The organism is Pseudarthrobacter sp. alpha12b, from assembly GCF_054130495.1.
Map to the genome: position 1 here is coordinate 857,959 of NZ_CP196746.1, position 57,671 is coordinate 915,629.

The 57,671-nt window shown below is 60.8% G+C and carries 50 protein-coding genes, 1 tRNA gene and 1 pseudogene (2 of these 52 only partly in view); 35 read left to right on the forward strand and 17 right to left on the reverse strand.

Features of this window, described 5'->3' with window-relative positions; genetic code table 11:
* Positions 1-542, forward strand: partial view of a pyruvate kinase gene (pyk, locus tag ACTAQI_RS03825; protein ID WP_457949675.1) — the final stretch only. The gene continues 967 nt to the left of window position 1, outside the view; 542 of the gene's 1,509 nt are visible here — the last part of the coding sequence; its start codon lies off the left edge, out of view; the stop codon is at positions 540-542.
* A gap of 130 nt (positions 543-672) precedes the next feature.
* Here pyk and ACTAQI_RS03830 read toward each other — a convergent pair whose 3' ends face one another.
* A complete protein-coding gene (locus tag ACTAQI_RS03830; RefSeq protein WP_009358190.1) occupies positions 673-1,278 on the reverse strand; it encodes an ANTAR domain-containing response regulator in 606 nt (201 codons plus the stop codon).
* Positions 1,279-1,479: 201 nt separating this feature from the next.
* Between ACTAQI_RS03830 and ACTAQI_RS03835 the strand changes: the two genes are divergently transcribed.
* The 5 genes from ACTAQI_RS03835 (at position 1,480) to ACTAQI_RS03855 (ending at position 4,381) form a co-directional block, all read left to right on the forward strand.
* Positions 1,480-1,561: transfer RNA gene (locus tag ACTAQI_RS03835), tRNA-Leu, on the forward strand.
* 87 nt (positions 1,562-1,648) lie between these two features.
* Positions 1,649-2,779, forward strand: coding sequence for a tyrosine-type recombinase/integrase (locus tag ACTAQI_RS03840; protein ID WP_457949676.1), 1,131 nt, complete (start codon positions 1,649-1,651; stop codon positions 2,777-2,779).
* Between the two features lie 77 nt (positions 2,780-2,856).
* Positions 2,857-3,126, forward strand: a complete 270-nt coding sequence (locus ACTAQI_RS03845; RefSeq protein ID WP_457949677.1) for a hypothetical protein — start codon at positions 2,857-2,859, stop codon at positions 3,124-3,126.
* Between the two features lie 177 nt (positions 3,127-3,303).
* Positions 3,304-4,026: an HNH endonuclease family protein gene (locus ACTAQI_RS03850; protein WP_457949678.1), complete on the forward strand. Its 723-nt coding sequence runs from the start codon at positions 3,304-3,306 to the stop codon at positions 4,024-4,026.
* 142 nt (positions 4,027-4,168) lie between these two features.
* On the forward strand, positions 4,169-4,381 hold the full coding sequence (locus tag ACTAQI_RS03855) for a hypothetical protein (RefSeq protein WP_457949679.1): 213 nt from the start codon (positions 4,169-4,171) through the stop codon (positions 4,379-4,381).
* Between the two features lie 1,026 nt (positions 4,382-5,407).
* Here the strand turns inward: ACTAQI_RS03855 and ACTAQI_RS03860 are convergent.
* The 4 genes from ACTAQI_RS03860 to ACTAQI_RS03875 all read right to left on the reverse strand — a co-directional run bounded on the left by ACTAQI_RS03860 (position 5,408) and on the right by ACTAQI_RS03875 (position 8,120).
* Positions 5,408-5,815 (reverse strand): hypothetical protein, encoded by a 408-nt coding sequence (locus ACTAQI_RS03860; protein WP_457949680.1) that lies wholly within the window; start codon positions 5,813-5,815, stop codon positions 5,408-5,410.
* A 441-nt stretch (positions 5,816-6,256) separates the two neighbouring features.
* Positions 6,257-6,535, reverse strand: a complete 279-nt coding sequence (locus ACTAQI_RS03865; RefSeq protein ID WP_457949681.1) for a hypothetical protein — start codon at positions 6,533-6,535, stop codon at positions 6,257-6,259.
* Between the two features lie 361 nt (positions 6,536-6,896).
* Entirely contained in the window at positions 6,897-7,349 is a 453-nt protein-coding gene (locus ACTAQI_RS03870) for a hypothetical protein (protein ID WP_457949682.1), read from the reverse strand.
* Positions 7,350-7,772: 423 nt separating this feature from the next.
* Complete coding sequence (locus ACTAQI_RS03875; protein WP_457949683.1) at positions 7,773-8,120, reverse strand: winged helix-turn-helix domain-containing protein; 348 nt, start codon at positions 8,118-8,120, stop codon at positions 7,773-7,775.
* Positions 8,121-8,202: 82 nt separating this feature from the next.
* Between ACTAQI_RS03875 and ACTAQI_RS03880 the strand changes: the two genes are divergently transcribed.
* On the forward strand, positions 8,203-8,823 hold the full coding sequence (locus ACTAQI_RS03880) for a hypothetical protein (RefSeq protein ID WP_457949684.1): 621 nt from the start codon (positions 8,203-8,205) through the stop codon (positions 8,821-8,823).
* Between the two features lie 11 nt (positions 8,824-8,834).
* Here the strand turns inward: ACTAQI_RS03880 and ACTAQI_RS03885 are convergent, their stop codons facing one another.
* A complete protein-coding gene (locus tag ACTAQI_RS03885; protein ID WP_457949685.1) occupies positions 8,835-9,164 on the reverse strand; it encodes an ArsR/SmtB family transcription factor in 330 nt (109 codons plus the stop codon).
* A 181-nt stretch (positions 9,165-9,345) separates the two neighbouring features.
* Here ACTAQI_RS03885 and ACTAQI_RS03890 point away from each other — a divergent pair, with 181 nt between their 5' ends.
* From ACTAQI_RS03890 to ACTAQI_RS03900, 3 genes are all read left to right on the forward strand, one after another.
* Positions 9,346-10,245 carry a hypothetical protein gene (locus tag ACTAQI_RS03890; protein ID WP_457949686.1) on the forward strand — a complete coding sequence of 300 codons (900 nt, stop codon included), beginning with the start codon at positions 9,346-9,348 and terminating at the stop codon, positions 10,243-10,245.
* A gap of 29 nt (positions 10,246-10,274) precedes the next feature.
* A complete protein-coding gene (locus ACTAQI_RS03895) occupies positions 10,275-10,988 on the forward strand; it encodes a hypothetical protein (RefSeq protein ID WP_457949687.1) in 714 nt (237 codons plus the stop codon).
* Positions 10,989-11,197: 209 nt separating this feature from the next.
* Entirely contained in the window at positions 11,198-12,109 is a 912-nt protein-coding gene (locus ACTAQI_RS03900; RefSeq protein WP_457949688.1) for a C40 family peptidase, read from the forward strand.
* A 184-nt stretch (positions 12,110-12,293) separates the two neighbouring features.
* Here ACTAQI_RS03900 and ACTAQI_RS03905 read toward each other — a convergent pair whose 3' ends face one another.
* Positions 12,294-12,899 carry a hypothetical protein gene (locus tag ACTAQI_RS03905; RefSeq protein ID WP_457949689.1) on the reverse strand — a complete coding sequence of 202 codons (606 nt, stop codon included), beginning with the start codon at positions 12,897-12,899 and terminating at the stop codon, positions 12,294-12,296.
* A 398-nt stretch (positions 12,900-13,297) separates the two neighbouring features.
* On the opposite strand from ACTAQI_RS03905, the gene ACTAQI_RS03910 reads away from it, so the two are divergent.
* The 8 genes from ACTAQI_RS03910 (at position 13,298) to ACTAQI_RS03945 (ending at position 22,015) form a co-directional block, all read left to right on the forward strand.
* On the forward strand, positions 13,298-13,585 hold the full coding sequence (locus ACTAQI_RS03910) for a hypothetical protein (protein WP_141181334.1): 288 nt from the start codon (positions 13,298-13,300) through the stop codon (positions 13,583-13,585).
* A gap of 54 nt (positions 13,586-13,639) precedes the next feature.
* Positions 13,640-14,956 carry a type IV secretion system protein gene (locus ACTAQI_RS03915; protein ID WP_457949690.1) on the forward strand — a complete coding sequence of 439 codons (1,317 nt, stop codon included), beginning with the start codon at positions 13,640-13,642 and terminating at the stop codon, positions 14,954-14,956.
* Entirely contained in the window at positions 14,949-16,448 is a 1,500-nt protein-coding gene (locus ACTAQI_RS03920; RefSeq protein ID WP_457949691.1) for an SCO6880 family protein, read from the forward strand. Before ACTAQI_RS03915 ends, ACTAQI_RS03920 begins: the two co-directional genes overlap by 8 nt.
* Positions 16,445-17,890 carry an ATP-binding protein gene (locus ACTAQI_RS03925; RefSeq protein ID WP_457949692.1) on the forward strand — a complete coding sequence of 482 codons (1,446 nt, stop codon included), beginning with the start codon at positions 16,445-16,447 and terminating at the stop codon, positions 17,888-17,890. The genes ACTAQI_RS03920 and ACTAQI_RS03925 overlap by 4 nt, the downstream gene beginning before the upstream one ends.
* A 191-nt stretch (positions 17,891-18,081) precedes the next feature.
* Positions 18,082-19,710 (forward strand): type IV secretory system conjugative DNA transfer family protein, encoded by a 1,629-nt coding sequence (locus tag ACTAQI_RS03930; RefSeq protein WP_457949694.1) that lies wholly within the window; start codon positions 18,082-18,084, stop codon positions 19,708-19,710.
* Positions 19,697-20,209, forward strand: coding sequence for a hypothetical protein (locus ACTAQI_RS03935; RefSeq protein ID WP_457949696.1), 513 nt, complete (start codon positions 19,697-19,699; stop codon positions 20,207-20,209). The genes ACTAQI_RS03930 and ACTAQI_RS03935 overlap by 14 nt, the downstream gene beginning before the upstream one ends.
* Before the next feature lie 163 nt (positions 20,210-20,372).
* Complete coding sequence (locus tag ACTAQI_RS03940; protein ID WP_457949698.1) at positions 20,373-21,455, forward strand: ArdC-like ssDNA-binding domain-containing protein; 1,083 nt, start codon at positions 20,373-20,375, stop codon at positions 21,453-21,455.
* A 56-nt stretch (positions 21,456-21,511) separates the two neighbouring features.
* Positions 21,512-22,015, forward strand: coding sequence for a single-stranded DNA-binding protein (locus ACTAQI_RS03945; protein ID WP_457949700.1), 504 nt, complete (start codon positions 21,512-21,514; stop codon positions 22,013-22,015).
* Positions 22,016-22,123: 108 nt separating this feature from the next.
* Here the strand turns inward: ACTAQI_RS03945 and ACTAQI_RS03950 are convergent, their stop codons facing one another.
* From ACTAQI_RS03950 to ACTAQI_RS03985, 8 genes and pseudogenes are all read right to left on the reverse strand, one after another.
* The gene (locus ACTAQI_RS03950; RefSeq protein WP_457949702.1) at positions 22,124-22,408 is read right to left on the reverse strand and encodes a hypothetical protein; all 285 of its coding nucleotides are present in this window, start codon (positions 22,406-22,408) and stop codon (positions 22,124-22,126) included.
* A 53-nt stretch (positions 22,409-22,461) separates the two neighbouring features.
* The gene (locus tag ACTAQI_RS03955) at positions 22,462-23,004 is read right to left on the reverse strand and encodes a hypothetical protein (RefSeq protein ID WP_457949703.1); all 543 of its coding nucleotides are present in this window, start codon (positions 23,002-23,004) and stop codon (positions 22,462-22,464) included.
* 20 nt (positions 23,005-23,024) lie between these two features.
* Positions 23,025-26,579 carry a MobF family relaxase gene (gene mobF / locus ACTAQI_RS03960; protein WP_457950982.1) on the reverse strand — a complete coding sequence of 1,185 codons (3,555 nt, stop codon included), beginning with the start codon at positions 26,577-26,579 and terminating at the stop codon, positions 23,025-23,027.
* A 732-nt stretch (positions 26,580-27,311) separates the two neighbouring features.
* Positions 27,312-28,316, reverse strand: a complete 1,005-nt coding sequence (locus ACTAQI_RS03965) for a hypothetical protein (protein WP_457949704.1) — start codon at positions 28,314-28,316, stop codon at positions 27,312-27,314.
* Positions 28,316-28,798, reverse strand: a complete 483-nt coding sequence (locus ACTAQI_RS03970; protein WP_457949706.1) for a hypothetical protein — start codon at positions 28,796-28,798, stop codon at positions 28,316-28,318. Before ACTAQI_RS03970 ends, ACTAQI_RS03965 begins: the two co-directional genes overlap by 1 nt.
* The gene (locus ACTAQI_RS03975; RefSeq protein ID WP_457949707.1) at positions 28,785-29,756 is read right to left on the reverse strand and encodes an oxygenase MpaB family protein; all 972 of its coding nucleotides are present in this window, start codon (positions 29,754-29,756) and stop codon (positions 28,785-28,787) included. The genes ACTAQI_RS03970 and ACTAQI_RS03975 overlap by 14 nt, the downstream gene beginning before the upstream one ends.
* Positions 29,757-29,780: 24 nt before the next feature.
* Complete coding sequence (locus ACTAQI_RS03980; protein WP_457949709.1) at positions 29,781-30,311, reverse strand: SRPBCC family protein; 531 nt, start codon at positions 30,309-30,311, stop codon at positions 29,781-29,783.
* A 353-nt stretch (positions 30,312-30,664) separates the two neighbouring features.
* Positions 30,665-30,927 (reverse strand): annotated as a pseudogene (locus ACTAQI_RS03985) (DUF2848 family protein).
* A 274-nt stretch (positions 30,928-31,201) separates the two neighbouring features.
* Here ACTAQI_RS03985 and ACTAQI_RS03990 point away from each other — a divergent pair.
* The 5 genes from ACTAQI_RS03990 (at position 31,202) to ACTAQI_RS04010 (ending at position 38,463) form a co-directional block, all read left to right on the forward strand.
* Positions 31,202-32,122 carry a fumarylacetoacetate hydrolase family protein gene (locus ACTAQI_RS03990; RefSeq protein ID WP_457949711.1) on the forward strand — a complete coding sequence of 307 codons (921 nt, stop codon included), beginning with the start codon at positions 31,202-31,204 and terminating at the stop codon, positions 32,120-32,122.
* Positions 32,119-32,871, forward strand: a complete 753-nt coding sequence (locus ACTAQI_RS03995; RefSeq protein ID WP_457949713.1) for an SDR family NAD(P)-dependent oxidoreductase — start codon at positions 32,119-32,121, stop codon at positions 32,869-32,871. Before ACTAQI_RS03990 ends, ACTAQI_RS03995 begins: the two co-directional genes overlap by 4 nt.
* An 88-nt stretch (positions 32,872-32,959) precedes the next feature.
* Entirely contained in the window at positions 32,960-33,631 is a 672-nt protein-coding gene (locus ACTAQI_RS04000) for a FadR/GntR family transcriptional regulator (RefSeq protein WP_457949715.1), read from the forward strand.
* Between the two features lie 1,424 nt (positions 33,632-35,055).
* Entirely contained in the window at positions 35,056-36,132 is a 1,077-nt protein-coding gene (locus ACTAQI_RS04005; protein WP_457949717.1) for a LacI family DNA-binding transcriptional regulator, read from the forward strand.
* 99 nt (positions 36,133-36,231) lie between these two features.
* A complete protein-coding gene (locus tag ACTAQI_RS04010) occupies positions 36,232-38,463 on the forward strand; it encodes a beta-glucosidase (RefSeq protein WP_457949719.1) in 2,232 nt (743 codons plus the stop codon).
* A gap of 341 nt (positions 38,464-38,804) precedes the next feature.
* Here ACTAQI_RS04010 and ACTAQI_RS04015 read toward each other — a convergent pair whose 3' ends face one another.
* On the reverse strand, positions 38,805-39,869 hold the full coding sequence (locus tag ACTAQI_RS04015; protein ID WP_457949720.1) for a LacI family DNA-binding transcriptional regulator: 1,065 nt from the start codon (positions 39,867-39,869) through the stop codon (positions 38,805-38,807).
* 506 nt (positions 39,870-40,375) lie between these two features.
* Between ACTAQI_RS04015 and ACTAQI_RS04020 the strand changes: the two genes are divergently transcribed.
* The 12 genes from ACTAQI_RS04020 to ACTAQI_RS04075 all read left to right on the forward strand — a co-directional run bounded on the left by ACTAQI_RS04020 (position 40,376) and on the right by ACTAQI_RS04075 (position 55,698).
* Positions 40,376-41,659: an ABC transporter substrate-binding protein gene (locus ACTAQI_RS04020; protein WP_457949722.1), complete on the forward strand. Its 1,284-nt coding sequence runs from the start codon at positions 40,376-40,378 to the stop codon at positions 41,657-41,659.
* Positions 41,660-41,707: 48 nt separating this feature from the next.
* Positions 41,708-42,670, forward strand: coding sequence for a carbohydrate ABC transporter permease (locus ACTAQI_RS04025; protein WP_457949724.1), 963 nt, complete (start codon positions 41,708-41,710; stop codon positions 42,668-42,670).
* Positions 42,670-43,488 carry a carbohydrate ABC transporter permease gene (locus ACTAQI_RS04030; protein ID WP_457949726.1) on the forward strand — a complete coding sequence of 273 codons (819 nt, stop codon included), beginning with the start codon at positions 42,670-42,672 and terminating at the stop codon, positions 43,486-43,488. The genes ACTAQI_RS04025 and ACTAQI_RS04030 overlap by 1 nt, the downstream gene beginning before the upstream one ends.
* A gap of 261 nt (positions 43,489-43,749) precedes the next feature.
* Entirely contained in the window at positions 43,750-44,793 is a 1,044-nt protein-coding gene (locus tag ACTAQI_RS04035) for an aldo/keto reductase (RefSeq protein ID WP_457949728.1), read from the forward strand.
* Positions 44,790-46,100 (forward strand): L-fuconate dehydratase, encoded by a 1,311-nt coding sequence (locus ACTAQI_RS04040; protein WP_457949730.1) that lies wholly within the window; start codon positions 44,790-44,792, stop codon positions 46,098-46,100. The genes ACTAQI_RS04035 and ACTAQI_RS04040 overlap by 4 nt, the downstream gene beginning before the upstream one ends.
* A gap of 49 nt (positions 46,101-46,149) precedes the next feature.
* On the forward strand, positions 46,150-47,055 hold the full coding sequence (locus ACTAQI_RS04045) for an amidohydrolase family protein (RefSeq protein ID WP_457949732.1): 906 nt from the start codon (positions 46,150-46,152) through the stop codon (positions 47,053-47,055).
* Positions 47,056-47,064: 9 nt separating this feature from the next.
* Entirely contained in the window at positions 47,065-49,437 is a 2,373-nt protein-coding gene (locus ACTAQI_RS04050; protein WP_457949734.1) for a glycosyl hydrolase family 95 catalytic domain-containing protein, read from the forward strand.
* Between the two features lie 565 nt (positions 49,438-50,002).
* Positions 50,003-51,979 (forward strand): RICIN domain-containing protein, encoded by a 1,977-nt coding sequence (locus ACTAQI_RS04055; protein ID WP_457949735.1) that lies wholly within the window; start codon positions 50,003-50,005, stop codon positions 51,977-51,979.
* Positions 51,980-52,311: 332 nt separating this feature from the next.
* Positions 52,312-53,349, forward strand: a complete 1,038-nt coding sequence (locus ACTAQI_RS04060; protein WP_457949737.1) for a zinc-dependent alcohol dehydrogenase — start codon at positions 52,312-52,314, stop codon at positions 53,347-53,349.
* Positions 53,346-54,104, forward strand: a complete 759-nt coding sequence (locus ACTAQI_RS04065) for an SDR family oxidoreductase (protein ID WP_457949738.1) — start codon at positions 53,346-53,348, stop codon at positions 54,102-54,104. Before ACTAQI_RS04060 ends, ACTAQI_RS04065 begins: the two co-directional genes overlap by 4 nt.
* Positions 54,101-54,733 (forward strand): bifunctional 4-hydroxy-2-oxoglutarate aldolase/2-dehydro-3-deoxy-phosphogluconate aldolase, encoded by a 633-nt coding sequence (locus ACTAQI_RS04070; RefSeq protein WP_457949740.1) that lies wholly within the window; start codon positions 54,101-54,103, stop codon positions 54,731-54,733. Before ACTAQI_RS04065 ends, ACTAQI_RS04070 begins: the two co-directional genes overlap by 4 nt.
* The gene (locus tag ACTAQI_RS04075; RefSeq protein WP_457949741.1) at positions 54,730-55,698 is read left to right on the forward strand and encodes a sugar kinase; all 969 of its coding nucleotides are present in this window, start codon (positions 54,730-54,732) and stop codon (positions 55,696-55,698) included. Before ACTAQI_RS04070 ends, ACTAQI_RS04075 begins: the two co-directional genes overlap by 4 nt.
* 992 nt (positions 55,699-56,690) lie before the next feature.
* On the opposite strand, the gene ACTAQI_RS04080 is transcribed toward ACTAQI_RS04075, so the two are convergent.
* Positions 56,691-57,671 carry the 3' portion of an MFS transporter gene (locus tag ACTAQI_RS04080; protein WP_457949742.1) on the reverse strand. It continues 411 nt past the right edge of the window, so 981 of the gene's 1,392 nt are visible here — the last part of the coding sequence; the start codon falls outside the window, past its right edge; its stop codon occupies positions 56,691-56,693.

A 57,671-nucleotide genomic window follows, 5' to 3' on the forward strand; every position in this document is an offset into this window, starting at 1 on the left:
AGGTCATGGCCCGGATCATCGAGTCCACCGAAGTCCATGGCCTGGAACGCGTCCCCCCGCTGGGAACGAAGCCCAGGACCCGCGGCGGTGCCATCACCCGTGCCGCCGTCGAAATTGCCGACCAGCTGGATGCGAAGTACATCTGTACCTTCACCCAGTCCGGCGACTCCGCCCGGCGCCTCTCCCGCCTGCGGCCCATCAAGGCTGTCTTCGCATTCACCCCGGTGGAGCATGTGTGGAACCAGCTTGCGCTGACGTGGGGCATCCAGCCGGTGCTGGTGCCCATGGTGGGGCACACCGACGAGATGACCTCCCAGGTTGACCGCAGCCTGCTGGAAATGGACCTCGTGGACGACGGCGACCTGGTGGTTATTGCTGCCGGTTCCCCTCCCGGAAAAGCCGGCTCCACGAACATGCTGAAGGTCCACAAGGTGGGCGACCTCGCCGATGCCGGCAGCCAGGGCGGCGAGCCCGGCAGCAACCGCGAGAAGCTCGGCCCCTGGCCGGAAAAGAAGAAGAAGAACCAGGCCCCCCAGGCCTAGTCTTCAGACACAGCAAAGGACCCCTGCCGTTTGGCAGGGGTCCTTTTCGCTGTGGTGGCTTGGCTGGTCCGGAGACCTGCCCGCCCATGGCTGGGCCCGTCGTCGTGCTTCCCCGGGCCCGGCCAGCGGGCTAGTTGACCTGGTTGATGATGGTTTCGGCGACCTCGCGCATGCTGAGGCGACGGTCCATGGAGGTCTTCTGGATCCAGCGGAAGGCTTCAGGCTCCGTCAGGCCCATCTTGGTGGTCAGCAGGCTCTTGGCGCGTTCCACGAGCTTGCGGGTGGCGAACTGCTCCTGCAGATCCGAAACTTCGCTCTCGAGGGCCTTGATTTCCTCGTGGCGGGAGAGTGCGATTTCCAGCGCCGGGATGAGGTCTGCGGGCGTGAACGGCTTGACCACATAGGCCATGGCGCCGGCGTCGCGGGCGCGCTCCACGAGCTCCTTCTGGCTGAAGGCGGTCAGCAGCACCACGGGGGCGATGCGGGCCTTGACAATCTTCTCGGCCGCGGAGATGCCGTCCATGACGGGCATCTTCACATCCATCAGGACCAGGTCCGGCTTCAGTTCCTCGGCAAGCTGGACGGCTTTCTCGCCGTTGTCCGCCTCGCCAACAACGTCGTAGCCTTCGCCGCGAAGGATCTCGATGATGTCGAGGCGGATGAGGGTTTCATCCTCTGCCACAATGACGCGGCGCGCCGGCTGGGACGTGGGCTTGGACTCCGTCTGTTCAGTCACGGGATCTCCTTGAAAAGGTACGGCGGGACATCACTATCTTAGGTGCCACCGCGGCTGTACTTGGCTTGCAGGGTTCGTTTGCGGCGACGGCGGCGCGATTCTGGAATTCAGCCTATCTGCATGTAGAGTAATTCCGCGTACGTGAAGCGATCGCGTTGCTCACAGTCAGCTGTGGGCGTACTTTCGCTTCGTGTAATCCGCGCCCGAGTGGCGGAATTGGCAGACGCGCCGCACTCAAAATGCGGTATCGAAAGGTGTGTGGGTTCGAGTCCCACCTCGGGCACAGTGTTTCCGCAGGTCAAGCGGCACTTACCACTTTGTGTGTTGACAAAAACCCCCAAAGTGTTGACAGCGGCGTACCGTTTTTGATGTGGCAAGTATTCGTAAACGCACCAAAAAGGACGGCGCATCGTCCTACATGGTGTTGTGGCGGGACCCGAAGAGCCGCGAGCAGCAGGGCCTGACAGTTGCCACGATCGTCGAAGCCGAGACCCTGAAGAGGCTTCTTGACGCCAACGGCCAGTCCTTCGAGATCGCCCAGCATGCCATTCTGTCGAATGAGAAACGCACGCCTACTGTGGCCGAAGTCATCCAGGAGCACATCGACCTGCTGATCCGCCCCTCAAGCGGAACCACAAAGACGTACCAGACCATGCTGGACCTTCATATCCGGAACGTCATCGGCCATGTACCGGTGGACAAGCTGGATTACCGTCTGATCGCACACTGGGTGAAGTCGATGATGGCCAAGGGCAAGGCGCCGAAGACCATCCATAACGTGCACGGCCTGATTTCGGCAGCCATGAATACCGCGGAGATGCTCGGCTACATCACGCGGAACCCGTGCCGCGGCGTCCAGCTTCCCGGCATTGAAAAAGCCGAGGACGAGGCAATGTTCCTGACCCACGCCGAGTTCAGCCTCATCATGGAGGGTATGGGGGAGCGGTACAAGGCTTTCACCAACTTCCTTGTCATGACTGGCACCCGCTTTGGCGAAGCCACCGCGCTGACCGTGGCGGACGTGGACCTTCTCTCCAAACCGCCTACCGCCCGGATCAACAAGGCGTGGAAGCGGGACGGCCAGAATCAGTTCTACATCGGGGCGACGAAGACGGGTGCCGGTAAGCGCACCATAGGACTCAACCCTGCCTTGGTGGAGCTGCTGATACCGCTCGTCGCGAGCCGGCCTGGAAAGGAACTTGTGTTCACCACGCCCAAGGGTGAGCGAATCATTCATAAGCTGTACTGGCACCACTACTGGGTCCCAGCCGTTCGAACGGCCCAGGGGAACGGGCTAACTAAAGACCCTCGGATCCACGACCTCCGCCACACTCACGCATCATGGCTAATTCAGGACGGCGTGCCATTGTTTACCATCTCGCGCCGACTGGGACATGCGTCCACAAGGACAACGGAACAGGTTTACGGGCACTTGATGCCGGAGGCGCTGCAGGCTGGTGCTGATGCCACGGAGCGCTCGGTCACTGCCTTCCAGAGGTGACCCGCCTCAGGTCATGTCGGAGGGTCTTTCTGCTGGCATGAACATGGAAACAGGTCCTTATTCTGTCGGAGGTTTCCGTGGATATTGAGTTTTTTGAACCGGCCGAAGCTGCCGCTCTCATGCGCTGCACCGAGTCATGGCTTCGGGACGGCGCAACCAGCGGACGCTTCCCCCACGCGTGCTGGGGCAAAGGAAAGATCATCTTCACCTCCGAGCACATCCTCGAAATTGCCAAGCTAAGCGAGATACTTCCCGGCAGCACTGGTTCGCTTTCTGCCAGTTTGCCCGTGTCAAAGGAACGGTTGATCGGTACCCGCTCCAAAGTCAGGCTGGCTACGGTCAACTGAGAAAGCGCGACCGGTTCTGGCCTGGGAGGCGCACAGTTCCCAGTGGGAATGCTCCAGGATGAGGTCGGGCCATAGTCTGTGGCAGGCACCACGGAGATGGTTACCCGCGCCAGGCGCGGGTCGAAGCTAGCGTGGAATGACCCCTATGACCCCTATGACCCCTATGACCCAGAGGACATGAAGACTACCTGCTCGCCCGCCAAAGTTCTGACCGCCGCCACTGCCTTGATGGTGGCTGCGTCATTATTAGGTTGTGAGGTTACAGCCCATGCCTTCGAAGCCGTCCAATCTGCTCCAGGGATTCCTGGGCGAGAGACGGCAGATCCTGACGCGGCCGGTGACGCCGCAAGGGCCCTCGTCCAACTGGAGACCATCCCGGTGAAAGGTCGGGCTCCCAAGACAGGCTATACCCGCGATGTGTTCGGGCCAGCTTGGGCGGACGTTGACCACAACGGTTGCGATACCCGCAATGACATTCTTGCCCGGGATCTAATCGACAAGACTTTCAAAGCTGGCACCAACAACTGCGTAGTTGACAGCGGCACCTTGGCCGACAAATACACCGGCACAACGATCACCTTCGTCCGTGGCCAGGACACGAGCTCAAAGGTCCAGATCGACCATGTCGTGCCCCTAAGTGATGCTTGGCAGAAGGGTGCACAGCAGCTCAGCGACGAGCGGCGTAAGGAGCTCGCCAACGACCCGCTGAACCTCATGGCTGCGGACGGGCCGACCAACGGGGCCAAGGGCGATAGTGACGCGGCGACGTGGCTACCGCCGAACAAAGCCTTCAGGTGCGAGTATGTCGCCCGCCAAACTTTCGTCAAGGCCAAGTACAGTCTTTGGGTCACACAGGCGGAGCATGATTCTATTGCCGGCATCCTCGAGGGCTGTGAATAGAGGATGTACGTCCATCTTTGGACGGCCTGTTTCGTCGGCTCCACATCGCAGGGGGCCGCTCCGGACATTTGCGATCGCCGATTCCGTCACTTAAATCTTTAGAGTGCCGCTGAAGGTAGGCGACATGTCCAGGGAGTTTTTCTTGTCTAGGGACGTTTTCAAAGCCCGCACCGCAGTCGGTGTAGCAGCGCGCCGCGGTGACGCCCAAGCCATCGCTCAGGCAAAATGCGATCTCGCCGCCGGCGATATCGCCCAGTACGTCGAACGTGTTGTCAGTGAGGCACCGCTCCTGACCAACCAGCAACTGGACACCATCACGTTGCTGCTGCGCCCTAGCCGCGGCGGCCGGTCATGAGGGCCAAAGAAGGAATCCCCGAGTTGGGGGACTCAGGGATTCCAAACGCTCGGGGCGAGCAAGACCAGTCTATGGTCGACGTGGCCCCGGTACTGAGAAGCCGCGCCAACCCAAGTGAAATCACCGTGGCGATCGTGAGGAAGTCGGCCGCGGCCGCGGCTTTCGGCCTAAGCCTCTGCTGCCGCTGCGCCCGGTGCAAAGCCCCGCTGTGCAACGCTCGCAGCGTTTCCTCCAAGCTCGGCCCGGTCTGCCGTCGTAAGGCCGGTGGCTGAATTGACCTGGTCTAAGTTCAGTGACGGCTACAACGATGACAGTAGGCCGCTTTCAGATGCTGCGTTCCGCCTCCACACTTAAGGCCTTGTCTGGTCTAATCGCAAGCTGCTTGACTGCGTCATCCCCAAGGATGATCTGCGGACGTTCGCCAAGACGCCGGAAGCCGTCCAGGAACTACTGGATGCAGGATTCTGGCTAGACCTTGGCGATAGCCACGTCGTCCGTCATCACGCCCAGTATCAGCGGGACCGTGAGGCCGTGATCCGACAACAGGAAGCCGACCGCGAAAATGGCGGCAAGGGCGGCTGCCCCAAGGGCAAGCCCAGGGAACAGAAAACCGAATTGGTTAGGAAACCGCAAAGCGACGGTGCAACCGGAGGTTTTCCGCCGGCACCAGTCAGACCTGGCGCTGCGGCCCATATAAACACTGGGCAAGAAACCCGGTCGGTAAGCGATCCGCAGAGCGAAAGTGAAACCGAAAGGGACAGGCCTGGGATAGGAAGAAGTTATCCCCAGCAAAGTTCAAGAATGGCGCCTGAGCAGGATGCGGAGTAGACGAGGGGTGCGCCGGTTCCTGTTGGCCCTGTTGCTGTCCGTGGACCTGCTGCGGGGCCGGGTTCACGGAGCAAGACGGTTCGCCGGATGGTAAATGTCCTGGGTGTCGGCGGGCGGCCATTCGAGAGCGGGAAAAATTGGAAAGGGCGTCATGAGTGGCGCCGTCGTCCACGAAGCCAGAAACCCCGGGCAACGTTCCTACTTGCTGCTCTTACGCCCGACTGTCGTTTCGATAGCTCCTACTGTGCCGTCGTCAAACTTGATCACCTGGCAGTCGTAGGGCTCCGTCACATCGACGCCCTGGCGGCTGGAAACCTGGCCCTTCACAAGCCAGAACGTTTCCTGCTTGGTTATGGAAGGTGTCCCGTTGAAATAAACCGAGCCCGAATTCTTGGTGTTCTTGGTGACCGCAGCCTCACACTTCTTGATGGCGTCCGCGTCACTAATGCTCAACGGCTGGTTCTTCGAATCCGTCGCGGAATCTCTCGCCATCTGAATGGAGCAGCTAGCAACCTGTCCAAGGATCAGAACAACCAAAGCGATACTGAACCATGCAAGCGCCCCGAGCTTCCTACGCGGTCCTGCAGTTCCCCCAGTTTCAACCATGCCCGAAGTCTAACCACGAGCCAACGAAACAACGGAAGGCGCAACGGAATGACCCAGCAACTAACGGCCCGCGCACATCTGACCATCACCGCGGAAGAGGGGGCGCTGGGGAATAACCTACGGCGCTCCTGAATACGGGGTACTCGTCGCGGAAGTACCGGGCGGCACCCGGTACACGCTGGTATCTGAGCCGGCCTGCCTGTCCATGATCGTCCAGTCATCACTGACAGGCCCGCTCCATCTGAACAGCGAACAGACCATGATCCCACTCATCCGTGCTGGCTGGCCGGAAGACTGGGCCGAACCCGACGACTGCGAAGCATGGAAGCCCTGGGTTTAGCTTCGTGGGCTGCTGTCCGAGGGGGATGCCGGAAGGCCTGGTGCGATATCCGGGGAGGCGCTTCGGCGGCTGGGGCTCTCAGGACCCGTGACGTGGCCAATCTAAAAGGAAAAGTTCACAAGCAAGGCCCACAGCGCAGCTGTAGCAAAGATGTCAACGAACAGCATCTCTTGTTTGTTCGAGGCAATCAGCAGACACATGAACGTCGTGATGACGGCCGACCAGAGCGCGAACACGCGCAAGCCATAGGCTATGCGCATCCAGACCGGATGCCAGTGCCGCTCGTGCAGGAACTTGCCTTCAAGCAACAAAGCAATCAACAGCGTCGGAAAGACTTGAGCGAGGAGACCGGCCAACTCCGGGGTCACTTGGAGGTACATGCCCGCCATCCTAGCTAGAGGCTCCGACATCGGGTTTTTGTCCACGGAGGCAACTGAAGGACCTCGGGGTGTTCCGGTCTCTCTCCCTCCGATTTTCTGGAAAGTTTTACCGCTACGGTGGCTCGCTGTGCGGACATGCCATGTGCTGATTGCGGGAAGCTGCTTTGGGGCGGTTCGACGTCGTAACCGGCTGGGTCCTGCGTTCGCGTCCGGTGCGGCAGCCTTTGCGGCGGCGGTTGCGGTTCAATGGCTTGTGCCTGGCGTGCGGGTCGAGGTTTGGAAAAGCGGATTCGATGCCACGCCGGTTTTGCTCTAGGCGCTGTGCGAATCAGGCCGGGGGCTTGGACGTCACGGGACAGACCTAGAGGGTGAGCCTCAGATCTTGCGCCATCACTTCCGCAAGGTGAAGCCGGGCTTCGTACAGGGCTTCGGACGCCGCGTGGAATTCAGGATTTTTGGACAGGCCTAGAGGACTTTCACCCAAAAATTCGGTGAATGCGTTTCGGCTGTCTCTGTGGAGCTTGGTCGCCTGTCGCACAGTTTCTGGACTTATGAGCCGAAGTCGAAATCCTCCAATATGGTCTTTGAATTCCAGGGCGTCTTCGCGAGTGGACGCTCCGGTTAAGACTTGTTCAAGCATCAGATCCCCAAGCCTGACCGTTTCTAGGTAGTTGCTGTATGTCTCTACCTTCTCGTTGCGGAGCCAACGTGCATGTTCGAGGGATTTGTCTTGACGGATCTTTATGAGTCCGAATGTGCTGGTGATCAGCGCGCCGCCGAGGGCGCTACCCAGGAGTGGTATCCAGAAGTCCATGGTCCCAAAGATATAGGCCCGTGTGAAGCAAATTGAATTACACCACTGTAATTTTCCACGTCAGCCGGTGATAATGGGATCTGCTTAAAGAGCAACACTGCGTTACTCGAAGTGACCGCGGCGCGCTGAGTGCCTGGCCTGGAGTCTCGATAGAGTACTAGTGGGTTCGTGATTCCGGCTGTTTCCTACCTGCAGGATCTCATGGAGCGCTTCAGCACGCATGTCCATCGGCTGCGGCAAGTTACCCCAAATTCTTTCGCTTGGCCACGACGTTGAAAACCACGTCAGTCAGTCGACACCATCTCGCCCTGGGGAATGGAGTCCTGCCGCTAGAGGCGAACACCATTTCGGCGGAGGAGAAGTTCGCACAAGCAGGGTACGACGTCCCCGTGCTACTTGACGAGCGATGAGCAGAAACTCCCTCTAGAGCGCTCGACCTCGAGGCAAAACGATGTGCGGATCAATTTTGGGAGTGGACGGCGACATCGAATGGTGAGAGACCTCTGCGGCGACATTCTTGCCGTCCGTGCTCAGAGGCTGAAGCTCAGCTGCAAAGCGCGCGTGCTGCCTTTGGATCTCCTCAACCTCGGCCTCATACCGTTCTGACGCAAGTGTCAGGATGCCCGCTTCGCGAAGCAGCGTTAGGTGTTTGTGTAGCAAAGACGAAGGAACATCCAGAGCGGCAGCCACGTCGTTGCACGTTGCCGGCCCATGGGCAATCAAGAAGCGAATGATCTGGCTTCGCGTCCGATGCATCATGATGTTCGCCATGGAGACCATAACCCTGATGATGAAAACTCACTTCTGAGGAATGTGCTGTAGACGGGTCTACAGCAGAACAATACGCCCCTAAGTGAGCCCGGGGAAGACGTTGAAGGCACTCGTTGCACAAGAGGTCGAGCAACGGAATACTGAGCATCATGTGAAGTCTCAAAGCGGTATCGCTGTGGAAGGGAGGTGGACGGTGTCCGGCGATGACGAACGCCCTTCTGGTACTGCCTTGTCTCCTCAGGCTGAGCTGGCCCGGCGCCTAAACCTGCTTCTCGACGTCGCCGTGGCAGAACGAGGGCAGGCTATTACGTTCCGCGAGGTTCATGAGAAGCTTGCGGCCAGAGGAATCAAGCTCTCCAGGGCACGCTGGTTCTACATGAAGGACGGGAACGGGCGATTGGTTAGCGACCCCTCCTTACTGCGCGCATTATCCGAAATTTTCGGCGTGGATCCTGCGTATCTCTTGGACTCGAATTCTGGGGAGTTGCCCCAGCGCATCGATTCGCAGCTGGAATTCGTCCGGTCCCTGCGGGCTGCGAGGGTGAAGACTTTTGCGACCCGAACCCTTGGGGACGTATCGCCGGAGACACTGCGAGCTATCACGGAGTACCTGAACAGGGACATCAGCCGGCGGCCGGAGGGCGAGCGTGCAGCGGCGTCATCGCAGTCCGAACCGTCACAGTCGCCCGAGCAGTCAGGCTAATGGCCTTTCGGCTACTGCTGTTCCTCCAGCAAGTACTTTAGGTGGGCGTCAAGCAGTTCCTTGATCCGGGCAGGGTTCGCGGAGTACCGAGGTGACCGTCCGTGCCTGCGCCCGGGCTCGACGTCGACCATCACCACACCCGCTTCCTCCAGTGCTGCGAGATGTTTGGCCACGCTGGGGTCGCCTGCGCTGACAGCCGCGACTATGTCGCCGCGGGTTGCAGGCCCGCTGGCGGTAAGAAATCGGAGGATCTCGTTGCGCGATCTGTTGCCGAAAGTTGCGACGGCAGCCTCGACGTCGGCCGACCAGGCTGCGTCGTGCGGTTGCGTAATTCTCGGCATAGCGCCATTCTTCCCGAAGAAATCCGAAAAAGTAAGAACAGCACTCTTGACGATACTTTAAGTATCTTTGACAATAAATTCCATAGCTTCTGCTGATCGTTGTTGGATCTACGAATCCACGCACCGGAGCCGCCTGCACGGCGCCGCCCATACTCGATCTGAACATCAAAGCGGTGAAGCCATGGAAATTGAATCCGAGGCGCATCAAGTCAAGAGTCACCCCACGACTCCCGCCGGAGTGGATGTCTCATTGCGAGGCGCTCCTCAAGCGGGGGAGCCCGTCGTCCCAATCGACCGGATTCTGGTCGCCGTGGATGGCGTGAACCGCTACGTCATTTCCCGTCTGGGACGAATCGGACGATCCTGCGATGTTGACGACGTCATGCAGGACATCCGCGTCGCTGTCTGGGACGGAGTAGCAAAGGGAAAATACCGAGAACTTCCCGGAATTCCATTTGAGGCCTGGGTTCAGGGTGTCTGCAACAAGATCTGTGCTGCGCACATCCGTCGAGAACTAAGTCACCGGACTTTGCCATTGCTCATAGATTTCACGACCACGGATACCTCGCCCGAGGTTCTCGCCGTCATCGATGCTGGCTCGCTTTTGGGCAGCACCGAAGGCTGTGTCGACCAGGCGTGGGCGCAGGCGATGCTGGATCTGGTCCACCGGAACGTGACTGAGGAAACATGGAGGCTTGCTGTGTCCAGTCTTGTCGGGCCGCGCCACTATGGACCTCCGACTCCCCAGGACCGGCGTCGGTGGCACGCCGTAACGGTCGTCCGGCAGACCGCCCAGACAATTAGCACGGCATTGAACTGCCGTCCCAACCCTCAGATCGACCTTGATGACCTTTGCCAAATGGCCGCCGACTGCCTTCCCACCGCTGTGCTTCGGCGAGTTGCTGCCTCCATTGTGCGTCCCGGATTGCGGGGACCCGACCGATCCACGCAAATGGCGGCCCTGGCGGGTGAGCTGGGCGTGACCGAGAGATACATCGCCGTGAATATCGGCTTTGCCCGGCAGTTGTATCGTGCCGCTTGGCGTGTCCTCCAGCACGAAGCGAACAGGCCCGCGGTGTAGGCCATGATTGTCGTCATCGGAGCTGGGCGATGAATTCGATTCGAGAGTTTGGCCGTCAACGTTGGTTCGCTGTGGGGATCGTTGCATTGCTTACAGGCGGCGCACTCTTCCTGCTTTGGCCGTCTGATCGCTCTGGTAGGGAAGCGGCGCCGTTGACGCCAGCAACGGTGCCAGCAGCGGGGACGCCATCGGCTTCAGCGCCACTTCACGTCCAATCCACCGCAGCTCCGATCATTGAGGAATCATCGACCGCCGCAACGGATGGCAAGCTGCCGAGCACAAGGGATTACCGGTCACTTGCTTTGGCGGCGGCGCAGGGAATCTACACCTGGGACAGTCGCTCGTCGTCGTATTCCGACGTGTATGCGCGGGTGCGGTCCTGGTGGGCGCTTCTCCCTGATGGGTCCAATCCATTGTCCGCACTGGTGCGGGAGTTCGAGGGGACTGGCGTGACCGCAGGGAGCTTCACTGTCCTGACTGGACAGTCTGCACGGCGAACCGGTACCGCTGAAGCCGTCCGTTGCGACCGCGAACTGGCTAAGGTCAAGGAGTACCCGGCCCCTTGGGAGGGCCTTCACGTGTGCACGGTGACCGTCCAGGTTGTGGACGAGTCGACCGCGGGCCAGAATGCTTACGCAGCGCCAGTTACCGTGATGGTCAATTGTCCGCCAGCGGTCACCGCTCCGGCTGATCGATGCGCCATGGTTGGTTTTTATGCGACCGCCGAGCGGATCGTCTACTGATGCCGGCTCTGGCAGCGATTGCCGTCGTGGCACGACGACGGGCTTTACTTAAGATCGTTACCGCCGTTGTTGCTGTCGTCGTACTCGGCGGGCTGATGGCCTTTGTTGGCGTCGTGGCTGTACTTGCCGAGGCGACTGGAGAGCGTGCTGTTGCTTGTACTCCGGGTAGCGCGGACAGTCGTGCAGTGACCGCGGGAACTACTGGGGGCGTGGAAGTCCGCGACGCTGGCAAGCTGCTCTACGTATTGACGCCTCGTCAAGAGGGCGTGGCGCGGGCTTACATTTCGGTGGGGAAGCAACTGGGTGTGCCGCGTTCCGGACAAATCATCGCAATCATGATGGCGCTTCAAGAATCGGGCCTTCGCATGCTTGCGAACCCGGCAGTGCCTGGTTCCCTTACCCTCCCCAATGACGGTATCGGGACGGACCACGACTCAATTGGGTCGGCGCAACAACGCCCGGCTGCGGGGTGGGGCAGTGTATCCGAGCTAATGGACGCCTCATACAATGCCCGCGCGTTCTACGGCGGACCGACAGGTCCCAACCATGGAAGTCCACATGGGCTGTTGGATGTCCCCGGGTGGCAGGCCATGGATAAGGGGCGGGCTGCGCAGGCGGTTCAGGTTTCTGCTTTTCCGGAGTTGTATGCACAGTGGGAGCCGGCAGCGACAGCAATTGTTGCTGCCTTGGAAACCGACACAGCTCCTGCATCTTGTTTGGGTCCTACTGCAGGGAATCAAAATGTCGGACAGGTGCGGAACCCAAGCCAGCTGCGCCAGGACATCTTGCGGTTCACGCAGGAGGGACTCGGCGGCAAATATGTCTGGGGCGGCACGGCCTTCAAGGCTTGGGACTGCTCTGGGTATGTTCAGTGGATCTACAGGCAGGCCGGCATTGAGCTGCCAAGAGTAGAGCAGTGGCGGGTAGGCACGCGAACGGATCACCCGCAGCCGGGAGATCTGGTGGCTCAGAATCCACAAGGTCCCGACAATTGGGGCCACGTCGGCATTTATGCCGGCGACGGCATGATGTGGAGTGCACTCAACCCGGCGGTAGGAACGTTGCTGCATCCAGTCAGCTGGAACTCTGGCACGGCCTACTACAACTTGTTAGAGCGCTGAATACCTTTAAACTCTTCCGCCGACGGCCGCCGGCGCCCGTGTCCTACAACGTCTTGACGTGACATCGTACGCTTAGCCACTTGTGGGACATAGAAGCGACGCAAATGACGGGGCGGCCCGGACCGAATGGCTTAGCTCCAAGAGAAGAGGCCGTCCAATATCTCATGGGTCGTAAGACTGCCCTTCACAGGTTCTTGTCCAGGACGCTGCTGAGCTTCTTTGAGTAGCGGCCTGCAACCTTGATCATCTCCTGTTCAGACTTCCGACTCTGCTTCTTGGCCTTGCGGATATCGCGCTCGATCTTTAGCCTCTCAATCGGTATCTCTGCCCTGACTTTCCGCAACTGAGCAGTACCAGCATCGAAAAACTCCTTCGCCCAAATTGTCCTCAGGTCCACCTCGGGCATCGTCTTGCTTTGCGCTTCGCGCTTGATGATCAGCCGGTCAGCGGCACGTCCGATCTTTTCGTTCTCCTGGATCTGGCGCTCGGACTTCCTGAGCAAACGGCGATGGATTGCCCGAAGACGGGAGAATTTCCAGTACTCGAAGTACACCTGAGGGCTGGTCCCATATACAGCAATGAGCAGGAGCCGTGTGGCTGGAGTCCAAAGAATAACGCCCAATGCGGCTACCGATCCGTTGAGCGCGATGTAGGCGGCCCAATCCGCCTGAGGTCTCCCGGACAGGCGGTTAAGGGCAGCCACCTCACTGAAAAGCAAGACCGCGATTGTTATCGCATGTGCCCATGCCGTCACAAGCCGGCGAAACGGGCCCATCTTGTGGAGCTTCACGTACCGCACCTCTACGACGAATGCCAAAGCGATTACGGGTATGACGGTTGCCATGATTTCCCAGAACTTGCTTGAGTCGCCCACTGATCCCCCGAGTAATGCCCTTGCCCCAAGGGCTCTTCATTTCGTCGCCACAACTGTAGTCGGCTTTGGCTAGCCTTGAAGGAGGGGGTATGACCCCCTGGAGCGAGACCCGCTCCCCGGTCGTTGTTAGCGCCCTTTTTCGTGAACGAGTTAAAGGTTCCCTCAGGGCATCCAGTAGTTCCTGAACCCAAGCCGATGCGGTTGATTCAACAATGCGCGTCTTGAAAACGTAAGTCATGTCGTTACGTCCGGAAGTTTCCATGAACCCGTGAGCTCATCTGCTCACTCCATGGATTACGACGGACGGAGCACCCATGTACTTTGCAGCGGTGGACCCGGGGATCACCCCGAACGCAAGTTTCCCTTTCCTTGAATCACTGAAACAAATTGGCGGCGGCATACTTGTCGGCGCCTTCATCATCATCGCCATCGTGGCGATCATTGGCGCCGCCTTGCTGCTGGCCGGCAAGCTGAGCCAGTCCTCGCGTCTTGCCTCAAGTGGGGGAGTGATCCTTCTGTGGACAGGACCGGTGGCTGCCATTCTCGGCGGTATCAACGGGTACATCCTCTGGTCGCAGACCGCTTTTCCCCTCGGGTTCTAGGTCATGCCCGTTGAGTGCGATCTCAATGGATGGTGGCCACCAGGCTGCGGCCTCGTGTCACAGGCGAACGACGACGCCCTCGGTGCAGTCACGGCACTGTTTGCAAACATCCTCCAGAACATGGCGTCCTGGCTTTGGGCCTTCATCACCGGCGCGTTCACGGTGACGAACGTGGATGAATCCCAGTGGTTGTCTATTCAGGGGCTGACCAGTTGGTGGGTGGTCGTGATGCTGACACCACTCGTCGTCGTGATGATCCTCCAGATCCTGTCAGGGCTGATAAGCCAGCAACCGAGACGCGTCGGAAGGGCCATGATTGGAGGGGCCGTTGCTATTCCCCTGGTTGGTGCAGCCGTATATCTCGTCCGGCAGCTTACGCGGGCGACTGACCTAGCCTCCGCTGCTCTGCTGCAATCCATCGGGTCGGATCCCTACCTGGTGTTCATGAGGCTCTTCGGCTTCGAGCGGGCGCCAGCGGGAAGTGGCCGGGAATGGAACCTGGTCTCGCTTGCTCCTGGAAACACCGGAGGGCCGGCGGGCGCGGTCATCGTGACCATGATGGCTGTCGTTGTCGTCTGGATACTGGCATTCATTCTGATGTGCTCGATGATCTTCCGCTCGTTCGCCCTTGTTGTCCTGGCCGCCGTCGCTCCCGTGGCGCTCATGCTGCTGCCGTGGGATAAGACGAAGTCGTGGGCTCGTCGCTGGTGTGAGGTCGTCATCGCTTTGGTCATAGCCAAGCCCCTTGCCGGAACAGTCCTTGCGGTCGCCGTGAAGCTCTTCGCCGATTCGAAGTCCTTCGCCGGACTGGCAGCCGGAACCGTGGGCATGGCTTTGGCTTGTGGTGCGCCGCTAATGGCCATGCGTCTCGTCAGCTTCGCCGGAGGCGAACTCGCCGCCGCAGCCCAGACCGCCGGAGGTGGCCACATCCTGTCCCGCAGCAGCAGTGTGGCAGCCCGCCAGATCAGTCGCCAGGCGGGCGGCCGCCTCACGCTCGCCAACCTGATCAGTCGCTCTGCAATGACAAGGCCCATCAGCTCACGACCCAGCATCTTCCCGAGCCAAGTTTCCGCTCCCACTGTGCCCACCACGGCGTTCCCGTCGAGACCCGGCGGAGAGCAGCGAGCCCTAAACGGAGCGTCCCCGACCACATCCCAAGACGTCCTGCAAGCTGCGGACCAGGGGTTCGTGACTGTAATACCCCAAAGCCAAGACGCGGGGCCGCCAACGCCTGCAAGACGGACCCCTTTGGTGGAGCCCGCACCGCGAGCGCAGCGCAAGGGAGACGCGGCCGGCCAAGCAAGAATGCAACCTCCGAAACCCCAGCCACCAAGAATTGATCCCCCGAAGGGCGGTACCCCTGATGTCTGAAGACGCGCGTGCCCTCGAAGCCGTCAAGTTCCCCAGATATGAACGCCGCGGCTTCTTCCTAGGGCTCAAGTGGTATCAATTGCTGATCGTGAGCGGGGGAGTTGCGGTCGCCGTCGTGGCTTCTGCGAGTCACGGCCCCGCCGGATTGTTTACCTCCGGGCCTATGTGGCTCGGGCTTGTACTGCTCGGAATCCTGCAGTACTCCCGCATCCCGTATCCGGTCTGGGCGAAACAGATCGCTTTGTTCTTTTGCCGGGCAGCAGCAAATCAGACACGGTTCCTTGCCAAGCCTCAAGCTCCGCAGCTTGCTGGCCGGCTTGCCCTCCCCGGCGGGTTGGGCAACTTGGAACTCCGGACGACGGCCAACGGCGAATGCTTCATTGTTGACCGCCATGGCGGGGAAGCGGTCGCAATCCTGCGCTGCAGTACCAGGTCCTTTGCGTTGTTGGATTCCGACGACAAGGCGTGGGCCGTTCAAGCGTGGTCGCGTGTTCAAGCCGGCATGGCCCAGCGGCAAAGCGTAGCCCGGATCGCAATCCAGGATTACACAGTGCCTTATCCGTCGTCTGCACTGTGGGACTTCTACCGCGAGAATACGCTGCCCGCTGCGAACAGGGACGAGACGGTGGGCTGGGGACAGCGCGCGTATGAGGATCTCTTGGGTGCAGCCGGGGCATCCATGAGCCACGAACTCCTCGTCGCGGTCGTGCTGGACACAAGCAAGGCTCGACGGCGGATCAAGGAGTCCGGTGGAGGGCTCAACGGTGTTGAACACGTTCTCCGGCTGGAAGTCGAAGCCATGCGCACGGCGTTAGGCACTCACGGTGTGAAGGTCGAGGAATGGTTCGACGAGTCGGAGCTGCTGGGAACCATACGAGCAGCATTCGATCCTGCTTCTTTACCTCCAATCAAATCGTCGTTCGCCACCGTCCCCCTGCTGGAGGGTTCAGCCACTGCCGAGATGGATCACCGTCACCTGCAGGGCCCAATGGGCGTCGAGGAACATTGGACCTATTTGCGTACCGACAGCGGGTTCCACCAAACCTTTTGGGTTGCCGAATGGCCGCGACAGAAGGTCTTCCCAGGTTTCCTGCATCCGTTAATTTACGTCGGCGAGTTCCGCCATACCTTCACTGAAGTTGTTCGGGCGGTGCCGACGGCTGAAGCACTGCGGGACATCCGCTCTGCGCAGGAGGCGCACGAAACCCGTCGCCGCATCAATGCCCGCTTCGACAGGCCGCTCACCCGTGAGCAAAAGGCCGAGGAAGAAGAAGTGGCCCAAAGGGAGGAAGAGATCGTAGCCGGCCACGGTGACGTTCGCCCGGCGGCCTACCTGACCGTCACAGCAACCTCGTTGGAGGACCTGGCGCGGCACCGTCAGGAACTGGAATCTGCTGCCGCGGGGGCGTTCGTGGAACTGCGGCTTCTGTATGGACAGCAATGGGCGGCGTTTGTCGCCGGGGGACTCCCGCTGGGGAGGGGATTGCGGTGAAGCCGGCCGTGAAGAGCGTTGAGTACCTTCCTTCCGGGAAGAAGGGAAGGGAAGGGAAATCACGACGGCGGACGTCACCGTCCGTGGCCAGGGGGACGGACTCAGCACTCACCAAGGGACGGTTCGATTTTGAGGCCTTCAGTCTCGGTGGGGACTGGGGCAGTAAGGAGCCGTACTCCCTGCGGGGACCCCACCGGATGCGTCCTGCCCCGCACCGCGCCTCAACGATGACCTTTGCCGCCGCGTACCCCTTCCTCACCGAGTCAGGTCTGGGTCACGAAGGAACCTACATCGGCACCGACGTCTTCGGATCCGGTGCCTTCTCGTACGACCCCTGGATCCTGTACGACAAGGGCATCATCAGCGGCCCTTCCATTGTTGTTATCGGGACCGTCGGCACCGGCAAATCGATGTGCGGCAAGTCCCTGGTGGCACGGTCCATCACGCTGGGGCGGAAGGCAGCTGTTGCCTCGGATCCCAAAGGCGAGTGGGTCGCCGTCGCAAAAGCTGTAGGTGGAAAGGTCATCAGCGTTGGCCCGGGCCGACCCGCAAGAGTCAACCCTCTCGACGCCGGCCCGCGCCCCAGCGCCCTCACCGAAGCACAGTGGCAAGCAGTGGTGAGGCAGCGTCGAAGGTATCTCCTTGTCGCCTTGGTTTCCCTCATGCGCCAAGGCACCCCCCTTCGCCCTGTGGAACATACGGCATTGGACATCGCGCTGATGGAGACCATGTCTGAGAATTCGAATCCCACATTGCCCATGGTCCTGGACCACCTGCTCAAACCGTCGAAAGAGATGACGGCCCTGGTCGGCGCAGAGGGTGGAACCGCTGTCAGTCATTCCCTGAGACGGACCGTTTCCGGTGACCTGGAAGGGATGTTCGATGCACCTTCCACCGTCGCTTTCGATGCTGATGCTCCCATGATGGTGATGGATACCTCGGCCCTGATTGGGGCTTCAGAGCAGGCACTCTCGCTGGCCGCCGCCTGCGGCGCCACCTGGCTGGAAGCGGCCATCACCAACCCCGACGGCGGAAAGCGGCTTGTCGTGTACGACGAGGGATGGCGGATGCTCGCCGACCCTTACATGCTGGCGAAGATGAGCGAACAGTGGCGGCTTGCCAGAACCTACGGGATCGCGAACCTGCTGATCATGCACAAGGTGGCGGACCTCAACGAGATCGGCGACAGCACCAGCGGACACCGGCAGAAGGCACTGGGCCTGCTGACTGAGGCTGACACCAGGATCATCTACCGCCAAAAGCACGACGCAATGCGGCTGACCAAGGAAGCGCTCGGCCTCACCGAAGCGGAGTGTGAACACGTTGAGAACCTTCCGAAAGGTGTCGGGCTCTGGAAGGTCGGGAACCGCTCGTTCATCGTAGCTAACCGCGTGACCACTGATGAGCTTGCCGTGTTCGGCACTGATGACAGGATGCTGTGAGGAGGCCGGGCAGCCCGCGGGCTGCAAGCGACAACGCGTCGGTCACCGCTGCGCTCATTGGCTCGGCGGCCTACGTGTGCCTCTGCGCGGTCGTCCAGGCTGCCGGGCACGTGGTGGTGTCCTGGCGATGTGGCACTACGCCGCCGTCGCCCTTCAGCCCGGTTGCCGCCGTCGGACTTCTGGCGAATCGGATGGACTGGATAGTGGCGCCACGCTCCGGCTGTTCGGTCGGCATCGACGCTGTCTGGTGGGTCTTGGTCCCGGTGCTGCTTCTGGTGGGTTCGCTCGCCGTAGGTGTCGTCGTTATATGGCGGAGGTGGAAGCAGTCCGGCGGTTGGCTGCGGCAGGACATCCTGAACCGCGATGGCGTTGCCCGCCGTGCCGAGATCCTCCACGACTTCGGGGCCAGGGCTGTGCGGCGAAGAGGTAAGTTCACCAGACCAGGCCTTGAAAACCCTTCTGTGCAGGACGTGTCGTGGACGCTGGGCCGCTCCCGCGGCGTCACCGTTCATGTCTCCACAGAGGAATCGATGGTGATTCAGGGTGCCCCGCGATCCGGTAAGGGCTTGTACGTCGTCATCAACGCCATTCTTGATGCGCCCGGGGCAGTCGTCACGACATCCACGCGTGCGGACAACCTGGTAGTGACGATGAAGGCGAGGGCCACCGCTGGGCGACCCGTGACGGTCTTTGACCCACAGGGTATGTCGGGGATTCCGTCATCACTTCGCTGGTCGCCAGTCCGTGGCTGCGAGGACCCTGACATCGCCACTCGGCGAGCGCTGGTCATCACTGCAGATACTGAGATGAAAGGCGAGAACGCTGCCTGGCAGAAGCGCTCGCTCATCGTCCTTCAATGCCTGCTTCACGCTGCAGCTTTGTGTGGTGAAGGAGTGACGGCCTTCCGTCGCTGGTCATCGAGCCCTGTATTGGCGCGGGAAGCTCTCGAGGTGCTGGGCCGGCCGGGAGCTGCGCTGGGATGGCAGGCAGACCTGATGGGGATACTGGAGGATGACCCAAGGAACACATCGAACTCGTGGATTGGTGTTTCTGCTGCGGTAGCACCTTTGTCCTCGCCGAAAGTCCTGGCCGCGCTCAATCCACAGGATGAGTCCGAGGAGTTCGATCCAAAAGCGTTCATCCGGGACCGGGGAACGCTTTATCTCATCGGTACCCGCGCTGGGGCGGCTGCCGCGGGGCCCTACTTGTCAGCACTGATCGATGACATAGACAATGCAGCGCGCGAGATGGCCTTCGTGTCGCCGGGCGGCCGGCTGGAGCCGCCCCTTTCCATGATCCTGGACGAGATTGCTAACCTCGCCCCTTGGCCCGGGCTGCCTGTGGCACTGTCCGATGGCGGCGGCATCGGGATCTCAACGCTCGTCGTTTTGCAGTCGTTGTCGCAGGCCCGGTCAGGTTGGTCAATTGAAGAGGCGTCGACCATCTGGGACTCGGCGATCATCAAGGTAATTTTCGGGGGCGGGTCCGACGAGCAGGATCTGCGCTCCCTTGCAGGGTTGCTGGGTGAACGCAGTCTTACCCTCACCACGAGGTCCTGGTCATCCCAAGGCAGGCAGGACGGCGAGCAAATACGGGAAAGCCCGGTGATCGCTCTGGATGAAATACGACGGCTGCCCGCGGGAACGGCGCTCATGCTGGGTCGGCGTACTCGACCGATCCTTCTGGACCTTCTTGAGTGGCACAAGCGCAAGGACGCAGGAGAGCTGCGCCGGCTGAAAGCCGAGATGGAGCGAGTATTGGCCGACGGACACAGGGAACGCCTGCAGAAGACGGAAGGTGCGCCGGATGCGCAGCCATGACGAGACGGACGGGTTCGACGTCCAGTCGGCCAACTCCTTTGGGGACGATGAAATCACCGCTCAGCTCTTCCGGTCTGCTTTTAGCGGGCCTTCCGCCTCCAAGAGCGTCACCCGCCGTTGGCGGGAGATGACGCCTGAACAGTCGCAGGAAGTCTGGGGTGTCCTCAGCTCCTGGGTGAGGTGGCTTGTGGCCACATACCAACTGACGACGTCGGTCGTTCCCGATTGCTGGTGGCGCCACCCTGAGATTGTGGCTGAGCTGTACGCGCTGCACCGCGCGGAGCTCGCCTCCTACACTCAAGACGACCCGGGCTTCGGCCCGCTCGCCTTTCATGAACGGCTCCCGCACGCCGTCGAACGTCTGAGGATGCACACCCGGACTGCGGGATGCGTCGGGCTGCAGGCGCACAAGGAGCCTGCGCCTCGAATCCTGGCTGATGATGATCCTGCCTTTGTTGAGTGGCGCAAGGCTGCTCACCAGCTGATTGCTGACTTCTAAGTCATGTCGCTCTTGTAGGGCTTGGCCATGAACGGGTGTCTGCGCAGCAATGCTGCGGTCCGAAGAAGCATGAAGGGTGGCTGTCGTGGCCGCTACACCTGAAGTTCCCCTTACCAACTTGTCTGTCCAGGGCTCCCCGGAAGCCGGTCAAAGCGCTCGCCGCATGGCCGCTGAGGAACGCATTGCCTCGTTGATGGACGGGTTGCACTCCATCTTGGAGGGGGCCGTCGAGTCACCTTCACATTGGCAGGTCTTGCTTGATGCGTCGGCCAGTTTGTGGCGGTACTCCGGCGGCAATGTTGCACTGCTCATGATGCAGATGGCGCAGAGGGGGACGGACGAGCCAACGCTGGTCGCGGGGTACAAGGAATGGGAACGACACGGCCGCACCGTTCTTCGGGGCGAGCATGCCCTGTGGGTCATTGCACCCCGGACCGCCCGTGTGCAGCAGATGCTCCTGCCCGATGGTACGCGCCAGCGCATTCCTGTGGGCGACAAACCACCCAACGGTGCTATCGACGAGGGGAAGAAGACGCTCATCACCGGTTGGCGCGGCCAGGCAGTCTTCGACGTCTCGCAGACCCAGGGGGAGCCGCTGCTGGTTCCCAGACCGAGTGATGCCTCGGCCGTCGATGCTCCGCAGCTATGGGATTCATTGGGCCGCGTTGCACGCACGCACGGCTTCTCGATCCAAGTCACCGATGCGCAGTTCGGCCTGACGAGCGGTTTTACCGATTTTGCACAGCACCAGGTTCAAGTGGGGGGCTGGCTGACTGCGGAGGAGCGCGTCGCCGTGCTGGCTCATGAGCTCGGCCATGTCCTGCTGCACGGACCCGACGACAAGGTGGGAAAGCTGTACGGGAGCAGCGTAGACCATCGCGGGCTTGCTGAAGTCGAAGCTGAGTCTGTGGCGTACACGATCCTCAAGGCTCATGGCATTGACCGGGGTCCCCATTCCGCCAGCTACTTGTCCGGTTGGGCTGAGGCAGTGATTGAAGCGGAGCATTCAGTCGCGGCTCGCAGCTCTTCTCCGAGGCAACCCGCCTCGCGGGTCGACATTGCGAAGTCAGTACTAGGCCGCGTCACAGCGGCCACCAAGGACATCCTCGAAGTCACGAATCCTCCGGGTTTTGGCGGGAAGGTTCCGCCCGGTGATGCGTCGCCCCGGCTGCAAGGTCAGGACTCGTTCGCTGGCCCGCAGCATCCGGTCGGGCCTTCTCAGGGATTGGAGATTTCCGGCCCGTAGGGGCGACCGAAGTGTTGGACGGGAGAGCCCCGTCTGCAAGAGAAAGGGCAGAAGTTATGAGTACCAAGATCCCGGTCAACATCGCCGGCAACCTTGTCGCGGACCCTGAGCTCACTTACGGTGAGTCCGGGGTCGCGCACACTAAGCTGCGCGTGGCCGTGAACCAGCGGATTCAAGGAGCAGACGGCGCCTGGCACGATGGAGATCCGGTCTTCCACAACGTTTCCGCCTTTCGGGCGCTCGCAGAGAATGCCTCGAACTCGCTCAAGAAGGGAGATCCCGTCACGGTATCGGGTGAACTCGAATTCCGCGCATTCGAAAAGGACGGAGAGCGGCGGGAAGCCCGTCGGATTGTTGCTGAAACCATTGGTCCTGACCTTCGCTTCGGCACTGCAACATACCAGCGCTCTCCCCGGGCCGCAGCAGGCCCGGAAGCTGCGGTAGATGCGGGTGTGCAAGCGGCACCGGAGGCTGCCCAGCCCGCCTACAGCATCTCGACGAAAGGGCCGGTGGCCGTGCCCCCTTTAGGCGGACCAGCCCGGGCTGATATTAGCCTCTGACCGGGGACCAGCAAGCTCAGGACGCAGCTCTATTGCCTGGTACGGTTCTACAAATTGCGATGGCCTGGTCCTCTGGGGACCAGGCCATCGCCGTGCGCGGGAGCTTTACTACAGCGCGCTGCCGCCCTTCCACTCTTCAGGCTTTACCCGCCTGATGCTCGAGGAATGCGCCCACCCCATGTGGTACTTGCCGGAAGAATCCAGCCATTCGATGAGGCCGTACTTGTGCGTCCATCCAACGGCCTTGCCGTAGATCCCGCCTACATACACAAGCGGACGGCCATACTTCGGGAAATCCCGGAGAGGTGCGGGGTCGTCTATGGGCCGGCTGGCTTCGGCGTCCATGCGAATCATCATTCGCTCGATATCTTCAGGGGAGCCAGACTTGAACATGAAGCCATTTTAGAACATACGTTCGAATACGTTCACCGAAGGTCTCCGTGGCGTCATGGCTGCAGCTGGGCTGGCCGTCCCTCGGCGGGTGCCCAAGCCAAGCAGTCGGCGGCACTAATGAAGTAGGCATCCGGCCACGGGGCCCCTGGCCTGACTTGTGCCGGGTCGGGGGTGATGAGCAGGATGGATCCTGGCCAGACGGGCTCCGGCAGCGCTTCTATCCAGGCACGCTGCACATGGTCGAAGCGGTTCCACAGGATGGTCACCCAAGACCCGGTCGGTTGAGTCGCATCAACATTCAGCAAAGTCACCTCTGTCGTGGTGCCGCTCGCCAGTTTGAGACTGTTAAAGACTCTCCAGCGGTCTGCGGCATGTGCCTGCCACTGGCGGGATTGGGAGATGCGTTTCCGCCAAAGCAGGCCCAGGAGAAGTGCAGCTGCCAGCCAAATGCCGCCGACAATCACAGTCACCGAAAGCGGGAGGCTGACGGCCGGGAAAAATGCCAGAAAGAGAACGAGGAGTATCAAGACGCCGGCACTGGTCGATACCAGGGCGACTGTCGCAACTCTGGGTTTCATCACCGGATTTTCGACCATCGTCTTGTCCCTTTATCAGCTTAGAGCTGCCAGCCTGCGCTGGTAAGGACGACCTGCTGTGGAAAGTGCAATTCCCTTGAACTGGTTCCGGGGTGAGGAGGTATTACACGGGAATGGGCGTTGTCGATGGCCTGACTGAGTAGTTCACGCTGGGCAATTTGTTCCCACTCATAGTCGGCTGGAGGCAGGCCCACGGGCAGGGGAGAGTCCGGCAGCGCCCACCTGTCGCGAAATACGGCAACGTCACGGACCAACTGCCAGGTTTCGCGGCTGTGGCACTCTCCGACGGCTTCGAGCAAAGCACGTTTCCACTCAGGGTCCCCTGTCAGAGCTGCAAGGTTTACGGTCTCAATCCTCTGGGAGATGCGTGCCTTAACTTGCTCGATCATCTCCGCCAAGTCAGGGCGGTCGATGGTAAATTTCTCGGTCATGGGTCCAACAGCCGTCGACGGCATCCCCTTCAAGAAGCGACGCAAGCGCATGCTCAGAACAGCACAGCGGTCGTTGGCAGGGGCGGCGTCGCAGCCGACCTGGGCTAGTATGCGTTCCGCACTTGGGCGGCTGGTGGCTGTGGCCTTCCGCCATGCCGCGACGGCTGCGCCCCACGACGGAGATTGTTCGAATTCCTGCGACGCTCCTGGTGCATTTTCGTCCATCCACTGTTTCAGGTCCAGCCCTGCAGCGATCTGCGCGAGATAGTCGTATTCTCCGTAGAGCCGCTCGAGGCTGTCAGCCTTCCTGAGCTCGGCGTCGCGTACCTCGTGTGCGGTCCGTTCGGCACCTTCAGCCGCTAGCACCTCGCCAAGGATGCCCCGCCATGAGAGCTGTAGCGATGGATCTACAGCAGGGTGATCGTCGTCGTCACCTTCGCTGACGTAGGCAAAGTTGCCGGCGCGGCCACGGGTCATGCTCACGTACAGCAGCTCGCGGGTGAGCCGGCCCTGAGTGACCACCGTGTGGCCGGTGTCCACCGTAACGCCCTGGGAGCGATGTGCCGTTGTCGCATAGCCCAGCTCGACAGATGACTCCAGATACGCTCGGGGGAGTATGACACTCGCGCCGGTGTCCCGCCGTCGAGCCAGCAGCGAGCCGTCGCGAAGATGTTGGACGTCGAACAGCGTTCCATTACTCACGAAATTACCGTCGCTGTCGATTAGCTTTCGGTTATTTCCGCGGGCGATGACCGTGTCACCGGAACCCGCTCGTAGGCCATCGCTGAGAAGCAGTGTGTGCTCGGGATCCACTTCACCCTGGGCAACCCGATCCGCCTGCGCCCGTTCATTGAGCAAGCCGACCGTTTCATTGTCGGCGGCGATGAGGATGGACGACTTTCCTGCTCGAGTATCTGCCTGCCACGCGAGGTACGCCTTGTCAGCCACATCCACGTAGCTACCGTGCCGGATCCGCCCATGCCGGGCATAGTCGGCAATGGCTGAGTACTCACCCCTCCGGAGCTTCAGCGATGATGCACGCTCCCACTCTTCATGGAATCTCCAGACGGTGCTAAGCCGCGTTGCCTTTCCTTCACGATCCAGCCAGCCAAGGACACCGCCGGCCTCGATCGCGTCCAGCTGGCCCGGGTCGCCCACCAAAAGAATCTTTGCATCGGCCTCTCGCGCTTGGTGCACCAGGGCGGCAAGCTGGAAAGTGGAAACCATCGAAGCCTCATCAATGATGATTAGCTGGTTTGCCCGGAAACACCACCGCTCCTGGGTGGCAGCGAGACGGGCAGCTTCCTGGGCGAACGCTATGCTCCGGCGCTCGCCGACGTGAGACATCTTCAGCTGGGCCTGTATATCGAAGAAGCGCTCGGCCCTGAAACAGGCTCCTTGCCCCGCCGACTCGTGCAGCCACTTTGTGACATTCTCGGTAGCCATAGCGAGTTCGCGCCCCAGCACATCCGCGCTCGCAGCTGCTGGAGCAAGCCCGACGACGCTTCCGGCGCCGTGCTCTGCCTCCCACGCCGCCTTGACCGCGCTCAACGTCGTGGTCTTCCCCGTGCCGGCAGGCCCAACCAGGGCATCAAGCCGGTGGCCGCTGAGGATGACGTCGGCCACTGCGGCGCGCTGATCGGAGTGAAGCTCCGACCTGCCTGCCTGCCTCACACGCTCAAGGGAATCCATGACGACGTCGGCACGCACCACCGGGCCGCCGTCGTCGTTTCTTGCCCCCATGATCGCGTCCTCCCACGCGAGCGTTGACGTGTCGGTATACAGCCGCGATCCGTGAAAGTCGAAGACGCTGCGTTCCTTGAGCCGGAGGTCCGGGGCTGCGGACGGAGGGAGGCTGTAGCGGTATTCGTTCAGCGGTACTGACTGTTGTTCCGCCGCGTCGGCGAGGGCGCTGATCAGTGCACTCCGGTCCGCAGCCGTCCGGCAGCGGATCTGCGCGCAGACCCGCTCAGCCTCAGCGAGTAGGTTCCAGCGGTTCCAGGTGGAGCGCCTGGCGGCGACGCGTTCACGAGCAACCGTGGCGACGGAGCAGATCCAATCAGAGGTGAAGTCCGTAAAGGGGAACGGTGAACCCTTGGAGCGTTGAACGGCGGCGGCGATAACGTCAGCTGGTTGGAATCCTCTGGCTATGGACCGCGCCCGCCACTGGCTTGAGAGTTCGTGCAGAGGAGTGGGGAGGTCCGCCTTTGGGGCTCGCGTGGCGAGGGTGGCTTGCTGACGAAGCTTGATTATTGTTGCTGCGGTCGGCGGATGGCCGTGCCCGGTGGTCCATTCCGCTACGAGGCGGTCTGTTTCCAGATTGATGAGGCGGGAACGATTGGAGAACTCACGGATTAGTTCGTCATCTACTCCGGTCAGCTGCTGGCTGGGGTTACGGGTATTGGTGGACGGGGACCGGATTTCGGTGGCGCTTCCGAGCGTCCGGTGGAGGGCATCGAACAGGAGTCCGTTGTAGTGTTCGCTTGCAGCGACGGCGGCCTTGTACAGCGTACGGGAGTCGAGGGTTACCCACGCTCCGTCGGTGACACGCTGGGCCCGGTTGGCGATGACCAAGTGCGTGTGTAGCTGGGGGTCGCCCGTGCGAGATTCCCAGTGGTCGAAGGCTGCGGCTATGGCTCCCATGGTGCCGATATGGGCGACGCCGTTCCGTCCGGCCCGCGTATGGATGACGTTCTCTTCGAGCCATGACAGTGTCGCTGCTACCGATTCATGATGGGTTCGGAGGATCTGCTCCTGAGTGAGGCGAGGACTGAGGGCCCAGAGAACCGACACAGATTTTGGCACGCTGAAGGTAAGGTCGAAGCCGACGACGGCGTGACGTACGGTCGGGGGACCGGTCTTGTTGTCGACGACGGAGGGCTGTTTGTGAGGACGGCCGAGCGGATGCAATGTCTCAGGATGCACGGCTGAGTCGAACACTGCCTTGGCGTCGGTTTCAGTGACCCGCGCGCCGGCCATGCGATCGATGCCTCTGAGCCCGGCGCCGACCCATCGTCCTTCGGGTGTGCCGGCGTTCATGTAGTAAGTGGTTGCGTCAGCGGGAGATACGGCAAGATCATTCATCATTGTCGTTTTGAAAAGGTAGCGGAGGCCTGACTGTGCCGAGAGCCGCGCGATGGACATCGTCACAGCCGCGGGACTCCTGACTGCCGGTTCGCAGGATCCCATCCACGTCGGCGCAGGATTTCCAATGTCCGAAGGTCAAGTGCGACTCCCTTTGCCTGCGCAAGCGAAACGAGCCACGAAGCGACGTGTGCCAGGTCCTGGATATTGGTCCTTTGTGCGCGTTTCAGGCGAGCAACTTCAGACTGCAAGACGTTGTTGCCCCGGAGTTGTTCGGACTTCTCGGCCTCGAGCCTGTCGATTTCGGAGGCCTGGGCGCGGAGCTTGGAGGTGAGTATGTCTCGCTGGCGTTGACACGACGTTATCGTGGATTCCAGTTGACGTTTGGTTGCTTGGAGTTGGGCTTTGAGGTGAGGGGCAGTCGTTTTCGGTGCCGGAGCCACTGCTGAACGATTGGCGAGCCGGCGTTTGCGGTCCCGGTGCCGATTGGCGCACCGAGTGGAACAGAATCTTTGACTCGTCCGTGAGGGCTCGAACGAGCAATTGCAGTCAGCACAAGTTTTTGTATTCACGTCCGTTCATCAGGGATGACGTCACTGGCAACATGACTCGCCGTGGGTACCGGCTCACGTCGACGGCCTTGGATGCCAGAGGTGTGAGGGGAAGGATTGCAGCGGGTAGAGGGTTTGAAATGCCAGGTTGGCACGTGGAGAGGTAGCGCAGGCGGACAGTTGTACCCGGTGATGACGTTACGCGGCTCTAGGTGCTCGACGGCCTTTCGTGATGCACGCCCTATGGTGCCGTGTGGGTTCTGCTGCGGCTTTCAAGTTCTCGTTCGGCGCCTTCGACAATGGATCGCTCACGTGCGCTGAGTCGATTTCCTCCGACTGGATTGGCCATCTCGCAGTCTCGTATCTCCACCAGGCGCCGATGAAGCTGCGTTTGGGCGTGGCGGCAAAAGAAGAGCATCGGGGTGGCGCGCCGGTTCTGCAGCACCAGCTCATGCCGGCCGTAAGCAACGTTGTTCCAGATGGGGCCGATCTTGACGAGTATCACCCGCGCACGTAGCCCGAGGATGCCGTGTCTGAGACGGCCAGCCATCCGGGGGAGGAGTAGGCCAAAGCTGACCAGTAGGACAGCAAAGGTTTCGCCTATCCAATACAAGTTGGTCAGGGCAATGGCAGCGGGGCTATCGGCGCCGTCGGCTCCGGTCACAATCCCATACAGCAGACGGTCGAGGAGGACCAGGGCAAATAAGATGCAGCCGCCGGCGATAAGAGTGAACGCCGAGCGGAAGACTTTCGCGCCCATGCGGGGGATGTGGCTGCGGCAGACCCGGGCTATGTCGAGGCACACCCACATGATGAATGCAGATCCCGTCCAGAGGAAGACCGCCATGCCCGGCTGATCGCCATATCTCAGCGGCAAGTTGGGATCCGTCGTATCGACACGGCTGCCGAGAAACCCTGCCGTTACCGCGGTGCACGCCGCGAAGGTGATCCAACCACCCAAGGCGAGTTGCCGTCGTCGTACTCCTGCATCCGGTACTGCCGCTAGCAACATTGCTGTTCGGAACTGCCAGAACCCAAGGAGGAGAGACAGAAGGGTGACCAGGCCAATGCGGTTGTGGCCACCGAGGAGGGGATCGCCCCAGTAGTAGACGGCAGGAACGTAGAGCGTACAAGCGATCGCGGCCGAGATGGTTGCACGGAAAACGCTTCCGCGCTCCGGGTCCAATGCTGCAGGGAGCCTGAGGATGGTCAGCACCCAGAGTGCGGCGGCCGGTACCGCTTCCATCAGCCGAATACGCGCCGAAACGCTAGGGGTTCGGTCGTAGGCTCGGTTTCGCTGTTGATTATGCGCGTTGCAAGTTGGTCGGCGAGGGCCTCAGCTGTTAGCTCTGCATCATCTGTGTAGCTGCTGCGACCGAGGGCACGCAGGATATCCACGTCGACGTCGGGGAGGAGTGCGGCAGCGATTTCCTGATGTGTTCTCTGTAGGTCATGGCAGAGGATCATGTGGCTGAACTCGTGCAGGATTATTTGCTGCCGGTGCCAGGCGGACTTCACTGGCGCGTGGAGGATGATGTCCCGCTCTATGCAGACTAGCCAGATACCGCAGAGCTCCGTTCCGGCCAAGCCGGGCAGCTCGTCAATTTGTATCTTCCTGCCGCGTTGCGTTTCCAGTTTGTTTTGGATGAACTGCAGGGTGGCGTCGCCCGGCAAGCCGAAGGATTTCTCCGCCTTGCGGGCTATCTTTCGCGCGTCACGATAGTTCATGGCTGGCGGTTTGCGGCCGGGGAACATTGAGTGGACCGATCTGACTCAGTGAGTATCCGCCAGGGTACAAGGATGAGCCGGCTTTGCCTGGAGTGAAATGAAGGTTTTGTCCGAGGGGCTGGCGCCGGCGGATGGCATTCCGGATTGCCAGCCCCCTCCTCAAAAGAGCCGACGAGACCCAGCCCGGGCGGGGGAGTCCGAGCGCTTCGACAAGGCGCTCGTCGTCAAGCATCACGCTTATGATGTAGCTGGCGAAGGGCCGCAGCGGGCGCGGCAACCGGCTCTGGAAGACCTGGACTGTCGCGTCCATTAACTGTTGGCCTTCAGCTGATGGAGCGACCTGGGTTGCCTCGTATTGATCGAAGAACTGCTCGGCTTCAGCGTAGGTAGCGGGAATTCCAACAATATTCATCCGAGAGCCAAGCTCGGTAAAAAAACGCGAAGCCGCGGCGAGCTCAGGAGGGGTTGGCTGTCGCCAGCCATGTTGCTGGGTCCATCTGATGGGCACCACCAGCAGGGTCAGGAGGACGTAGAGGAAATCATCCTTGCTGCCGGGGACGTTGCGGTGCGCGCGGTTGAGCAAAGCGATCATTTCGCTGCCGCGGTCGCTATCCAAGCCACACGCGATGAGCTCGTAGATCACGATCGCTGTGTCGTAGGAACGCTTCATTGGCCGCTGTTGTATCTCGCCATTGGCGTGAAGAGTGGCCGCGATGCTTGGAATAGCGAAGTTTCGGTAATAGGAGAGGAAGAAGCCAAGCTCCATGTCTGCTGCCAGGTCGAAGAGGACCATATGCCGGAATGTCTCTTCCCAGACCTCCGGGGCGGCACGCTCCTGACGGCGCTGACTTGCGGCGAGACTTGTGTGGATGATCATCGTCCCCCCATTCTTTCCTGCCGCTAAAGAGCGCACAAAGTTGAGGGTGGCACGGCTCCCCAGCTCGGCGACTGGTTCCATGGTAGGACTGTTGCAATTGTCTGACTAGGGAGACGTAGACGGGTCCACAGGATTGTTTTTGGGTGCCATTGTCAGGGCTTTCATCAGCCCTTTCTCGCCCTGGCGCATCAACAGGGCATGAGCGGCTGTGAAAGCCGGCGCTGCAATCGGTGTCAGCATGTTCATCCAGCGCTGGGTCGGTCGCACACGCCATTCGATGTCCATGCGGGTTGCTTGCCCTCGATCTTCCGGTATGAGCGTTACCCGGCCTGTACCTTGTAGGTGACCGCCGGCGTCGAACTCTATCTCTCGTGATGCAACCACCCTTGTGGGGTGAATGCTTATGGTGAGCGTGTAGCCCAAAAATGCTTTGAAACTGAGGTGCGCAGTGGTTGCCTTGAGGATGTCTGCGTGGGAGCTACCCTCGGCTGGCCAACGCTCCAGAGGCGCAGCGAAACTGCAACCCGGCCACCACTGCGGCCAGCTCATGTTGACGTCCGCGATGATGGCCCACACTTGCTCGGCGGACGCAGGTAGGTACCAAGTGGAACTGAGATCGAAGAGGCGGGACTCCATGTTGTTATCTTGGCACCTCCGCGAAGCGGGGATGCGGATTCTGCCCGGCTATTGTCAGGTTTGAATCCAAGACTTAGGTACTGGCGCGTGTAAAACGAATTTCGCGACCCTATTCTGACGGAGTCGGCGCCGCTGCCTTACATCAGGTTGGGGTGTGCCTAACCAGGCCATCTCGTGGTCTGGAAGGTCGACCGCCGACGCCGATCACCTCTGGTGACCATCGAGTCCAACTGCATGATTCGGGGAGGGGAAGCACAACACTCTCGCGAGCATCTTGACATGAGTCGTTACGGCCGGCGGAGTGCACCGGGGCTTCCGGGTGCACTGCGCCGTGAACCGGTCAGCCGATTGACTCACGCATCTGTTCCACAACATATTGGGGCCAGTTTGGGGGGATCCGACATTTCTACTCTCCGGCGGCGCGCGAACTGCTCGACGCCGTGGTTCGTTGCCACCGTGCCGGAGATGAGGACCGGGCCGAGCTCGTTGAGGCCGCGTTCGGTTAGGACGTCCAGCCAGTAGTCGGGCTTTGCAATGCTCCAAGGGAGCTGTTCTGGATGAGTTTGTCCGGAGTGTCGCCTTCCCCGATCCAGCCCTTCAGCGTGATCTGGTCCAAATGGTCCCGGACGTCGTCGAGCCGCCAGGCCTTGTCGCTGTTCGATAACTAGGCAGGCAGCATGACTTTCCAGTACCCCCAGAGCCCCATCAGCTCAGACATTTCGCGACCCGCCACCGGTGGAATATAGGCCCCCCTCTGCGAAATAAAATCCACGGATAAGTCATTGAACAACAAACATCGGATGTATAAGGTGTCAAAGAACCCTGTTTTCGTACAATTGAGGACGGGTGGCCCCTCATAGCTCGGATGATTTAGCAGCTAAGGATTGATAATGGATTTCAGATTTGCAAGGGTGGGCGACGTTTCCCGCGAACGACCCGTCGTAGGCATCATCGGACAGGACTCCGTAGAACGTTGGTTTGACCTTCAACCTCTAACGCAGGATATCGATGGCACATTTCTGGCCGGGGAAGGGGTGGCTCGCACGCGTGAGGCACTACGTTCCGGCGCCCTGCCCGAGGTTTCTATCCACGGGCTTCGAGTCGGGGCCCCCGTTGCCCGGCCCGGTTCCGTGATCTGCATTGGCATGAATTACATTGCCCATGCGGCGGAGTCAGGCTCAGCGCCACCCACCATCCCAGTGGTCTTCCTCAAACCGTCGAACACTGTCACGGGACCGTTCGACGCTGCCCCAATCCCGCCGGATTCCACACATTACGATTGGGAGGTGGAACTTGGCATTGTTATTGGCCGAACCGTCTCCTATCTTTCCGGGACCACGGCAGCGGCAGACTGCATCGCCGGCTACGTGGCCGCAAACGATTTGTCAGAACGCGAGTACCAGCTACCAGGTGCTGCAGGACAATGGACCAAGGGCAAATCCTTGCCGGCATCCACCCCATTGGGGCCGTGGCTGGTTCCCGCGGAGCAGATCGACGCCACTGACTTGCGTCTGCGGACCTGGGTCAACGGTGATGTACGGCAGGACTCGACGACGCGCGACATGATCTTCGATGCTCCGACGGTTGTTCATCACGTCAGCCAATACATGCTGCTGGAACCTGGAGACGTCATCCTGACAGGCACGCCGGAAGGTGTGGCCTTGTCCGGACGGTTCCCCTACCTGCAGCCTGGAGACGTGGCCGAAATCGAAGTTGGTGCCCTGGGCCGACAACGGCAGCAGTATTTCAGAGCAGCGCGGCCGGTCACCAAAGGATCGGAATTGTCAGAGACCGAAGGGGTTGCGCCATGACCAGAGAATTCGAAGGCCTTGTGGCGCTTGTGACCGGCGGCGCTTCCGGGATTGGTGCGGCCATCGCAGACAAACTTTCCGCAGAGGGCGCCCACGTTGCTGTCCTGGATCTCAACCCGGGCAGTTCCGAGCACCTTGGTATTGTCTGCGATGTCTCCGACGACGCCTCAGTGCAAGCGGCCATTGATGGCGTCGTCCGGAAGTTCGGCCGGCTGGACATTGTCGTCAACAACGCCGGCATCGGTGCGCAGGGCGATGTCAGCACGAATTCAGATGATGAATGGCGTCGGGTCATGGACATCAACGTACTGGGGGTCGTGCGGGTAAGCCGGGCCTCACTTCCGCACCTGCGACGCTCGACGGCTCCGGCAATCGTCAATATTTGCTCAATCGCCGCCACAGCCGGCCTGCCTCAGCGGGCGCTTTACTCCGCGACGAAAGGCGCCGTCCAGTCCCTCACGCTCGCAATGGCCGCGGACCACATAGCAGAGGGCATTCGAGTGAACTGTGTCAACCCCGGTACCGTAGACACACCTTGGGTGGCCCGCCTGCTTCAGTCGTCCGCTGATCCCGCTGCTGAACGCGCCGCACTGAACGCCCGCCAGCCTCACGGCCGCTTGGTGCAGGCCGCGGAAGTTGCAGCAGCCGTAACCTACCTTGCCGGTCCATGTGCAGGGTCCACATCCGGAGTCGCGCTGGCCGTTGACGGAGGAATACAAGGACTCAGGGTTCGACCAAGATCCTCCTAGCCGCTAAAGAAGTCTTCCGGACGCAGCGGTCAGCACACGCTTGGCGTCTCCGCCCATACATCGGATGTTTATGGCTTACCATGGACGAGTGGCGGTAACAGATGAGGCGATTGGCAAAATCAAGGAGATGCTACTCAGCGGGGAACTCCGCCCAGGAGACCGACTTGCGCCTGAGCACGAACTCAGCGAGCGTCTGGGCCTGTCGAGAAGCTCTTTGAGGGAAGCAGTCAAAGCCCTTGAACTGATTCGAGTCCTGGACGTGCGAAGGGGGGATGGAACCTACGTCACGAGTCTTGACGCGAAACTTCTGAACGAGGCGTTGGGCTTCGTTATCGAGCTGCACCAAGACAGGTCAATTCTGGAACTTTTCGAGGTACGCAGGATTCTGGAACCAGCTGCGGCCTTTGCCGCCACGGCAAAAATGTCATTGGTGGGAATCGCCGCGTTGCGTGCTGCCATGGAGGGGATAGGCGAAAACACGCCGATAGAGGATCTCGTCAACCACGACCTGGAGTTTCACGGTCTGATCACCCAAGCTTCCGGTAACGCATATCTCATCAGTCTTCTCGAAGCGCTCAGCAGCCGGACAGTCCGCGCCAGGATATGGCGCGGACTGACCCAGGAAAAGGCCGTCTCCCACACCCTGGCTGAACACAAGGCCATCGTTGACGCCATGGAGCGCGGTGACGCTGAACTGGTGCGCGCTTTGGTCACTGTCCATATCAGCGGTGTCGAAAATTGGGTTCGTCAGGCTGCCTAGAAAAGCCAGGATCACCCCAGCGCATCATTTGGCCTCGCGGACTAGCGGGCCCCCGGCCACAAGCAAGGGGTGCACTCTCTGGAATTGTTTGTCTGAAAAACGCCTTGAATGTCGTTTGCGTTGATGCGGTTTATGTATTGCTGATCCGGACATAGGTTCCGGGCTGGTTTTCAATGATGCGCCGGCCCGATGCGCCATCGGCCCTTAGCCAGAGCACGGATCCGTCATCCATGACGTCATCCACCTGCCCTCGATCTGCTATCCGTTCGCCTATATGTACCTCAACGTTTTGGCCCTTGAGAGGGGACCAGTCATCAACTGTTTCCCATGGGGAAGATGAGTGCGGAATATTGTCGGTCGGGTTGCATGGAGGCATGTTTTCCTAAGGATTTTTTCCGTTCAATCTGAGCTCGCTGAGCTATTCATAGGTTCAGGCTTGCTCAAGCCCCCAGCTTTAGTTCGCGGAAACGGATTTGAAGAAGGCGTGAGAAGCGTCCCATTTCGGGCGCGTTTATGGTCGGGAAAACGTCATAAGGTGGAGAAGGAGCGCTCGTTCAGGCCGACCGGGATTACCTGCAACTGTGCCGCGCAGCAGCGTTCGAGCAGTAGCCTCCGCTGGATCGGTTCCGCTGAGAATTTCATCGATAATCTCCTGCGCCTGAACACGGACATAGGGGTGAACGTGTCCGGGAAGATCTGCGGTAACGTCAGTATCGTTCGTCGTCTTGGCTAGTTCCAGCGTGTTCATAGTAGTTCTCTCTCCCTTTATCTCATCGTGTTTTGCCCGTTCATCGCACAGTGGTTGGACGCGCACCTGCCGAAAGTTTCTGTACCTCGTGGGCTAGGGCGTAGGAAGCACCGCCGGGTCCTGTCATAGCAAGCGTGCCCTGAGCCGTCCCGAGTTCCAGGCTGCCGCTAGTCCTGCTGGAGCGAGCAAACCGTACGCGCAGCCAGCGACGAAGGGGTCGCCCCCGCCTACTCGGTCTAGTATGTCGATCTGACGGGTTCACGGCCCTGGCGTCCCACGGAAAGCTTTTTTCTTGATCCGCGCCCTGGAGGGCGCTGATGCGCTGCACTGCTTCACGGTCGTGCATTCTGCGTTGCCCTATCGTCCCGTCGTCGCACATAAAATCACAAGGCATTCGGGAAAAGAAGAAAAGTTTTCGCAACGATAGTCACTCGATGTCAGGCGATTAGCCTCACCGCATATCCAGCATCACGGTCGTTGCTAGCGAAAAGTTTTCCAACCTGTTGTACGCCTTTTTCCGCTCAGTTAGCGTGGTTGGGAGGCCCACCTCACTGCTTCAGCCCGAATCCACAAGAAAGAGCGACGATGCCCTGTTCACCGCTGCAGTCCCAGTCTTCGACCAAAGGTGTGCGTGCTCAAGGTTTGGAAACTTGGATCAGTAGCGGGAGCTGAAGACATGCAACGTTTTGAAAGGGAACCCGTTTTGGCCGGCAGCGGACGCCGGGCGACGCTTACCGCCGTGGCGAAAGACGCGGGCGTGTCCATTGCGACAGTGTCAAAGGTCGTCAATGGGCGTACCGGGGTCTCCGAGGAGACCCGCCGCACAGTATCCGACTCCATATCGCGCCTCGGTTACGTCAGCCTAGGGGAACGTCAAAGTGCTGTGAAGGTCTTGGCAGAGGCCACAATCGAAGTCATCGTACAGCCCGACGATGTCTCGAATCCTTACCTCAGCACTCTTATTGGCGGAGCATTGCGCGCCGCTTCGCGACTCAATGCAGCCATTTTCCTCCGCGACGTCGCCTCCATTCAGGAACAGACGCCTCTTGAATGGGCTCAGGCAGTTGCTCGGGCGGGACGTCTCGGCGTCATCGAGGTCACCAGCGGGTATTCGCCGCGCCGGGAGCGGGCACTCAAAAGCGTCGGCCTTCCCATGGTTCTTATTGACCCCATAGATGTGCCGCGGACTTCCGTTCCAAGCGTCGGCGCCACGAACTGGGCCGGCGCTTATGCAGCGACCAAGCATCTCATAGGGCTAGGCCATAAACGGATTCGATACGTGGGTGGGCCTCCCGGCGCCGCCTGCGACATCGTCCGCGCCCATGGATGGGCCGCAGCGATGAGTGAGGCAGGCCTCTCCGCCGACCTCGCCACCATTCCCCATCACAGCTACTCGTTCGAACACGGCCTGCATGCCGGCACTCAGCTCCTGAAGGCTCCTGACCGCCCCACCGCCGTCTTTGCCGGCAGCGACATTTCAGCAATGGGAATCCTTGAAGCTGCACGGCGTCTGGGTATCCAGGTTCCTGAACAACTTAGCGTGGTGGGCTTTGACGACACGATGCTCGCACAGACGTCAACGCCGCCGCTCACCACAGTGCGCCAGCCCATCGCCGAAATCGGAGCCACCGCCGTCTCCGCGATCCTAAGACTTTCACGTGGCGAGATCATCCCCGCAAAGCGGATGGAGTTGGCCACAGACCTGGCCATCCGGGCTTCTTGTGCCCCGCCGCCCAGCCTAGAGAGGAAATAAGTATCAATGACCAGCATCACAGAGAGGGCCCCGGAAACAACTCCGTGGCAATCGAAAGACCGGCCACCTGCCCAGCGTGCCCAAGCACTTTTGGCTGAAATGACGACGGCTGAGAAAGTCGCGCAGCTTGGAAGTTCATGGCCCGGCGGTGATGACGCCGGCGGAGACGTCGCCCCGATGCAGGAGACCGTTTTGAGGGCCAGGGCCTTCGAGGACGAGATTAAAGATGGCCTCGGCCACATCACACGTGCATTCGGAACAGCGCCCATTAGTCCGCGCGACGGCGCCACGCATCTGGCTGAGCTCCAGCAGCAAGTACAAGCAGCCAATCGCTTCAACATTCCTGCGATTGCACATGAGGAATGCCTCACCGGATTCACGACGTGGACCGCGACCGTATATCCCACGTCCCTTGCCTGGGCGGCTACCTTCGATCCTGGCATCGTCCAACGCATGGCCGCGGCAATCGGTCACGACATGGCTGCCGTCGGCGTCCACCAAGGCCTCTCACCGGTGTTGGATGTTGTCCGGGACTACCGTTGGGGCAGGGTTGAAGAGACTCTCGGCGAAGACCCCTACCTTGTAGGGCAAATCGGCACGGCCTACGTCGAGGGACTGCAATCGGCCGGTATCATTGCCACGCTCAAACACTTCGCAGGCTATGCAGCCTCCAGAGGCGCTCGAAACCACGCACCCGTGGCGATGGGACGGCGCGAACTTCACGACGTCATCCTGCCGCCTTTTGAAAAAGCCGTGGCGGCGGGTGTGAGGTCAGTGATGAACTCATACACCGACACAGACGGAGTCCCTGCCGCATCCGATGCCTACCTGTTCCAAGAGGTCTTGCGGGAGGCCTGGGGATTCGAAGGGACGGTTGTCTCGGACTACTGGTCCATCCCCTTCTTGGAGACGATGCACCGCACTGCGGCAACAACGGCAGAGGCAGGACGCCTTGCGCTTACCGCCGGGATTGACGTCGAACTTCCGCAGACGCTCGCCTACCTGCCGGAGTTTCTCGGGCAGGAACCCGACGTGCTGGCCGCCATCGACCGGGCCGCGCTTCGTGTTCTGACCCAGAAGGCCGAACTTGGGCTCTTGGACGCTGACTGGGACGCAACACAGCACAGCAGGGAAACCATCGACCTTGACTCACCAGGCAACCGCTCCGTGGCACGGCAACTAGCTCAGGAAAGCATCGTCCTGCTCGAGAACCCGCGGGGAATTCTTCCCATTGCCTCCCCACCCCAAACCATCGCGGTCGTGGGCCCCGGCATCGACGACAGTGGTTGCTTCTTCGGCTGCTACTCATTCCCCAACCATGTCGTTACAAACCACCCGGGTACCCCTGATGGAATCAGTGCCCCGACCCTCGTAGAAGCTGTCCAGGGCGCTTTTCCTGCCTCTGCAATTAGCACGGCGCGCGGCGTCGACATTGCGGGGGCGGAGACGGCGGGAATTGCCGCAGCTGTCGACCTCGCCCGGAAGTCGGATCTAACCGTCGTCATGGTCGGAGACCGTTCGGGCATGTTCGGCCACGGGACTTCCGGTGAGGGCTGCGACGCCTTGGATCTGCACCTTCCGGGTGTTCAGGAAGAATTCCTCGATGCAGTACTGGAAGCCTCGGATAACGTGGTCCTAATCTGCGTTTCGGGACGGCCCTACGCCATTGGGGACTTCGCCCGGAGGGCTGCAGCGGCCGTACAGGTTTTCTTTCCCGGAGAGGAGGGCGCTGCTGCCATCGTCTCCGTACTTACCGGCGAAGCCGAACCTTCCGGACGGCTCCCGGTCCAGATTCCTGGTACCGCCTCAACCCACCCAAGCACCTACTTGGCGCCTCCCTTGGCGTTGAAGAGTGACGGTGTGAGCAATATTGATCCGACGCCGGCGTATCACTTCGGCTTCGGACGTTCTTATTCGACGGTAGTCATCGAAGACGTCAGTGTGAACGCGGAAGGGATCGACCTGGACGGCAGCGTCGAGATTACAGCCACCCTCTCGAACACCGGTGCCCGGGATGCATTCCATGTTCCGCAGCTGTACTTGACGCACAAGGCGGCCACGGTGACCCGGCCGCTCAGGCGCCTCGTCGGATTCACCCGCGTCCTGATCCCCGCAGGGACAAGCAGAACAGTCAGGTTCGACGTCCACGCAGACCTGACCAGTTTCGTGGGGTTGGACTACCGCCGGCGGGTCGAGCCGGGTGCGATCACTTTCACCGTGGCGGACCACGCAGGCGACGTAGGACAGCCAGTCCAGGTAAGCCTCCGTGGAGACGCCCCACGTTTTGTCGATCACACGCGGGTTTTTGACGCGGCGGCCACCGTCTACTGATTCACTTGGCCAAAAGTGGCGACACGACGTTTATCCGTCGGTCTTCTGCTTGGCAGAGCTAGGCCGGGCAAGCTCGTCGGCCCCGGCAGAAGGCCTCATTACTCCCGCGATGAGGGCAGTCCGGCCGGGGAACGGCGCGGTCGCGGCCGTTCCCCGGGAGCATGCGCTGTCCTCGTCATATACGTGGTTGTGACCACCGCTGCCGGAGCAGTAACCGTCATCAATTTCCGACTGCTTGAGAGCGGCGCCGCGGCGCCCGTGCTGCACCGCGGGTGTCCTGCTTGTACGGCTGCTGAAGGGATTTCGGGCCACTGGCGGCAAAGTCCAAAGCCGGTATTACGCTAGGTGCGCTCCGCAGGAGGGGCTGTTGATGCCCTGACGACCAGCTCCGTGGCAAGTTCGACCCGGGCTGATGGCAGTTCTTCCTTCCGCGAGAGCCTCACGATCGTCGAAACGGCGGCCGCCCCGATCTCGGCAATGGGCTGATGGACTGTTGTCAGAGGCGGCGTGGCCGCTCCTGCCAGGTAGGTGTCGTCAAAACCGACCACGCTCAGTTCGCTGGGGACGAGGATCCGCTGCCGGCGGGCGGCCTCAAGGACACCCATGGCGGATATGTCGCTGCCAGCGAAAATTGCCGTTGGACGGGGTACTGCTGACAGAAGGGTACTGGCCGCCTGCAGTCCGTGCTCGTAGGTGTACCCGCGCCGCGGGATCCCATCCAGGTCCACTGTCAGGCCGGCCTCTGCCATGGCGGCCGCCCAGCCGTGGGCGCGGACGACATCGCATGCTGCCCCCACGGGTCCACCGATGTAGGCGATGCGTGTATGGCCCAGTTCCAACAGATGCTTTGTCGCTGCGTAGGCCCCCGCCCAATTGGATGCGCCGACGCTGGGGACAGAGGTTCGGGGGACATCTATCGGGTCGACCAGAACCATCGGAATCCCCGCAGCCTGGAGTGCCCGTTCCCGTTTCATCGAATACTGACTGGTGACCTCAATGACACCCAGCCGGCCAGAAAGTGAGAGTGATTCCGCCCAGGACTTCTCCGTGGCAGCACCTAAGGACGCTGGATCTCGCAGCAGAAGGGCTGCGTTCAAGCGGGTCGCGGCCCTCAGCGCTCCTCCTAGGAAGGCGCTCAGATAAGGGTTCGCCATGTCCTCAGGGTCTGCGACGACCTCGATTGTCGCCTCCGCCGAAGAAGGGCCGATCTGGTTCCGCTCTCCGAAGCTCACATAGCCAAGGCTCGCGATGGCTTCCCGGACGCGTTCCCTCACAGGGGCGGAAACGCCCGCACGTTCATTTATCACCTTCGACACGGTTCCCACGGAGACCCCCACGTGTTCGGCCACATCGGCGAGCGTTGTATTACTTCCCGCCGGCATAGCGTTCAGATTTTTTCTACCCATAGGTCCCCTCCTCGCCCTGATCTGTACTCAATACACCCCACATCTAGTGGCGAGATTAGCAGAAACAGGCACCCAGGACTAGGAAAGGTTTCGTACCCCTAAACCCAGCTTATTCGCCGGTTCCAGCCATCGCGACGGGATTCAGAGGAGATCCGGATAGGCATAGATAACGAAAACTTTTCTAAAGTCTTGCTCTTCTTGAGCGCTGAATCGAATAATTGCGGTATCCGTTTGGAGGGCTCCGTCGAACGGAGCAGCCTTGTTAGGCGACCAAAGACGACGCACCGGTAAGGAGGGCTTGTACAGTGCAACTCTCCACACTCCACGCAAAGCGCTGGACGTGGCTTGTTCATGCAGGCCGAAATTACCTCCCCTCCGCTGCATCTCAGACACGTAATTAGCAAACTCCCCTCTTCTGCGCCCGGCTCACCGGGCGGAAAGGTTCGACGATGAACGCACTACGCAAGGGCAGGATGGTGGCCGTCAGCGCCGCATTCCTGACGGCCATGACCCTCCTCGCCGGGTGCTCCGGCGGAGGCGGGGCCACGGCAGGCGCACCCAATAATGACCGTCCGGCCGACGAAATCCATGTGAAAGTCTTCGGGGATGCCGCAGCCAAGGTCGAGAAGGCAGCGGCCGACCGCTTCAACCAGACCTCGTCTGTGAAGGTTGTCGTCGACAATGGTCCTGCCGCTGGAAACGACTACATCAACCAGGTCCGGTCCCAGATTGGTACCAAAGATTCGCCGGACATCTTTATGAGCTGGGGTGCGGCAAACATCCAGCCCTACATCAAAGCCGGCGCTCTGATGGACCTCAATGACGCCATCGCGAAAGACCCCAAGCTGAAGAGCTCCTTCCTCCCATCGGTGTTCAAAGAGGAAGTCGTTGATGGGAAAACTTACGGCATCCCCATGCGCGGCGTTGGTCCTGTCGTCCTTTACTACAACAAGGCAGTCCTGCAGAAGGCCGGCCTGCAGCCCCCTAAGAGCTTCGATGACCTCATGTCGCAGGTTTCCACTCTCAAGGCCGCTGGCGTGACGCCGATTGCTCTCGGAGGCGCCGACAAGTGGCCGGACCTGATGTGGTTCGAATACCTGTACTCGCGCCTGGCAGGCAATGACCAGGTGGCCAAGGGACTTGCCGACGACAAGACTGTGTGGGAAAGCCAGCAGTCCAAGGACGCCCTCTCCAGCCTCACCAAGCTAATCGATGCAGGGGCCTTCGGAACCACCTACGAGTCGGTGAAATATGGCAGTGACGGTTCCCCGAAGCTACTCTCGACGGGCAAGGCTGCCTTCGAATTGATGGGCAACTGGAACTACTCCACGATCGCCGGAGACGACCCGGCCTTCGCTGAAAAGGATCTCGGCTGGATTCCGTTCCCCTCGATGAACGGTAACGGCCAGGCCGGAGAGCTGGCTGGAAACCTGAGCAACTACTACAATGTGGCAGCCGACACCCGCTACCCGGACACTGTGGCCAAATTCCTTGCAACGCTTTACAGCGACGAATTTGTCAAGGATCAGCTGTCCATCGGAAACCTTCCCCCCACCACGAATGCGGGCGACCTTCTGAACCAGGTGCCGACACTGACTGCCAGCGGCAAAGACTTCCTGACCTTCCAGCTCGGCATCATGCATGATGCCCCCTCGTTCCAGCTTTCATGGGACCAGGCCATCGCCGCCGAGTCGAAGGAAACACTGAACAATGGAATTGCCGCGTACTTCGGCAAGACGATGAATCAGGACCAGTTCATCAGCATGATGCAGTCGCTCAAGCACGACTGATCCACGCCAGAAAAAACTAGCACTGCACGCTCCGGAGGGATTTTGACGATGACAGAGACGACAACCATCGAAAGGGCCACGGCGTCACCGCCGTCAGGTTCCCTCCGGAGCGGCAGAAAACGCACCAGCCTCGGTCAAGCAGGGCGGCCAGGCCTGGTCTGGGCCGCCCCGGCGGTGCTTTTCTTCACCGTGTTTGCGCTGGTTCCGCTCGCGTTCGCAGTCTATTTGTCGTTCACGTACTACAACGGAATCAGGCTTAGCTCACCAAAGTGGGTGGGCCTGGATAACTGGGTACGTCTTTTTCAGGACCCTCAGGCCGCCAGCAGCCTGGGGATTACCCTGGCCCTGGTAGGGATTGCGGTCGCCACACAGACTCCCTTGTCACTCCTCATCGGCGTGTGGGCAGCAGGCCCCCAACGCGGACGCGCAGTCGTCCTGTCGATCTTCTTCATTCCGCTGTTGATGTCAACAGCCGCGGTGTCCGTTCTCTGGTCGTCTCTGATCGACCCGAACTTCGGACTGCCGGCCGCAATGCCTTGGCTTTTCGGGGACGGAAACCTCCTCGGTCACCAGTGGAGCGCAATAGCCGTAATCGCGGTCATCTACCTCTGGGGGGCAACCCCGTTGCACACGCTCATCTATCAGGGGGCCGCAAGGGCGATCCCCCCGGCCCTGTACCAGGCCGCCCAAATTGATGGTGCCGGGAGAGTCCGTCAATTCTTCGCCATCACACTCCCACTGCTCAAGAACACGATCGTCACCGATGTCATCCTGATCGTGGTCGGCACCTTCACTACCTTCGACCTCATCCTCATCCTCACCGGAGGCGGACCCAGCCAGGGAACTGCAATTCTGCCCTACTACATGTACGAACAGGGATTCAGCTCCTTCGACCTCGGATATGGAAGCGTCATTGCCATGACCCTCGTTGTCCTATGCGCCACCATTTCGATAGTCATGACGAAAGTTACAGGCTTCGACAAAATGAGCGGGACCCAGGAAGGAATCTGATGAAGCCCCAACCCAACGTTTTAGGCGGATTCTTCGCCGCTATCTGGCTCCTGATCATCTCACTGCCGGTCTATCTAATGCTTCGCGCCGCGTTCGAAACCAAGGCCTCATACTCCCAGGCGGGTCCGATCGGGCTTCCCACAACCTTCACGCTGGACAACTTCGCTTACGCCTTCGAAATCGGGTTTGGAAAGTACCTCGTAAATTCGGGCCTCATCACGGTGGGGACAGTCACAATCATATTTCTCTTTGTCCCTCCGCTTGCCTTCACTATCGTGCGCTGCACAAACCCCCTTGTCCGTCAAGTATTCCGGCTCATGCTGATCGGGCTGGCGATCCCCGCCCAGGTCGTAGTCCTCCCGGTCTACTACCTGATCGCGCAGGTGGGCCTCTACAACTCGCTCCTCGGGGTGATCCTTCCGACCGCGGCCTTCGCAATCCCCGTCAGCACCCTCATCCTCACGGGCAGCATGAGGGAAATCAGCAACGAACTCTACGAAGCGATGGCTCTAGATGGCGCGTCATCATGGAGGACATTTTGGCAGCTGGTGGTTCCGCTCTCCCGCGGCGGGATCGCAACCATCATCGTCTTCACTGCACTCAATGCCTGGAACGGTTTCCTCCTGCCTCTCGTCCTCACGCGTTCGCAGGACGTCATGGCAGCGACCATCGGCCTGAACCTGTTCAAACAGAACTTCAGCCTGAACGTACCCGGACTCATGGCCGCCATCGTCCTGACAATTATTCCGATCTTCCTCGTATACATCTTTGCCCGCCGCACTCTGATCGCGGGTTTGACCGGCGTCGGCGGGAAGTGAACCAGCAAAATGCGGCCGCTAACGCGGCCCCGAAAGGCAAGCAATGAATCGAGCCACAGCCCTCGCGCCGCGGAAATTGACCATCCGGGTGGTAGATCGCGCAGACCTGGACCAAAGACTGGACGATTGTGTGCTGCAGGTCCGGGCGGCAGCCTTGTCAGCGGGGGACGGGGGAATCCTGATCACCAGGCACACCGCGCACGACTTCACAATCGAGCTTCACCCGGAGGTTCCGTTCGGCTGCACCTATGAAAGGCAGGAATGGAGAGGATACTGATCTCCGGCCGCGACGCGGAAGACCCCGTGCGAACCCGCGCTCTGCGAGACCATCGAGTAGCCGTCTCAGAACTGGGTTTCGGCGCAGCCCAGCTGGGAAACCTCTATCGGACAACCACTGATCGCGAAGCCAGCGAGGCCTTCAGCGCTGCGTGGGAGACGGGTGTCCGCTATTTTGACACCGCGCCGCACTACGGGCTTGGACTGTCCGAGCAGCGTTTGGGGCGCCTTCTCATAGAACACCCCAGGGATGACTACGTCATCTCCACCAAGGTTGGTCGGCTCCTCGTACCCACACCAAACCCTGAAGGTAAGCGCGACGAAGAAGGCTTCGACGTGCCCGCCGATTACCGTCGCGTCTTCGATCTGAGTGCCCAGGGTATTCGAAGGTCCGTCGAGGAAAGCCTGGAACGACTCGGGACCGATAGAATCGATATCCTCTATCTGCACGATCCCGATGGCTTCGAAACCGAAGCTATAGAGACGGCTTTCCCGGAGCTTATCCGCCTTCGGGAGCAGGGTATGGTCCGAGCCGTTGGTGCTGGAATGAATGACTCAGCGCCGCTCACACGATTCATCCAGGAAACCGACATTGATGTCGTCATGGTTGCCGGCCGGCTTACCCTCCTGGACCAGAGCGCGCTTAAGGATCTCATGCCTGCAGCCGCTGCCCGGAACGTCTCCGTCGTAGCAGCAGGCGTTTACAACTCCGGTATCCTCGGCTCAGATAGCGTCGTCCCAGGTGCGAACTTCAACTATTCACCGGCGGGCCAGGACCTTGTCATGCGGGCCTCGGCTATAGCTGCCGCCTGCGAAAGACATGGCACGTCCCTGCCGGCCGCCGCCATCGCCTATCCACTTCGGTTCCCCCAGGTTAAGTCAGTGGTGCTTGGAGCACGCACCGGGAGCCAGGCCGCCGGCAACACTGAGCGCTACCGGAAGATTGTGCCGGAGAGCCTCTGGGACGAACTCGAAGAACTCGGCCTCATTCCACCATCCCCACAAAGTCTCTTGGAGATCAGCGCATGACCATGATTACTGCTGTCGAAGTCCACGACATCCGGTTCCCCACGTCCCTCACCGCCGACGGCTCAGACGCCATGAACAAGGACGGAGACTACTCTGCTGCCTATGTTGTTCTGCGGACGAATACGGACCTGGCCGGTTTCGGCTTCACGTTTACGATTGGCCGTGGCAATGACATCTGCGCCCTCGCCGTCCAGGAACGTGCGAAACCGCTGATCGGCAGGAACGCCGACGAACTGCTCGATGACCTGGGAGCCGCCTACCGTGAACTGAAATCAGACAGCCAGTTGCGCTGGCTGGGGCCGGAGAAGGGAGTTGAACACCTGGCAATGGCCGCGGTCATGAACGCACTCTGGGACATGGCAGCTCGACGGGCACGAAAACCCCTGTGGCGCCTGTTGGTCGAGATGAGTCCCGAACGGCTCGCTGCCACAGCAGACCTGACCTATCTTTCAGACGTACTGACGCACGACGAGGCAGTGGCTATGCTTGCCGAACTCGAACCGACCCGGCAGCAGCGCATTGATGAGCTCACCCGCACGGGGTATCCGTGTTACACGACCAGCGCGGGCTGGCTGGGATATTCGGACGAGAAGCTCCGCCGCCTGTGCCAGGAATCGATTGACGCTGGATACCGCCACATCAAGCTCAAAGTGGGACAGAGCCTCGAAGACGACATCCGACGGTGCCGGATCGCCCGTGAGGTCATTGGCTGGGATGCGGCTCTCATGATTGACGCCAACCAAGTGTGGGACGTCCCCCAGGCCATCGACTGGGTGAGCGCGCTGTCCGAGTTTAAGCCGCTGTGGATCGAGGAGCCGACAAGCCCGGACGACGTGCTCGGACACGCCGCGGTCAGGCAGGCCGTCGCCCCGATCGGGGTGGCCACGGGGGAACACGGAATGAACCGGGTGCTCTTCAAGCAGATGTTTCAAGCCGAGGCCATCGACTTTTGCCAGCTGGATTCGGCGCGCCTGGCGAGCATCAACGAAATCCTTGCCGTCTACCTGATGGCCAAAAAGTACAACGTCCCAGTCTGCCCGCACGCGGGCGGCGTTGGCCTCTGCGAGCTCGTTCAGCATCTGTCAATCTTTGACTACGTGGCCGTTTCCGGATCCCTCGAAAACAGGGTCACGGAATTCGTAGACCACCTTCACGAGCATTTCGTTGACCCCTGTATCGTGCGGGATGGCGCCTACCAGCTGCCAAGCGCTCCAGGGTACAGTGCCGAAATGCACGCTTCGACGGTAGCGGAATATTCCTTTCCCCACGGCACCTACTGGGTGGGAGCCAACGAACCAGCAGCGTGAAGCCCAAAGATCAGAGCCAAAGCAATGACCCACCGACGCTAGGAACATCATGATCATCGACGCCCACCAGCACGTGTGGGACCCGGAGCGGGCCAGCTACCCCTGGCTCAATGATTCTCTTGCACCGATTAACCGGAAGATGAACTTCGGCGACGTCGCACCCAGCCTTCGCCGCGCCAACGTGCAAGCAACAGTGCTCGTGCAGTCTGCTGACAACGACGAGGACACCGACCTGATGTTCGAAACTGCACAGGAGCATCCCGGTGTTGCCGGTATTGTCGTCTACGTACCCCTTGCGAACCCTGACCGGGCACGGGAGCGGCTTGACCAACTCCTGCAAAGCGACCTTACTGTTGGTGTTCGCAACCTTATCCATAACATTCCGGACCCCGATTGGCTCCTCCTTCCCGAGGTCGATGACGGCCTAAGCCTGGTCGAGGATGCAGGCTTGACCTTCGACCTGGTCGGGGTTGTTCCACGCCACCTCGAAATCGTGTCGGAAGTCTCCCGACGCCACCCTCGCCTGCGTATCGTCATCGACCACCTTGCACGACCTCCCATCGGCTTTGAGAATGCGGAGCCATGGTGGGGCCTCATTGAACGCGCTGCCCAAAGCCCGAACGTTTTTGCGAAAATCTCCGGGCTCTACTCGGCATCAGGCGCTCCACGTACCTGGACCGTTGCGACGGTGCGGCCATTCGTCGATCGTGCACTCGAGGTTTTTGGGTCCGAGCGACTCATGTACGGGGGAGACTGGCCCATCTCCGTCACTGCCGGGGGCTACGACCGTGTTTGGGATGGTCTAAGCACCGTTTTCGCAGACTACTCCGCCGCGGATTGCGCTTCGATCCTCGGCGGGACCGCCGCCAGCTTCTACCGGTTGAGCTCACGGCGCCTGGCCGCTGCCAAGCACGAGCTGCACCCCATGCCATCGCTGACTGCTGCCCTGATCTGAAAGGATTACATGTCCTCCACTCACGAACTGGAGCTCGATAGGCCCGCCTCCGGTTTCATCACCGCTTTTCCCCTCGGAAACGGCTGGCTTGGGGCGACGCTTCACGGTCGCCCTCGCAGCGAACGCGTCGACGTCAACGTCGACACGTTCTGGTCCGGTGGCCCTCTGGGCGAGCCATCGCAGCAGGCAGCGGAAGGGACACTTGAAAGCCTGAGGGCAGCGATTGCGCGCGCCGATTTCGCAGCAGCAGAAGAGCTGGCCAAAGCGCTGCAGGGACCTGGCTTCAGCGACTCCTACCAGCCGCTGGGGTGGCTTGACTGGGAGCACGCGAACGCAGGCGACGGAGAATATCGAAGAGTCCTGGACTTCGAATCCGCAACCGCCACGACCAGTTACCAAACTGCCGGCGGGGCGGTCGTGGTCACCTCATTTGTCAGCTCTGTGGCTGGGGTGATTGTCTTGGAGGCTTCCGGCGAAGGAGTCAGCGAGGGCCGGCTTGCCTTTCATACTGACCACCCCGGCGTGAGCATCAAGACGCTGGATGAAGCGGAAGGTCAGTGGCTCACCGCCACCGGCCGCGCCCCGGCCCATGTCACCCCCAACTACGTCGAGGATGACAATCCTGTCCGCTACGCCATGGACGCGCCCGATGAGAACGGGCGTGTCGACAAGGGTATGGGATTCGCGCTGGTAGCTGTGGCTCAAAGGACGGGCCCGGACTCAGTGCGACTCATCAGCTCCGCTGTATCGGGCTTCAGAGGCTACGACGCCAGGCCAAGTGCAGATGCAGCTGCATTGGCCTCCGAAGCGGAAGAGCGGGTGCGGGCAGCTGCCCGCCGCAAAACATTCGACCTCCGGGCTGAACATACGACCGACTACCGGAAGTACTACACGAGGTCCTCACTGTCGGTCTCGGGTGACGATAGGCTCGCGAGCGAACGAGCAGCCAGGTCCGAACGTTTGTTCAACTTTGGCCGTTATCTGCTCATCTCGTCCTCCCGCCCAGGCACCCAGCCGGCAAACCTCCAAGGGATTTGGAACACTGACGTCCGTCCCGGGTGGAGTTGCAACTACACAACCAACATCAACCTGCAGATGAACTACTGGCCGGCCGAGGTTACCGGGCTCTCCGAAATGACGGAGCCTCTCACAGAGCTGATTATTGATCTGGCAAAAACGGGCCAGCCCATCGCGAAGCAGTACTACCAGTCTGACGGCGCTGCGATCCACCACAACACCGACCTGTGGCGGTTTGGTACACCGGTTTTGGGGGAGCCGGCCTACGCGAACTGGCCCTCCGCGCTGATGTGGCTGGCGTCCCACCTTTGGGAGCGGCACATGTTCGATCCGAGCAGTCCCGGCGCCCGCGCTAAGGCCAAGGAGGTCTACGACGCGGTCGTACGGTTTGCACTGGATATGCTGAGCGAGGATTCCGACGGAAAACTCGTGTTCAGCCCGTCGACCTCACCGGAACACTATTTTGTATTGCCGCAGGGAGGAACCGCAGCCGTTTCCGCCGGATCCGCCATCGATCAGGAACTTGTTCACGAAGCGCTGCAACGATATATCGCTCTAAGCGCCAGCGAAGAAGCGGACAAACCGAACCCTGCAAGCCTCAAGGAAAGGGCCACCACGGCACTCGTCAAATTACGGCTTCCATCGATCGGATCAGCCGGGGACCTGCTCGAGTGGACTGACCAGCGGGTCCCCGGGGAACCAGGCCACCGTCACCTCTCCCACCTCTACGGCGTCTACCCGGGTAACCGAATCACACGCAGCAAGACACCAGCCCAGTTTGAGGCGGCTCGAATTGCCCTCCGGTTAAGGCTTGAGGCAGGAAGCGGCTACACCGGATGGAGTCAGTCATGGGTGCTCTGCCTCGCCGCCCGATTCGGTGACTCCTCACTGGCAGCCAAGGCTCTTGACACCCTCGCCGACGAACTCTGTTCGGAGTCCCTGCTCGACCTGCATCCGCATCCGGAATGGCCCGGAGGCTACATCTTCCAGATCGACGGCAACTTCGGAGCAGTGGCGGGAATGGCCGAGATGCTCGTGCAGAGCCATGATGACCGGATTACGCTGCTGCCGGCGTTGCCGCCTGGGTGGACCAAGGGGACCGCAACGGGCCTGCGCACCCGAGGAGGACACATCGTTGACCTGGAATGGAACAACGGGTACCTGAGCGGGTGCACCATTCTGGCCGGGAAGAGCGGGCCCTTGGCCATCAACATGAGGGTCCAGCAAAAGGACGTTATAGAAATTCATGATGAAGGCAAAGCGCCCCTGAACAATAAGCGCATGGAAGCAACTCCCGACCAGGGACAAAGAATCGAATGGAATGCGAAAAAGGGACATAAATACGCTGTACAACTTTTCCGCTGAGCAGCAATGCACCTCATCCGGTTTCTTGGAAGCGCTTCCGGTGCTTCACGTCCGCGCCTGTGTTTGGTGGGAATGTTTCCGATGGATCGGCGGGGCCAAGTGCCATGGACTCCGTACTGATGGCAGGGGAGCCAGCGCGGAAGTCGCTGATTCCAACGATGGCTCCCTGCCAGGCGTCCCAACTCTTTAGCCCGGGGGACTACCGGGGAGCGCGCAGTAGCGACCACCTGACACCCGTTCGAACAAAACGTGGTCTATTTACGTCGGGGCGATTTGACGCGCCGTTGGATGACGCCTCTGGCCTAACAATTCAAGAGAGAAAAGTTTTCTCTATTGGCCAAAATGTGTGGTGCATCTGATCAACTTGGTTTTCCGGACACCCGGATCATCACAGAGGAGAACCGCAAAGATGCGATTATTACAAAAAGCAGTCGCTGCCGCCACGGGACTGGGGGCCGTGGCAGCCCTGAGCCTGATAGGTGGCAGCGCATCTGCCTATCAGCCCGTCGAGCATGACCTGTATGTGGCCCAAAACCCGGCGAGCTGCAATAAGAGTCCTTGCATTTTGTATCCAAAATCCACTGAACTGCCCAGCGGGCGCCTGGTCGCCGGCTTCGAAGACAGCGAAGGCTCCGTGGTGGGTCAGAAGCTGCCGATCTACAAAAGCGATGACCACGGTGATACCTGGCAAAAGCTCAGCGACGTCCTTCCCCCGGCATCTCTTTCAAGCGATCCGGCTTACGCCGCATACACCAGCAACTGGACCAATCCCTACTTCTACGTCCTTCCCCAGGACCTGGGAAGCCTGAAAGCCGGCACCCTGCTCCTGGCCTCAGTGGTGTCAGGCCCGGACCAGAGCACAAACGGGTCGAACAGAGCACCTGTCGCAATCGCACTCTACGCAAGTACGGACAGCGGACAGTCCTGGAGCGTGGTCAACATTATTGCGTCAGGCGCCAACCAGGCACAGGACCCGGTCTGGGAGCCCTACCTGATGATGTACCAGGGCCAGCTCGTGGCCTACTACTCTGACGAAAATGACTACCTGAGCTACAACACCACTACCGGGTTCCCCACACTCGACCCAAACAATGGCACCGCAACGGACTCCAGCGGGCAGATCCTCGCCCACAAGACCTGGAACGGAACCGGTTCTTGGAGCACACCTGTCGTCGACGTAGCGGGACCGACCCAGGACATGGGCGGTGGAAAGACCGAGATCGGATACGGCCGCCCCGGCATGACCAATGTGGTCCCCACCTCGGACGGCAAGTGGATGCTGACCTACGAGTACTGGGGAGGCGGGGATAACGTCCGCTACAAGATCGCGGACGATCCGCTCAAGTTCTACGCGGACAACAACGCGGCGGGCAACCCGATTTCGTCGATCCCCGTAACCCCAGGTTCCAACCTGCTCGCGCAGGGCGGAAGCCCCGTGCTCGTCCGCCTACCCGACGGGAGAATCGCATATAATGCCGCAGGCAGCAGCGACCTTTGGGTCAACGAGTCGGGCAGCAGCACGGGGAGCTGGAAGGAATACCACACGTCGATGCCCTCCGGTTACAGCCGCAACCTTCAGTACGTTACGGCAACGGGCCGCATCGAAATACTGACCGCTCCGTGGGGAACCGGCCCGGTCTCATACGGCCAAGTAGACATCGGCAATTCCAAGGGTGTCTACTACTCACTCATCAACCGGAAAACCGGTCAAGCCCTCAGTCCTCAAGCCGGTAAGACACAGGACGCACAGTTCACGGGGAACAGCCCGGATATCACCGGTCTCACCAGGAACGACGCAAATGCGTCCCAGTGGTGGCATCTGGCCCGTAAGGGCAACAGCGTTACCCTGCTGAACAAGACCGGCGGACGCGCTATGGGCATCTGGCAGGGAAACGCCGTCCAGGGGGGCCAGCTGGCCCAGTGGGTTGACGACGGTGGCAGTGATAAGCTCTGGAACCTCATTTCCACGGCCGACGGATACGTGAAAATCCAGTCCACAGCCAACACTTCTCTTTATGCCACCAGCGCCACGGCAGGAAGCCTCGACTTGGAGGCAGCGACAACGGACACGGGGCAGCAGTGGCAGCTCGTCGTGGATTTCACCACCACCTCAGACGCGGCTTTCAAGTTGGTCGATCACGGCTCAGGTAAGGTGCTCGGCATCAACGGGGGGAGCACAGCAGACGGTGCCGCAGCCGTGCAGTGGTCCGACACAGGGGCCAGCGACCAAGCCTGGAAGATAAGCCAGCTGGCAAACGGGTCATTGACATTCACTGACCAGAACAGCAGCAAGGTTCTCAACATCCAGCAGGCCAGCACCTCTCCCGGTGCAGCCGCCATGCAATCCACGGGGACTGGGGCCACCAGCCAGCAATGGTCCATGACCCCTTCAGGTCCCTACTACACGATCAAAAATTCCAACAGTCAGCTTCTCCTCGGAATCCAGGGTGGCTCCACCGCAGACGGTGCCCCCGCCATCCAGTGGACCGCTGATGGATCGGCAAACCAGCAGTGGCAGGTGGTACAAATCTCTGGTGACTGAAATAAGCGCCTGAAAGAGTCCGGCGGCCTTCCCACGATCGTGCGGGAAGGCCGCGGTTCCTTGCAGGCTTATCTGCCGTCTAATTCTGACCAGCCCGAGAAGAGTTCTCCCATTTACTTCTACTTGCCATCAAAGGATTGCACCAAACTCGCATCAGAGGCCCCGAGGCCTAACTCAGTGAGCTCCAGGCCGTTCCTCAATAAACGTGTCTACACGGCAACTCCTAAGTATCAAATAGATAGGATTAATTCTTCCGTCTGGGAAAATATTCTCATCAATATCCCTACAATCTGGGGTAAAATCCACAATTCATTAGACACATTGGAGTGGTTATGTTAGGCGCTGCCTACGTTCTTGATAAATCGGTGAACGTCGTCCCCCTCGAGGTCCAGCCTCCTGGTCCGGGGGAAGTCCGTATCCGTGTGGCCTTCGTCGGTCTCTGCGGCACCGACCTTCACATCGTCCACGGCAACATGGACGCACGCGTACAGACCCCGCTCGTCTTTGGGCATGAGATGAGTGGCGTCATCGACGCAGTGGGAGAGGGCGTCCAGGATTGGTCCGTGGGCGACGCAGTTACCGTCATGCCGCTGGAGTGGGACGGTTCGTGCCCTGCCTGCAGGGCAGGGCACGAGCACATCTGCCAGAACTTGAACTTCATCGGCATCGACTCGCCCGGGGCCTTGCAGGGTTTGTGGAACGTCCCGGCCTCGACGCTGGTGGCGCTACCTGCAGGGCTGGCCCTGGATCGAGCCGCGCTGGTGGAACCCGTCGCCGTGGCCGTCCACGACGTCAGGCGCGCCGAACTTACTCCGGGTGACAAAGCCGTCGTATTCGGCGGCGGCCCTATCGGCGTGCTCATTGCTACCGTTGCCCGGCACTTTGGCGCTGAAATTACTGTTGTCGAGCTGGACGCGGGCCGTCGCGCCCTCGTGGAGGAACTGGGTTTCCAGACGATAGATCCCAGCGCCACCGACCAGGTGGCCTGGGTCCATGACTGGACCGGCGGCGCGGGCGCCGATGTTGTCTTTGAAGTATCGGGTGCGGCCGCGGCAGTCCTCGGAGCCACCGACCTGGCTAAGGTGCGGGGAACCATCGTCGTCGTTGCCATCCACCCCAAGCCCCGCGAAATCAACCTTCAGCGGGTCTTTTGGCGCGAGCTGCGGATCCTTGGTGCCCGCGTCTACCAGCGGACCGACTTTGAAAAGGCTATTGAGCTGATTGCAGACGGGGTCATCCGCGCCGACCGGCTCATTACGCGCACTGTTTCCTTGGCTGAGATCCAGTCCGCGTTCGCTGACCTGGAACAAGGGCTTGCCATGAAGATCCTTGTCGACGTCCAGACTGCACAGGAAGGGGTGAATGCATGAACCACCTGTTTGACCTTTCAGGCAAGCTCGCAGTCGTCACGGGTGCCAAGCGGGGGATCGGCCGTGCAATGACCGAAGCGCTGGCAGCTGCCGGCGCGGACATCATTGGCGTCAGCGCCACGATCGAAGCCGAAGGCAGCGCCGTCGGTTCCGCCGTTGAAGGTCTTGGACGGCGTTTCGAGGCCAAAGCTGTTGACTTCTCAGACCGAGCCGCAGTCCTTGCCCTGGCAGAAGAACTGGCTGGCCGGAACGTTGACATCCTGGTGAACAACGCAGGCACCATTGAACGGGCTCCGGCGGCCGAGCACCCCCTTGAACTCTGGGACCGCGTACTGGACATCAACCTCTCCAGCCAGTTCGTCCTGGCCCAGGCTCTCGGTAAGTCCATGCTTGAACGGGGCAGCGGAAAGATCATCTTCACCGCCAGCCTGCTGAGCTTCCAGGGCGGCATCAACGTCCCGGGATACACCGCGGCGAAATCCGGCGTTGCCGGCCTGACGAAGGCCCTGGCCAACGAATGGGCCGCGGGCGGAGTGAACGTCAACGCCATCGCCCCGGGCTACATTGCCACGGACAACACTCAGGCACTGCGGGACGATTCTGCCCGCTCCAGCGCGATCCTCGACCGCATTCCCGCCGGCCGCTGGGGCAAGGCCTCCGACCTGGCCGGCGCAACGGTGTTCCTCGCAGCCGCAGCATCCGACTACGTCTCCGGAACAGTCCTTCCCGTCGACGGCGGATGGCTGGGACGATGACAGCCCGCGAAGGCATCCGGGAAATCGACCGGACACGACTGGTTCCGGTCGTCGTCATCGACGACGCCAGCGACGCCGCGGAAGTGGCCAAAGCCCTGCTGGCCGGCGGAATCATTTGCGCTGAATTCACCCTGCGCACTCCGACAGCGGTGGACGCGATCGCTGCAGCGGCAAAGGTTCCCGGATTTACCGTCGGAGCCGGAACCGTGCTCACCGCCGAACAGGTGGACAAATGTGTCGATGCCGGAGCGCAGTTCATCGTCAGCCCCGGCATCGACGACGAGGTGATTGCCCGCGCAGCTGAGCGGGCAGTACCGGCAATCCCCGGGGTCGCCACAGCAACGGAAATCCAGCGGGCCATGAACCTCGGCCTGAGCCGACTGAAGCTGTTCCCGGCAGGACCTCTGGGCGGACCAGATATCCTCTCGGCCTACGCAGGCCCCTTCCCCAACGTCAGCTTCCTGCCCAGCGGCGGAATCAGCGCCGGCAACGCAGGAACCTACTTGGGGGCCCCCAATGTCTTTGCCATCAGCGGTAGCTGGATGGTGCGCCCGGACCTGATCCGGGCCAGAGACTTCGGCGAGATCGAACGGCTCAGCACACAGGCCGCGAAGCTGGTGCTCCAATGAGCGGGGCAACCCGCACTGGGATGGTGCTGACGTTTGGCGAAGGCCTCGGTGTCCTGCGCACAACGAAAGTGGGTTCCCTGTCCCAACTCTCCGGGCTGGATGTCGGGACCGGAGGCGCAGAGTGCAATGTAGCCATCGGCCTTGCGCGTCTTGGCGTCGAGGTTTGCTGGCTTGGGCGTATCGGAGAGGACGGTTTCGGGCGACGGATTTTGCGTGAGCTGCGCGCCGAAGGCGTTGACGTCGTCGGCATCACCGAGCCCGAGGCCGCGACTGGGCTGCTCCTGAAAGAGTCCCCGTACCCGGACCGGACGGAAGTCACTTACTACCGGCGGGACAGTGCCGGAAGCCGCCTTCAACCAGGTGACCTTGATAAGGCCGACTTCGCGGCAGCGGCGCTGCTGCATGTCACCGGGATCACCCCTTCCCTTTCGCCGACAGCGGCTCAGGCCGTCGAACGTGCCCTCGACCTGGCCCAAGAGCATTCCGTTCCGGTCTCCTTCGACGTGAACCACCGCTCCCGCCTCTGGGACACCACGGACGCGGCACCCGTGTACCGGAAAATCGCCCGGCGGGCTGCACTCGTCTTCGCCGGTACCGACGAAGCCGAACTGTTGGTGGGTCGCACCGGACTCAGCCACCGCTCACTGGCAGAAGCAATCGCTGAGCTGGGTGCTGCTGAAGTCATCCTCAAACTTGGAAAGGACGGAGCCTACGCACTCGAAGGCAGGGAAGAGCACTACATGCCGGCCATACCGATCTCCGCTGTCGACACTGTCGGCGCAGGAGACGCATTCGTAGCAGGGTACTTGGCCGAATGGCTGAAGGCGCTGCCATTGCGGGCCCGCCTGGCGACAGCCGTCCGTACCGGCGCGGCCGCATGCCTGCACCCCGGAGATTGGGAGGGCAGCCCCACCCGGAGCGGACTGAAACAGTTCGACCAGGCTGCTGACCCCGTGCTCCGCTAGTCCAACGAACCACATCATGAGGGTGCAGCCCGGCCAGTCGACAGGGCCCTGGGCTGGGCTGAATCCATCAATAGATATGATGAATTGGATGCGATGCAGCGACTCAACGAGACGCGGAGACCGTTCATCGGCGAGGACACTGCCGACAAGGCCAGGTCGAGTTCATCGGCGGAAGGAACGTGCTTTGTCTGAGACCGCAGCCTCTGCAGAAATGTCACAGAGCGACGTTGTCGTCTACGGGATCAAGAAAATGACTATCGCAGGCGAGCTCGCGCCGGGAGGCAGATTTCCCATTGAAAAAGACCTAGCCGTGGTCCTTGGTGTTTCCCGCAGCCAATCGCGCCGAGAACCTTCACTCGGTCGGGCGCGTTCTGGAAACCGAAGCCGCTGCCTTCGCCGCCGAGGCAATGGACCTCCCAAACCTCACATGTGGCACTACCATTGCACCCCGGATGGGCCTCGCAGGCACGGTAGCCGTTAATGGCAACCCACGGACCCCTGTGAAACAGAAGGCCCCGGCCCCCATACTCCTGGCCAGACCCTACCCGTCCGGGATAAGGGACATCAGCGCCGGGAACAGGGCCTGCAGCGCCAGTTCCCGCCTAAGGCCAGCAGCATCACATCAAGCCGGCGCTGCAGGACCGCCCGGCGATAATGGGCCGGACCCGGACAGGAGTAACCGTTTCACTTCATATCGTCTAGACGGCCCGGGGAGTGCTTGGTCTTGCCCGTCCGGGGGTGGGGTCCCTTTGCTGGAACCCCCACCTTTTGCGTCCACTGGCTGCCTTTGTTTCCTGCCGCATCAAACCCCCCTTGTACCCTGAGCCGCGGGTGGCAGACGTGAAAGGTCACCTGCTGGGGTCCAACGGCTTTGGCTCAGCTACGGGTGGGATCGGGGATTGTCCTCGCTACACCGACCTGGGGGCCGAACTTGCAGTGCTTGAGGGCGTGCCGATCCCTGCTTCCTTTCCGGACACAACAACTGTGGGGTTCTATTTCGCGGACACAAGTGGCCGGTCAGCGTCTTGGCGGGGGTTCAGGGTTTTGAACATCCGGGGGAGGGTTGCGGTGAGGATGGCGGCGAGGATCAGGATTCCGCCCATGAGGTAGCTGGGCAGTGTGTAGTTGCCGGTGGCGTCTTTCAGTGCGCCGAATACGGTGGGGGCGACGAATCCGCCGAGGTTGCCGAGTGAGTTGATCAGGCCGAAAGCGGTGGCGGCGGAAGCGCCGGTGAGGAAGTAGCCGGGGATTTGGTAGAACGGTGCGCTTTGGGCGCTCAACCCAATGGTGGCTACGCAGATCGAGATCATGATCAGGATGGGTTGATGGAAGGCTGCGGAGGCGCAGATTCCGACGGCGCCCAGGATGGCGGGGACGGTGGCGTGCCAGTAGCGTTCACCGGTCTTGTCTGAGTGGCGTGCCCAAAGGATTGCCGGGACGACGGCTGCAACGGCTGGAATTGCGACCATGAGGCTTACCTGGAAGGTGGTCATCTTGATGCCGGCCTGGGTTTGGAATGCGACAACCATGAGCGGGAGGAAGAATGCGAGGGCGTACTGGCCGAATTTCAGGCAGAAGTAGATGAAGGAGAGCATGAGGACGCGGATGTCGCCTATGGACCGGAAGATACTCCTGGTGGAGTGGCTGGCTTCTACGAGTGCGTGTTCTGCTGCGATCGAGCCTTCGAGCCAGTCGCGTTCCCGGGTGGTCAACCATGTGGCTTCGGCGGGTCGGTCCACAAGTTTGAAGAGGCACAGGACGCCCACGAGCATGGCGGGAACACCTTCGATGACGAACATTGCGCGCCAGGATTCGATACCGAAGTAGTGGTCCGGGGTGAGTAGAAGCCCCGTGAGGGGGGAACCGAAGATGGCCGAGAGGGTGCCGCCCAGGACGAACAGGGACAGCATTGTTCCCCGGTATTCCTTGGGCACCCAGAGCGTGAAGTACAGGATGACGCCGGGGTAGAACCC

Excerpts from the sequence above, each read along its gene's own strand:
- ACTAQI_RS04075 (WP_457949741.1), top strand. The coding sequence starts at position 54,730 with ATGAGCGGGGCAACCCGCACTGGGATGGTGCTGACGTTTGGCGAAGGC.
- ACTAQI_RS04045 (WP_457949732.1), top strand. The coding sequence starts at position 46,150 with ATGATCATCGACGCCCACCAGCACGTGTGGGACCCGGAGCGGGCCAGC.
- ACTAQI_RS04060 (WP_457949737.1), top strand. The coding sequence starts at position 52,312 with ATGTTAGGCGCTGCCTACGTTCTTGATAAATCGGTGAACGTCGTCCCC.
- ACTAQI_RS04030 (WP_457949726.1), top strand. The coding sequence starts at position 42,670 with ATGAAGCCCCAACCCAACGTTTTAGGCGGATTCTTCGCCGCTATCTGG.
- ACTAQI_RS03965 (WP_457949704.1), bottom strand. The coding sequence starts at position 28,316 with ATGGAAGCGGTACCGGCCGCCGCACTCTGGGTGCTGACCATCCTCAGG.
- ACTAQI_RS03935 (WP_457949696.1), top strand. The coding sequence starts at position 19,697 with ATGCGCAGCCATGACGAGACGGACGGGTTCGACGTCCAGTCGGCCAAC.
- ACTAQI_RS04015 (WP_457949720.1), bottom strand. The coding sequence starts at position 39,869 with ATGGGTAGAAAAAATCTGAACGCTATGCCGGCGGGAAGTAATACAACG.
- ACTAQI_RS04070 (WP_457949740.1), top strand. The coding sequence starts at position 54,101 with ATGACAGCCCGCGAAGGCATCCGGGAAATCGACCGGACACGACTGGTT.
- ACTAQI_RS03945 (WP_457949700.1), top strand. The coding sequence starts at position 21,512 with ATGAGTACCAAGATCCCGGTCAACATCGCCGGCAACCTTGTCGCGGAC.
- ACTAQI_RS04050 (WP_457949734.1), top strand. The coding sequence starts at position 47,065 with ATGTCCTCCACTCACGAACTGGAGCTCGATAGGCCCGCCTCCGGTTTC.
- ACTAQI_RS04020 (WP_457949722.1), top strand. The coding sequence starts at position 40,376 with ATGACCCTCCTCGCCGGGTGCTCCGGCGGAGGCGGGGCCACGGCAGGC.
- ACTAQI_RS03910 (WP_141181334.1), top strand. The coding sequence starts at position 13,298 with ATGTACTTTGCAGCGGTGGACCCGGGGATCACCCCGAACGCAAGTTTC.
- ACTAQI_RS03970 (WP_457949706.1), bottom strand. The coding sequence starts at position 28,798 with ATGAACTATCGTGACGCGCGAAAGATAGCCCGCAAGGCGGAGAAATCC.
- ACTAQI_RS03850 (WP_457949678.1), top strand. The coding sequence starts at position 3,304 with ATGAAGACTACCTGCTCGCCCGCCAAAGTTCTGACCGCCGCCACTGCC.
- ACTAQI_RS03950 (WP_457949702.1), bottom strand. The coding sequence starts at position 22,408 with ATGTTCAAGTCTGGCTCCCCTGAAGATATCGAGCGAATGATGATTCGC.
- ACTAQI_RS03895 (WP_457949687.1), top strand. The coding sequence starts at position 10,275 with ATGAATTCGATTCGAGAGTTTGGCCGTCAACGTTGGTTCGCTGTGGGG.
- ACTAQI_RS04035 (WP_457949728.1), top strand. The coding sequence starts at position 43,750 with ATGGAGAGGATACTGATCTCCGGCCGCGACGCGGAAGACCCCGTGCGA.
- ACTAQI_RS04025 (WP_457949724.1), top strand. The coding sequence starts at position 41,708 with ATGACAGAGACGACAACCATCGAAAGGGCCACGGCGTCACCGCCGTCA.
- ACTAQI_RS03870 (WP_457949682.1), bottom strand. The coding sequence starts at position 7,349 with ATGGACTTCTGGATACCACTCCTGGGTAGCGCCCTCGGCGGCGCGCTG.
- ACTAQI_RS03890 (WP_457949686.1), top strand. The coding sequence starts at position 9,346 with ATGGAAATTGAATCCGAGGCGCATCAAGTCAAGAGTCACCCCACGACT.
- ACTAQI_RS03975 (WP_457949707.1), bottom strand. The coding sequence starts at position 29,756 with ATGGAACCAGTCGCCGAGCTGGGGAGCCGTGCCACCCTCAACTTTGTG.
- ACTAQI_RS03995 (WP_457949713.1), top strand. The coding sequence starts at position 32,119 with ATGACCAGAGAATTCGAAGGCCTTGTGGCGCTTGTGACCGGCGGCGCT.
- ACTAQI_RS03930 (WP_457949694.1), top strand. The coding sequence starts at position 18,082 with ATGGACTGGATAGTGGCGCCACGCTCCGGCTGTTCGGTCGGCATCGAC.
- ACTAQI_RS03865 (WP_457949681.1), bottom strand. The coding sequence starts at position 6,535 with ATGTACCTCCAAGTGACCCCGGAGTTGGCCGGTCTCCTCGCTCAAGTC.
- mobF (WP_457950982.1), bottom strand. The coding sequence starts at position 26,579 with ATGTCCATCGCGCGGCTCTCGGCACAGTCAGGCCTCCGCTACCTTTTC.
- ACTAQI_RS03955 (WP_457949703.1), bottom strand. The coding sequence starts at position 23,004 with ATGGTCGAAAATCCGGTGATGAAACCCAGAGTTGCGACAGTCGCCCTG.
- ACTAQI_RS03940 (WP_457949698.1), top strand. The coding sequence starts at position 20,373 with ATGGCCGCTGAGGAACGCATTGCCTCGTTGATGGACGGGTTGCACTCC.
- ACTAQI_RS03990 (WP_457949711.1), top strand. The coding sequence starts at position 31,202 with ATGGATTTCAGATTTGCAAGGGTGGGCGACGTTTCCCGCGAACGACCC.
- ACTAQI_RS03920 (WP_457949691.1), top strand. The coding sequence starts at position 14,949 with ATGTCTGAAGACGCGCGTGCCCTCGAAGCCGTCAAGTTCCCCAGATAT.
- ACTAQI_RS03885 (WP_457949685.1), bottom strand. The coding sequence starts at position 9,164 with ATGCCGAGAATTACGCAACCGCACGACGCAGCCTGGTCGGCCGACGTC.
- ACTAQI_RS04040 (WP_457949730.1), top strand. The coding sequence starts at position 44,790 with ATGACCATGATTACTGCTGTCGAAGTCCACGACATCCGGTTCCCCACG.
- ACTAQI_RS04065 (WP_457949738.1), top strand. The coding sequence starts at position 53,346 with ATGAACCACCTGTTTGACCTTTCAGGCAAGCTCGCAGTCGTCACGGGT.
- ACTAQI_RS03860 (WP_457949680.1), bottom strand. The coding sequence starts at position 5,815 with ATGGTTGAAACTGGGGGAACTGCAGGACCGCGTAGGAAGCTCGGGGCG.
- ACTAQI_RS03980 (WP_457949709.1), bottom strand. The coding sequence starts at position 30,311 with ATGGAGTCCCGCCTCTTCGATCTCAGTTCCACTTGGTACCTACCTGCG.
- ACTAQI_RS03875 (WP_457949683.1), bottom strand. The coding sequence starts at position 8,120 with ATGGCGAACATCATGATGCATCGGACGCGAAGCCAGATCATTCGCTTC.
- ACTAQI_RS04010 (WP_457949719.1), top strand. The coding sequence starts at position 36,232 with ATGACGACGGCTGAGAAAGTCGCGCAGCTTGGAAGTTCATGGCCCGGC.
- ACTAQI_RS04005 (WP_457949717.1), top strand. The coding sequence starts at position 35,056 with ATGCAACGTTTTGAAAGGGAACCCGTTTTGGCCGGCAGCGGACGCCGG.